At 46.3% G+C, this 57671-nt stretch carries 52 protein-coding genes, 3 rRNA genes, 4 pseudogenes, 1 riboswitch and 1 other annotated feature (2 of these 61 running past the window's edge); of the genes and pseudogenes, 10 read left to right on the forward strand and 49 right to left on the reverse strand.

Going from position 1 to position 57671, the window contains the following annotated elements; translation table 11 throughout:
• From ABNN70_RS12035 to ABNN70_RS12045, 3 genes are all read right to left on the reverse strand, one after another.
• On the reverse strand, positions 1–187 hold the 5' portion of the coding sequence (locus tag ABNN70_RS12035; RefSeq protein WP_353947923.1) for a MalY/PatB family protein. Its footprint begins 1001 nt before the window's first position; the window shows 187 of its 1188 coding nt (coding positions 1–187); the start codon lies at positions 185–187; its stop codon lies off the left edge, out of view.
• Entirely contained in the window at positions 171–581 is a 411-nt protein-coding gene (locus ABNN70_RS12040; protein ID WP_353947924.1) for a MerR family transcriptional regulator, read from the reverse strand. The genes ABNN70_RS12035 and ABNN70_RS12040 overlap by 17 nt, the downstream gene beginning before the upstream one ends.
• Positions 582–1030: 449 nt before the next feature.
• Positions 1031–1195, reverse strand: a complete 165-nt coding sequence (locus ABNN70_RS12045) for a hypothetical protein (protein ID WP_353947925.1) — start codon at positions 1193–1195, stop codon at positions 1031–1033.
• Positions 1196–1446: 251 nt separating this feature from the next.
• On the opposite strand from ABNN70_RS12045, the gene ABNN70_RS12050 reads away from it, so the two are divergent.
• The 3 genes and pseudogenes from ABNN70_RS12050 to ABNN70_RS12060 all read left to right on the forward strand — a co-directional run bounded on the left by ABNN70_RS12050 (position 1447) and on the right by ABNN70_RS12060 (position 5739).
• Positions 1447–2826, forward strand: coding sequence for an ISLre2 family transposase (locus tag ABNN70_RS12050; protein ID WP_353947926.1), 1380 nt, complete (start codon positions 1447–1449; stop codon positions 2824–2826).
• Between the two features lie 223 nt (positions 2827–3049).
• Positions 3050–3274, forward strand: a binding site (T-box leader).
• Positions 3275–3317: 43 nt separating this feature from the next.
• Positions 3318–4475, forward strand: coding sequence for a glutamate 5-kinase (gene proB, locus ABNN70_RS12055; protein WP_353947927.1), 1158 nt, complete (start codon positions 3318–3320; stop codon positions 4473–4475).
• Positions 4472–5739, forward strand: a pseudogene (locus tag ABNN70_RS12060) (glutamate-5-semialdehyde dehydrogenase). The gene proB and the pseudogene ABNN70_RS12060 overlap by 4 nt, the downstream one beginning before the upstream one ends.
• Positions 5740–5889: 150 nt before the next feature.
• Here the strand turns inward: ABNN70_RS12060 and ABNN70_RS12065 are convergent.
• From ABNN70_RS12065 to ABNN70_RS12230, 34 genes and pseudogenes are all read right to left on the reverse strand, one after another.
• A complete protein-coding gene (locus ABNN70_RS12065) occupies positions 5890–6588 on the reverse strand; it encodes a lactate utilization protein C (RefSeq protein WP_129928857.1) in 699 nt (232 codons plus the stop codon).
• Positions 6585–8059, reverse strand: a pseudogene (locus ABNN70_RS12070) (LutB/LldF family L-lactate oxidation iron-sulfur protein). The gene ABNN70_RS12065 and the pseudogene ABNN70_RS12070 overlap by 4 nt, the downstream one beginning before the upstream one ends.
• Positions 8025–8795 carry a (Fe-S)-binding protein gene (locus tag ABNN70_RS12075; protein ID WP_353949432.1) on the reverse strand — a complete coding sequence of 257 codons (771 nt, stop codon included), beginning with the start codon at positions 8793–8795 and terminating at the stop codon, positions 8025–8027. The pseudogene ABNN70_RS12070 and the gene ABNN70_RS12075 overlap by 35 nt, the downstream one beginning before the upstream one ends.
• Positions 8796–9134: 339 nt before the next feature.
• Positions 9135–9250 (reverse strand): 5S ribosomal RNA (gene rrf / locus ABNN70_RS12080).
• An 84-nt stretch (positions 9251–9334) separates the two neighbouring features.
• Positions 9335–12265: ribosomal RNA gene (locus tag ABNN70_RS12085) — 23S ribosomal RNA — on the reverse strand.
• Positions 12266–12446: 181 nt separating this feature from the next.
• Positions 12447–13997 (reverse strand): 16S ribosomal RNA (locus ABNN70_RS12090).
• The 16S, 23S and 5S rRNA genes sit together here, the layout of an rRNA operon.
• A 428-nt stretch (positions 13998–14425) precedes the next feature.
• A complete protein-coding gene (locus ABNN70_RS12095; RefSeq protein ID WP_129930344.1) occupies positions 14426–15337 on the reverse strand; it encodes a LysR family transcriptional regulator in 912 nt (303 codons plus the stop codon).
• Positions 15338–15732: 395 nt separating this feature from the next.
• The gene (locus tag ABNN70_RS12100) at positions 15733–16002 is read right to left on the reverse strand and encodes a phosphocarrier protein HPr (protein WP_129930343.1); all 270 of its coding nucleotides are present in this window, start codon (positions 16000–16002) and stop codon (positions 15733–15735) included.
• Between the two features lie 181 nt (positions 16003–16183).
• Entirely contained in the window at positions 16184–17047 is an 864-nt protein-coding gene (locus ABNN70_RS12105) for a GRP family sugar transporter (protein WP_129930342.1), read from the reverse strand.
• A 221-nt stretch (positions 17048–17268) separates the two neighbouring features.
• Positions 17269–18078 carry a sporulation transcription factor Spo0A gene (gene spo0A, locus ABNN70_RS12110; protein ID WP_129930341.1) on the reverse strand — a complete coding sequence of 270 codons (810 nt, stop codon included), beginning with the start codon at positions 18076–18078 and terminating at the stop codon, positions 17269–17271.
• A 184-nt stretch (positions 18079–18262) separates the two neighbouring features.
• Positions 18263–19507, reverse strand: a complete 1245-nt coding sequence (spoIVB, locus tag ABNN70_RS12115) for a SpoIVB peptidase (RefSeq protein WP_353947928.1) — start codon at positions 19505–19507, stop codon at positions 18263–18265.
• A 131-nt stretch (positions 19508–19638) separates the two neighbouring features.
• Entirely contained in the window at positions 19639–21339 is a 1701-nt protein-coding gene (recN, locus tag ABNN70_RS12120; protein ID WP_353947929.1) for a DNA repair protein RecN, read from the reverse strand.
• Positions 21340–21512: 173 nt separating this feature from the next.
• A complete protein-coding gene (locus tag ABNN70_RS12125; protein ID WP_353947930.1) occupies positions 21513–22331 on the reverse strand; it encodes a TlyA family RNA methyltransferase in 819 nt (272 codons plus the stop codon).
• Positions 22328–24250 carry a 1-deoxy-D-xylulose-5-phosphate synthase gene (gene dxs / locus ABNN70_RS12130; RefSeq protein ID WP_353947931.1) on the reverse strand — a complete coding sequence of 641 codons (1923 nt, stop codon included), beginning with the start codon at positions 24248–24250 and terminating at the stop codon, positions 22328–22330. Before dxs ends, ABNN70_RS12125 begins: the two co-directional genes overlap by 4 nt.
• Positions 24251–24254: 4 nt before the next feature.
• Positions 24255–24878, reverse strand: coding sequence for a hypothetical protein (locus tag ABNN70_RS12135; RefSeq protein ID WP_353947932.1), 624 nt, complete (start codon positions 24876–24878; stop codon positions 24255–24257).
• A gap of 804 nt (positions 24879–25682) precedes the next feature.
• Positions 25683–26567 (reverse strand): polyprenyl synthetase family protein, encoded by an 885-nt coding sequence (locus tag ABNN70_RS12140; RefSeq protein ID WP_353947933.1) that lies wholly within the window; start codon positions 26565–26567, stop codon positions 25683–25685.
• The gene (xseB, locus tag ABNN70_RS12145; protein ID WP_129930334.1) at positions 26564–26815 is read right to left on the reverse strand and encodes an exodeoxyribonuclease VII small subunit; all 252 of its coding nucleotides are present in this window, start codon (positions 26813–26815) and stop codon (positions 26564–26566) included. Before xseB ends, ABNN70_RS12140 begins: the two co-directional genes overlap by 4 nt.
• Entirely contained in the window at positions 26808–28166 is a 1359-nt protein-coding gene (gene xseA / locus ABNN70_RS12150) for an exodeoxyribonuclease VII large subunit (protein ID WP_353947934.1), read from the reverse strand. The genes xseB and xseA overlap by 8 nt, the downstream gene beginning before the upstream one ends.
• Positions 28163–29020, reverse strand: a complete 858-nt coding sequence (locus ABNN70_RS12155; RefSeq protein ID WP_129930332.1) for a tetrahydrofolate dehydrogenase/cyclohydrolase catalytic domain-containing protein — start codon at positions 29018–29020, stop codon at positions 28163–28165. Before ABNN70_RS12155 ends, xseA begins: the two co-directional genes overlap by 4 nt.
• Positions 29021–29074: 54 nt before the next feature.
• A complete protein-coding gene (nusB, locus tag ABNN70_RS12160) occupies positions 29075–29461 on the reverse strand; it encodes a transcription antitermination factor NusB (protein WP_129930331.1) in 387 nt (128 codons plus the stop codon).
• A gap of 184 nt (positions 29462–29645) precedes the next feature.
• Complete coding sequence (locus tag ABNN70_RS12165) at positions 29646–30041, reverse strand: Asp23/Gls24 family envelope stress response protein (protein WP_129930330.1); 396 nt, start codon at positions 30039–30041, stop codon at positions 29646–29648.
• Positions 30042–30059: 18 nt separating this feature from the next.
• Positions 30060–31412, reverse strand: a complete 1353-nt coding sequence (gene accC / locus ABNN70_RS12170; protein ID WP_353947935.1) for an acetyl-CoA carboxylase biotin carboxylase subunit — start codon at positions 31410–31412, stop codon at positions 30060–30062.
• Positions 31413–31426: 14 nt separating this feature from the next.
• Positions 31427–31903, reverse strand: coding sequence for an acetyl-CoA carboxylase biotin carboxyl carrier protein (accB, locus tag ABNN70_RS12175; RefSeq protein ID WP_129930328.1), 477 nt, complete (start codon positions 31901–31903; stop codon positions 31427–31429).
• A gap of 230 nt (positions 31904–32133) precedes the next feature.
• Positions 32134–32664 (reverse strand): SpoIIIAH-like family protein, encoded by a 531-nt coding sequence (locus ABNN70_RS12180; protein WP_129930327.1) that lies wholly within the window; start codon positions 32662–32664, stop codon positions 32134–32136.
• A 15-nt stretch (positions 32665–32679) separates the two neighbouring features.
• Positions 32680–33336, reverse strand: a complete 657-nt coding sequence (spoIIIAG, locus tag ABNN70_RS12185) for a stage III sporulation protein AG (protein WP_240697360.1) — start codon at positions 33334–33336, stop codon at positions 32680–32682.
• Entirely contained in the window at positions 33337–33801 is a 465-nt protein-coding gene (locus tag ABNN70_RS12190) for a stage III sporulation protein AF (protein WP_353949433.1), read from the reverse strand.
• On the reverse strand, positions 33798–33980 hold the full coding sequence (gene spoIIIAF, locus ABNN70_RS12195) for a stage III sporulation protein AF (protein ID WP_353947936.1): 183 nt from the start codon (positions 33978–33980) through the stop codon (positions 33798–33800). Before spoIIIAF ends, ABNN70_RS12190 begins: the two co-directional genes overlap by 4 nt.
• Positions 33981–33991: 11 nt before the next feature.
• A pseudogene (gene spoIIIAE, locus ABNN70_RS12200) lies at positions 33992–35178 on the reverse strand (stage III sporulation protein AE).
• Positions 35179–35183: 5 nt separating this feature from the next.
• Complete coding sequence (spoIIIAD, locus tag ABNN70_RS12205) at positions 35184–35585, reverse strand: stage III sporulation protein AD (protein ID WP_129930324.1); 402 nt, start codon at positions 35583–35585, stop codon at positions 35184–35186.
• A gap of 117 nt (positions 35586–35702) precedes the next feature.
• Positions 35703–35906: a stage III sporulation protein AC gene (gene spoIIIAC, locus ABNN70_RS12210; RefSeq protein ID WP_129930323.1), complete on the reverse strand. Its 204-nt coding sequence runs from the start codon at positions 35904–35906 to the stop codon at positions 35703–35705.
• Between the two features lie 30 nt (positions 35907–35936).
• The gene (gene spoIIIAB / locus ABNN70_RS12215) at positions 35937–36452 is read right to left on the reverse strand and encodes a stage III sporulation protein SpoIIIAB (RefSeq protein ID WP_129930322.1); all 516 of its coding nucleotides are present in this window, start codon (positions 36450–36452) and stop codon (positions 35937–35939) included.
• On the reverse strand, positions 36449–37399 hold the full coding sequence (gene spoIIIAA, locus ABNN70_RS12220) for a stage III sporulation protein AA (RefSeq protein WP_256359838.1): 951 nt from the start codon (positions 37397–37399) through the stop codon (positions 36449–36451). Before spoIIIAA ends, spoIIIAB begins: the two co-directional genes overlap by 4 nt.
• A 288-nt stretch (positions 37400–37687) precedes the next feature.
• Positions 37688–38245 (reverse strand): elongation factor P, encoded by a 558-nt coding sequence (efp, locus tag ABNN70_RS12225; RefSeq protein WP_129930321.1) that lies wholly within the window; start codon positions 38243–38245, stop codon positions 37688–37690.
• Between the two features lie 59 nt (positions 38246–38304).
• Positions 38305–38814 carry a YqhR family membrane protein gene (locus tag ABNN70_RS12230; protein WP_240697359.1) on the reverse strand — a complete coding sequence of 170 codons (510 nt, stop codon included), beginning with the start codon at positions 38812–38814 and terminating at the stop codon, positions 38305–38307.
• 228 nt (positions 38815–39042) lie between these two features.
• Between ABNN70_RS12230 and ABNN70_RS12235 the strand changes: the two genes are divergently transcribed.
• The 4 genes and pseudogenes from ABNN70_RS12235 (at position 39043) to ABNN70_RS12250 (ending at position 42097) form a co-directional block, all read left to right on the forward strand.
• The gene (locus ABNN70_RS12235) at positions 39043–39579 is read left to right on the forward strand and encodes a DUF1385 domain-containing protein (RefSeq protein ID WP_353947937.1); all 537 of its coding nucleotides are present in this window, start codon (positions 39043–39045) and stop codon (positions 39577–39579) included.
• A 102-nt stretch (positions 39580–39681) separates the two neighbouring features.
• Positions 39682–40992, forward strand: coding sequence for an IS1380 family transposase (locus tag ABNN70_RS12240; protein ID WP_353949386.1), 1311 nt, complete (start codon positions 39682–39684; stop codon positions 40990–40992).
• Between the two features lie 201 nt (positions 40993–41193).
• A pseudogene (locus ABNN70_RS12245) lies at positions 41194–41670 on the forward strand (DUF1385 domain-containing protein); the annotation flags it as partial.
• Positions 41671–41686: 16 nt separating this feature from the next.
• Positions 41687–42097 carry an SA1362 family protein gene (locus ABNN70_RS12250; RefSeq protein ID WP_353947938.1) on the forward strand — a complete coding sequence of 137 codons (411 nt, stop codon included), beginning with the start codon at positions 41687–41689 and terminating at the stop codon, positions 42095–42097.
• A 455-nt stretch (positions 42098–42552) separates the two neighbouring features.
• On the opposite strand, the gene ABNN70_RS12255 is transcribed toward ABNN70_RS12250, so the two are convergent.
• Both ABNN70_RS12255 and mntR read right to left on the reverse strand, forming a co-directional pair.
• Positions 42553–43440 (reverse strand): patatin-like phospholipase family protein, encoded by an 888-nt coding sequence (locus ABNN70_RS12255; protein ID WP_129930318.1) that lies wholly within the window; start codon positions 43438–43440, stop codon positions 42553–42555.
• A gap of 260 nt (positions 43441–43700) precedes the next feature.
• A complete protein-coding gene (gene mntR / locus ABNN70_RS12260; protein ID WP_129930317.1) occupies positions 43701–44129 on the reverse strand; it encodes a transcriptional regulator MntR in 429 nt (142 codons plus the stop codon).
• 202 nt (positions 44130–44331) lie between these two features.
• On the opposite strand from mntR, the gene ABNN70_RS12265 reads away from it, so the two are divergent.
• Positions 44332–44709 (forward strand): rhodanese-like domain-containing protein, encoded by a 378-nt coding sequence (locus ABNN70_RS12265; protein WP_129930316.1) that lies wholly within the window; start codon positions 44332–44334, stop codon positions 44707–44709.
• Between the two features lie 82 nt (positions 44710–44791).
• Here the strand turns inward: ABNN70_RS12265 and gcvPB are convergent, their stop codons facing one another.
• The 3 genes from gcvPB to gcvT are packed head-to-tail and all read right to left on the reverse strand — an operon-like array spanning position 44792 to position 48716.
• Positions 44792–46261, reverse strand: coding sequence for an aminomethyl-transferring glycine dehydrogenase subunit GcvPB (gene gcvPB, locus ABNN70_RS12270; protein WP_353947939.1), 1470 nt, complete (start codon positions 46259–46261; stop codon positions 44792–44794).
• Positions 46254–47609, reverse strand: coding sequence for an aminomethyl-transferring glycine dehydrogenase subunit GcvPA (gene gcvPA, locus ABNN70_RS12275; RefSeq protein ID WP_353947940.1), 1356 nt, complete (start codon positions 47607–47609; stop codon positions 46254–46256). Before gcvPA ends, gcvPB begins: the two co-directional genes overlap by 8 nt.
• A gap of 12 nt (positions 47610–47621) precedes the next feature.
• Positions 47622–48716: a glycine cleavage system aminomethyltransferase GcvT gene (gene gcvT / locus ABNN70_RS12280; protein ID WP_240697358.1), complete on the reverse strand. Its 1095-nt coding sequence runs from the start codon at positions 48714–48716 to the stop codon at positions 47622–47624.
• A gap of 212 nt (positions 48717–48928) precedes the next feature.
• Positions 48929–49017: riboswitch (glycine riboswitch) on the reverse strand.
• Between the two features lie 133 nt (positions 49018–49150).
• On the opposite strand from gcvT, the gene ABNN70_RS12285 reads away from it, so the two are divergent.
• Together ABNN70_RS12285 and ABNN70_RS12290 are read left to right on the forward strand one after the other, a co-directional pair.
• A complete protein-coding gene (locus ABNN70_RS12285; protein WP_129930313.1) occupies positions 49151–50821 on the forward strand; it encodes an SNF2-related protein in 1671 nt (556 codons plus the stop codon).
• A complete protein-coding gene (locus ABNN70_RS12290) occupies positions 50802–51599 on the forward strand; it encodes a YqhG family protein (protein ID WP_129930312.1) in 798 nt (265 codons plus the stop codon). The genes ABNN70_RS12285 and ABNN70_RS12290 overlap by 20 nt, the downstream gene beginning before the upstream one ends.
• Here ABNN70_RS12290 and ABNN70_RS12295 read toward each other — a convergent pair.
• The 7 genes from ABNN70_RS12295 to ABNN70_RS12325 form a co-directional block, all read right to left on the reverse strand.
• Positions 51594–52355 (reverse strand): type II secretion system F family protein, encoded by a 762-nt coding sequence (locus tag ABNN70_RS12295; protein ID WP_353947941.1) that lies wholly within the window; start codon positions 52353–52355, stop codon positions 51594–51596. The two genes, ABNN70_RS12290 and ABNN70_RS12295, sit on opposite strands and share 6 nt — an antisense overlap.
• The gene (locus ABNN70_RS12300; protein WP_353947942.1) at positions 52352–52624 is read right to left on the reverse strand and encodes a hypothetical protein; all 273 of its coding nucleotides are present in this window, start codon (positions 52622–52624) and stop codon (positions 52352–52354) included. The genes ABNN70_RS12295 and ABNN70_RS12300 overlap by 4 nt, the downstream gene beginning before the upstream one ends.
• Complete coding sequence (gene comGA, locus ABNN70_RS12305; RefSeq protein ID WP_353947943.1) at positions 52563–53690, reverse strand: competence type IV pilus ATPase ComGA; 1128 nt, start codon at positions 53688–53690, stop codon at positions 52563–52565. Before comGA ends, ABNN70_RS12300 begins: the two co-directional genes overlap by 62 nt.
• A 328-nt stretch (positions 53691–54018) precedes the next feature.
• Positions 54019–54441 carry a M23 family metallopeptidase gene (locus tag ABNN70_RS12310; RefSeq protein ID WP_353949434.1) on the reverse strand — a complete coding sequence of 141 codons (423 nt, stop codon included), beginning with the start codon at positions 54439–54441 and terminating at the stop codon, positions 54019–54021.
• On the reverse strand, positions 54438–55394 hold the full coding sequence (locus tag ABNN70_RS12315; RefSeq protein WP_353947944.1) for a hypothetical protein: 957 nt from the start codon (positions 55392–55394) through the stop codon (positions 54438–54440). Before ABNN70_RS12315 ends, ABNN70_RS12310 begins: the two co-directional genes overlap by 4 nt.
• A gap of 249 nt (positions 55395–55643) precedes the next feature.
• Positions 55644–56597: a D-2-hydroxyacid dehydrogenase gene (locus ABNN70_RS12320; protein ID WP_353947945.1), complete on the reverse strand. Its 954-nt coding sequence runs from the start codon at positions 56595–56597 to the stop codon at positions 55644–55646.
• Between the two features lie 225 nt (positions 56598–56822).
• On the reverse strand, positions 56823–57671 hold the 3' portion of the coding sequence (locus ABNN70_RS12325; protein WP_353949435.1) for an NADH-dependent flavin oxidoreductase. It continues 279 nt past the right edge of the window; only the last 849 of its 1128 coding nucleotides appear in the window; its start codon lies off the right edge, out of view — the gene reads right to left on this strand; it ends in the stop codon at positions 56823–56825.

Raw genomic sequence — 57671 nt, forward strand, 5'->3', positions numbered from 1 at the left:
CGTAAAGTCCATGCTCCACTCTGCTTTTCAGTGCTGAAGTAACCTCGTCAGGAACACGGAAATCCATATCAGCGACCCACATGGGGAGCAAATCTTTACCGCCAAAAATTCGATCGGCCCCATCCCACTTTATCGAAGCCGAACCCCTCCGATTAATCTGTTCATCAAAGTCATAGCGTTTTGCCATAATCTTGCTCCTTTGCAGCATCTTTTCCCATTTCCTCAGGATGCAGATTCTTCAATTCAACAATTAGCTGATCAATATATGTTATTTTATCACGAATATGGGCTTCTTCTACAGCCAGAGCTGATCTTTGACTCATCAACTGTTCCAGAATATTTTGGATCAAGTGAGAAGATCCGCATCCATATGTTCTTTTCAGTGAAAAAATTTTCTGGATGGTTTTTAAAGACAATCCCATTCGTTGCATGTCTTTTATTGCCTGAAAATCTTCGACTTCCGTCTTTCTAAAGTCTTTAAAGGCACCATTCATTGCCGGCTGAATTAGCCCTAATGCCTCATAATAACGGACTGTGTCTTTCGTTGTCCGGCACAGCGTGACAAACTGACCTGTTTTCAAGTCATTCACTCTCCTTGTTGACATGGGGTCAACCCCGCGGTGTTTAATCAGATTATTCTTTTTCCTGAGGAGGAATAATCATGTTCAGTGGTTCGATATTAATGATTTACGCCCTTATCTGTCTTATCTCATGCTGGACTTTCTGGCAAAAATCAGCTTTAAAGTGGCCGCTTCTCTTATTCTTTTTTACGCACCTGGCTGGCTTTTTTACGGGTTTTCTGCTCGTCAGCCATGAAATCCCGTTGATTATGATCATTCTAGTTATATTAACACTTTTAGCAAGCAGATTTTGTATCGGGTATCTGATTTTTCATCAGGTGCATCCATGGCATCATATCTTCATTGGTCTGATTTTGCTTCTTCCCGTATTGGTCGACCGGCTTTAACCACTTTTTACATAAAAAAAGATGTCCCTCCCATGAGGAAGACACCTTCTTATTCGGTTCGGGTCAGACCAGATCACAGGCTTCGCCCGGCATCCAGTGTGGATCCTTCCCCTCCCATTTGATCAGCGTTTTTGCCTTTGAAAAATCCGATAATGTATAATTTTTCCCATCTGTTGTCGGAAGTGAAAATGAAGGCGCTTTTTCACCAATCTGCAGTGTAAATGCCACAAAAAACCCTCCCCATAACCGTATCCGTTTTTATCGTACCATCGTTTTTTGGAAATAAAAAACTTTTGCAATCGTCAAGGAGGTAAGTAAAATAAATGTGGGTGGCAGAAAAATGTGAGGGAGGGCCGCCGGGCCGGCGGCCCTCCCTCATCTCAAATTTTTCTGATCTTTTAATGCTTTTCACAAAAAGGAGAGCCCCCTTTTGAGTACAATAGAGTTGTCTAAATCTATTGAAAGGGAAGGGACTCTCCATGGATCAGTATAATGAAAATCATGCTTCTTTAAAAGACATTGAGCAGATTTTATTTCGTGCCCTGCAACAGACATTCAGCCGGATCCTCTATCAACTTTTGGTGAACCTGGATCAACACTTGGCAGAAAGCCGGGATAAACGACGTTTTAAACTTCATGATAAGCGAAAGATCTCCCTGGAAACCACTCTCGGAAACGTCTCGTTCGTCCGGAACTATTATTGGGATCGGAAAGCCAGGGAGCATGTCTTCCTGCTTGATCGCTTTCTGTCCTTTGCCGGGCCAAAGCATTTCAGCCCGGCTTTCGAACAGTGGACCTTGGAGGAAGCGGTGGAAAGCGCATCCTATCGGAAGGCGGCCGCTCAGATTGAGAAGTTCCTCGGCTACCGGGCCATCAGCCATGAAACCATCCGTCAGCAGGTGCTGGAGACAAAGATTCTTCCTCCGGAAACGCAACTGCCGGCTCCTAAAGTGCTGTTTCTGGAGACGGATGGTTTGTTCACCAGCCGGCAGAGGCCTAAAGGTGCCACGAAGCCGAGGGCGGCGAAGGAGGCTAAAATGGTTTGCGTTCATTCCGGATGGAAAAGCCATTCCCACTCCGGTGAGTCGCGGTTGATCCAACCCCGAATTTATTATCATAAGGGGAACAAAGACTTTTGGGAAGGGGTTCAGGACTTTCTCGAACAGAATTATGACCTGGACTATGGACAAACCGATTTTGTAATTAGCGGAGATGGCGCGGCGTGGATCGCTGCCGGTGAAAAGACGCTGGGGCCGAGACACACCCTCTACCATTACGATACGTTTCACATCACACGCGATTTCAGAAAGGTGATGAAGCGCCATCATCGTTACCCGATGATGGCACAGGCGCTGAAACAGGGGCAGCCAGATCAGCTACTGTTGGAGTTGAACAGTGCCGTAGGCACGATGGCAACCGAGAAGCAGGAGACACAACTTGCGGAACTGATCCATCGTATCACGCGGCAGAAAACCGCCTTCATGAACTTCAAGACCTGGCTTCAGAAACATGGCCATGATACAAAGAACATGGCCTCCCTGGGCGCCACTGAGTCGGTGATGAGCCTCATGGCAAGACGAATGAAGTATCATCGGAGTTGGAGCGACGAAGGGTATGATCACCTGCAAGAGCTGGTCATCGCGAAAATCAATGGTTTAAAGGTGGTGCTGCCCGGAGATCCACGGGTGTTCTGTCTGAAACAGACTGAGGCGCAGGCCCCACTGTCTGCTTCCCAGGTTTTGCCGAAAACAATGTATGAAAGGGCCGCAGCGGACACGCTGCATGAAAACCTGCCCTATCTTAAACAGTCCGCCGCGACACCCATTAGCCAGGCCCTGAAAGCTTTAGCCGGCTACTGATTTTGATTTTGTTTGGAAGGATAAGGGACGTTTGCGCTTAAATCGCTGAAAGGTATCCTTGATCAAGTCAAGCGCATGAGAGAAACGAAAGAAGCTACAAAAAAACGAAAAAAAAAAGACATCATTCTTTTGTATCCAGGGGGACACCCACAATCACTTGACTTACCCCGTCAAGGAGTCTCATTGACTTTTGTACATTAATTGAATATAATAAGTCTACTTATATGAAGCGTTGACAGGGATTAGTAAACAGTGAATTGCGTCAGAGAGTGACACTCATCGGCTGAAAGGCGTCACCGTACCCTTCCTGTTGAACCTGCCCCTTGAGCTGTCCGGCCAATTAACCGGACCGTATCTTCTCGTTACGGAGTTAAGAGAGAGCATGAGAAGGAAACTTCTCATGCTAACGAAGGTGGTACCGCGGGCAAAGTCTCTTCTCGTCCTTTATTTGGACAGGAGAGACTTTTTTTAATGGAAAGGAATGTCCCTCTATGGTATTAAAACGGATTGTTGTAAAAATCGGCAGTAGCTCTCTGACTGACACGCACGGCAATATTGATATGCATAAGCTGACAGATCATACAAACGCTATTGCCCAACTGAAAAAAAGCGGTCATGAAGTGATTCTCGTTACATCCGGTGCCGTAGCAGCAGGCTACAGTGAACTTGGTTATCCATCAAAACCGGTAACTCTTGCGGGAAAACAGGCGGCGGCGGCAGTCGGTCAGGTGATGCTGCTAAACAGCTATGCCTCGGCGTTTCGAAAGTACGGGATGACAGTCGCTCAGCTGCTTCTCGCTCGTCAGGATTTCAAGAAACGGGAACAGACGAGTCATGCCTGCTCTACACTGAATGAGCTCCTGAAGCGTTCCGTCATTCCAATCATTAATGAGAACGATTCAGTTTCGCTAGAGGAGCTTACTTTTGGTGACAATGATATGCTGTCAGCACTTGTCAGCGGGCTGGTCCACGCCGATTTTCTTATCATCCTGACCGATGTTAACGGCCTGTACGACAAGAATCCGAACCAGTTTAAAGACGCCACACGTTATCACTTTTTAAATACTCTTCCTGAGCCGTTGATTAAATCTGTAAGCAGTACATCCGGTTCAAAGGTTGGAACCGGTGGGATGAAATCCAAGCTGCGTGCAACGGAAACCGCCCTGTCACTGGGCGTCCGGATCTTTATAGGGAAAGGGACAGGGCCCGACAAACTGCTAAAAATAATTAATGGGAACGGAAACGGCACGTACATTGGCCCAACCGATTTGAAACCATCGCTCCGGGTGTCTGAACAATGGATTGCGCTTCACTCTCCGGTCTCAGGAAAAGTGGAAATTGATGATGGTGCGGCGCATGCTCTGATGGAAAAAGGAAAGAGCCTCCTTCCGGCGGGAGTCAAACGTATTTATGGACGATTTTACGCCGGTGAAGTCATTCAGATTATGGACCGGTATCATCATATTCTTGGTAAGGGACAGGTGAACTATTCCGCCGATCAGCTAAACAAAATAAAGAGTATGCCAAGCGATCAGGCCATGCGCCTGGTAAAGAGCGATCATCCTGAGGTCGTTCATCGTGATAATTGGGTTCCGTGGACAGCAACGATTTCTCCAGAAGCAACCGAAGGAAAGGAAGAGATAAAATGAGCCATCAGATCATTGCATCAGATGAATTACTCGAGAAAGCCGCAAGGGCGAAAAGGGTCTCCTCCCGGCTCGCCATATTGAACGCCGATCAGAAGAATAAGGCCCTTTCAGAGATCGCTTCAGCTCTTCAGTCAAGCCATGTGTCCATTATTGAGGCGAATAAACGGGACCTGGATAACGCCCAAAGTAACGGGATGAGTGATGCATTACTGGATCGTTTATTGCTGAACAAGGAGCGGATTGATGCTATGGCCCAGTCATTGCAGGATGTTGTTTGCCTTCATGACCCGATTGGTGACTGTCTGGAAAAATGGGATCGGCCGAATGGTCTGCATATCCAAAAGATGAGAGTCCCCCTGGGTGTTGTGGGTATGGTTTATGAAGCCCGGCCAAACGTCACTGTTGATGCGACCAGTTTATGCCTGAAGACAGGTAATGCTGTCTTTCTTCGCGGAAGTCGTTCAGCATTGCAGACAAACCATGCACTTGTTGAGATCATCCACAAGGCGTTATCAAAAACAGAGGTATCTCCCGACAGCGTACAGTTACTTGAGGATACCCGTCACGAAACGGTTAACCGTTTCTTCAGACTGAACGGGCTGATCGATGTGCTGATTCCCCGTGGCAGTAAAAAGCTGATTCAAACCGCTGTTCAACAATCAACGATTCCGGTTCTTGAAACCGGCGCGGGAAATTGTCATCTTTTTATCGATAAAACGGCTGATCCTGACATGGCTGTTAACATTACATTGAATGCAAAAACGCAGCGTCCTTCAGTGTGCAATTCCATTGAAACGGTCATCATTCAGAAGGACTGGTTTACACAGTACGGCAATCAACTGATCAGAGCACTGAAAACCGCCGGCGTTGAATGCAGGATTGATGAGCAGGTATCCGATGTATTTCCGGATCTTCGGATGGCTACTGAAGAGGACTGGGAAACAGAGTACCTGGACAAAGTGATAGCGGTCAGGATTGTCAGAAATGTTGATGAAGCGATAAATCACATCAATCGTTATGGAACAAGGCATTCAGAGTCGATCATTTCCGAAACCCCCGAAAATGTTCATCGCTTTTTTCAATTGACAGATGCTTCAACACTTTATCATAATGCTTCAACCCGTTTTACCGATGGTGAAGCTTTCGGATTTGGTGCAGAAATTGGTATCAGCACTCAGAAACTGCATGCCGGGGACCAATGGGTCTCAATGCCCTGACCAGTATCAAATATATTGTTGAAGGTGATGGTCAGATTCGTGAATAATTCATCCATCTACTAAAAAAGGCAGTCCCTGATTATGGGAACTGCCTTTTTCATACTTTGAAAATCATTTTCAGGAAAGGGTATCAGAAAAACGAAATCTCCGGCAGCTTTTGCAAGCCGACAGTTGGCAAGTTTTTCTTCATTATGCAGTCAAACATCCTGAACCAAAATGTAAGCCACTTTGACCGGTCCATGTACACCGACTACCAGCCTCATTTCAATGTCTGCACTGTTACTGGGACCTGAAATAAAATTGATATACGGTGAGATCTTTTCCCCCGTTGCTACTTTATCTTCAACCATTTTCATTGCCTGAGTTAATCTGGGAACAATCGCACTTTCAGGAACAATGACTATTGACGTGACAGGAAGCAGGCTGACACTTCTCGCTTTATCCTTATCATGAAAAAAACCGGCAGTAGCCGACTCAGCAAGCATCACATCGCAGACTGATAATCCAATATTAGCCTCGTCAGCCCGGTCAATATTCTCATGGCCTTTCTCTGTATTCCAGACGTATACATTATTTTGTTTTAACACTTCAGTAAGGCCAAATTCAGCGAAACGGCCGTCATTTGTTGCAACGATCCGGCCTCCACCATAAGTGTGAATCGTCTGATTCAAAATTTGAGGTAAATGATCTGTATCTGTCTCAATAACCTTTGTATGGATGGATTGGCTTACCCGTTTGATCAATTCAACAAGCTGATTCTTTGATTCATTCTGATGAACTGCCCACTGCGGCTGATAGCTCCAAACCGGTTCTTTAATCGTTTCTTCAGGTTGACGATTCATTTTTTTTGCAATCTTATTCAGAAAAGCATCCCTGTTCTCAATTGTTCCTCTCAAAATGATTCACCTGCCCCTTCGTGATGGTCTGTTTGATGGCCTTCTGTTTTTGATTTTGATTTGTGTTTTTTGAACCACTCACGGAAATTTTCTTTATCTGGTGCAGGAAAGTCTCGTCCATGTGTCCATGATTTTATCGGACCCGGCCCTTTTTCAATAGCCCCATTATGAACGAGTGGTTTTAAAAGTATCGGAGCCGTTTTCATACCCGCTTTAAATAAAAACGGTGAACGGGCTCCCACTCCAAATCCCTTCATTGCCATTCTTTCTCCGACGGGGGATGACCTCCACCTTCAACATATTTTCTTCGATGTTTAATGAGCAGCTGGTGCAACGGTATCCTGACCGGGCAGGCTTCGGTACATGCCGCGCAGAGGCTTGAGGCATACGGCAATTTTCCATATTCTTTATATCCCCCAAGGATCGGTGAAAGGACCGCACCAATCGGGCCCGGATAGATCGAACCGTAAGCATGACCACCAATATGGCGGTAAACAGGACAAACATTTAAACAGGCGGCACACCGTATACAGTACAGAGCAGACTGGAACTCTGTACCGAGGGCGTTTGAACGTCCGGCATCTACGATGACCAGATGAAAATCCTTTGGACTGTCCACTGTTTCTGACTGATCATCAGGCGTAATATCTGTAACATAAGTGGTCAGTTTTTGCCCGACAGAACTGCGGCAAAGCAAAGTCACCAGAGTATCCAGTTCTTTCCACGATGGAACCAGTCGCTCCATACCCATGACCGTGATCTGTGTTTCCGGGAAAGTCGTTACCATATTAGCATTACCTTCGTTGGTGACGAGGCAGATACTTCCTGTATCAGCAACAGCAAAATTGCATCCGGTAATTCCGACATCAGCGTGCAGGAATTTTTCCCTTAATGTTTTTCTGGCAAATCCGGCCAGTTCTTTTGGATCATCTGTTCCTGTATATCCCAGTTTTTTAAACGAATCGCGAATCTGCTGTCTGTTTTTATGTACAGATGGCACGACAATATGCGAGGGTTTATCATGATCCACCTGCAAAATAAATTCAGCGAGATCCGTTTCCAGAACATCGCAACCTGCTTCCTCTAATGCTTCATTCAAGCTGATTTCTTCTGTCACCATGGATTTAGATTTTACAACGTTCTTCGCTTTTTTCTTTTGAACGACCCGCTTGACGTATTCTCTGGCTTCTTCTGCAGTCTGTGCGAAAAACACATGTCCGCCGCGTGCAGCAAATTGATCGCTTAATTCTTTCAGATAATAATCGAGATGATTCAGTGTAAAAGCACGAATTTCTTCACCGGCGTGGCGCCAATCTTCCCAATTTCCAAGCGATTTGTCTCCTGAAGTTGCATTTAATTTCTTATTTCGTAATCCGTCCTGAGCGGACGACACAGCCTGTGTCATAAATGAATTATGAATGGCATCGTCGACTCTCTTAAAGAACGGTTGATTTCCCACTTTCATTGGCATGATCAACATCCTCCCTTCCTGGTAGACTGTTCAGGATTTGTGCAATATGCATGACTTTAATATTTTTTCCGAGTCTTCGCATCCGTCCACCGATATGCATCAGGCAACTGGCATCTGCTCCTACAAGAACATCTGCCTTCGTTTCTTCAATATGACGTATTTTCTCATCCGCCATTTGTTCGGCAATGGGGAACATCTTGACTGAAAAGGTTCCTCCGAATCCGCAGCAATCATAATTATTAGGCAGTTTAACCAGTTCAAGTCCTTTTACATGGCTAAGTAACTTGTAATGCGATTCATGCTCCCCAAGAAGACGCGACATGTGACAGGAGGTATGAAGAGTGACTCGTGCATGAAATTCAGCACCTACATCTTCAACATGAAGGACGTTTACGATAAACTGTGTGAATTCATAAGTCTTCTTAGCAACTTTTTGTGCGCGTTCATGCCAGTCTGGATCATTGGCAAAAAAATCAGGATACTCATGAAACATCGCAGCACAGGATCCTGACGGACAGACAATATAATCCGAATGTTCGAAAGTGCGAATCATCTGTTTCGCAGGGCCTGCCGTATCCTTTGCATATCCACTATTGAAGGCAGGCTGTCCACAGCAAGTTTGCCCTTCAGGGACATCAACTTCACATCCCAGTCTTTCCAGTACCTCTGTGGCATCTTTGAGAACGTTTACATAAAATAACTCACCGAGACATGTTGTAAAAAGTGAAACTTTCATCATTTACCATCCTCTTTTCTTCGGTGCCTGATAACCAAATTCAAATAAGTATGGATTCAGTTTCATATTCCCCTGTTATTCATATTTTTGTCACATATCTATCACTCATCAATCACATTTTATCTGTTATAAAACACAGGTCAACCCTTTTTACTTAAATAAAGAATTACTTTATTGTTATACTCATTATGCATTAAATCACTTGACCAGATCTATCTTGTTCATTGAGACAGTTCATTGATTCTTCAGATAACTTCGTAGCCGCTTATTAGATTTGAATCTTGTAAAATAAAAAAAGAGGCATTCCCCACTTTTCGGGAAATGCCTCTTTAATCATTTGCCTGGCAGTGACCTACTCTCACAGGGGGACAGCCCCCACTACCATCGGCACAGAAGAGCTTAACGACCGTGTTCGGAATGGGAACGGGTGTGACCTCTTCGCTATGACCGCCAGACTTGAAAATCACCCAGGTCGGGCGACCCCTCAAAACCGGTAACGAAAGATACAGCACGTCTTTTTTCCTTCTGTCCGCTGACTTTGGGTTAAGCCCTCGGCCGATTAGTATCTGTCCGCTTCACGCGTCACCGCGCTTCCACTCCAGACCTATCCACCTCATCATCTCTGAGGGGCCTTACCAGCTTAAAGCTGTGGGAAATCTCATCTTGGAGGGGGCTTCATGCTTAGATGCTTTCAGCACTTATCCCGTCCACACATAGCTACCCAGCGTCTGCTCCTGGCGGAACAACTGGTACACCAGCGGTGTGTCCATCCCGGTCCTCTCGTACTAAGGACAGCTCTCCTCAAATTTCCTGCGCCCGCGACGGATAGGGACCGAACTGTCTCACGACGTTCTGAACCCAGCTCGCGTACCGCTTTAATGGGCGAACAGCCCAACCCTTGGGACCTACTTCAGCCCCAGGATGCGATGAGCCGACATCGAGGTGCCAAACCTCCCCGTCGATGTGAACTCTTGGGGGAGATAAGCCTGTTATCCCCAGGGTAGCTTTTATCCGTTGAGCGATGGCCCTTCCATGCGGTGCCACCGGATCACTAAGCCCGACTTTCGTCCCTGCTCGACTTGTGGGTCTCGCAGTCAAGCTCCCTTGTGCCTTTACACTCTGCGAATGATTTCCAACCATTCTGAGGGAACCTTTGGGCGCCTCCGTTACCTTTTGGGAGGCGACCGCCCCAGTCAAACTGCCTGCCTGACACTGTCTCCGGACCGGATCACGGTCCCGGGTTAGAATGTCGGTATCGAAAGGGCAGTATCCCACCGGCGCCTCAGCCGAACCTGGCGGTCCGGCGTCAAAGGCTCCTGCCTATCCTGTACAATCGATACCCACATCCAATATCAGGCTGCAGTAAAGCTCCATGGGGTCTTTCCGTCCTGTCGCGGGTAACCTGCATCTTCACAGGTACTATAATTTCACCGGGTCTCTCGTTGAGACAGTATCCAAATCGTTACACCTTTCGTGCGGGTCGGAACTTACCCGACAAGGAATTTCGCTACCTTAGGACCGTTATAGTTACGGCCGCCGTTTACTGGGGCTTCGGTTCAAAGCTTCTCCCCGAAGGGATGACCTCTCCTCTTAACCTTCCAGCACCGGGCAGGTGTCAGCCCCTATACATCACCTTTCGGTTTAGCAGAAACCTGTGTTTTTGGTAAACAGTCGCTTGGATCTTTTCACTGCGGCTCAGAGGGCCCGAAGGCCCTTTGAGCACCCCTTCTCCCGAAGTTACGGGGTGATTTTGCCGAGTTCCTTAACGAGAGTTCTCCCGAGCGTCTCAGAATTCTCTTCTTGCCCACCTGTGTCGGTTTGGGTACGGGCACTGGTTCACTCGCCAGAGGCTTTTCTAGGCAGTGTAGGTTGTGGCCCTTCGGTACTTAAATTTCCCTCCTCATCACCGTCCGGCCTCAGGCAGCGGGATTTGCCTCGCTGCCGGCCTCGCGGCTTGAACGCACGCTTCCATCCGTGCGCTGACCTCGCCTTCCTGCGTCCCCCCTTCACTCAAACGTGTTCCAGCGGTACAGGAATATCCACCTGTTGTCCATCGCCTACGCCTTTCGGCCTCGGCTTAGGCCCCGACTGACCCTGGGCGGACGAACCTTCCCCAGGAACCCTCGAGCTTTCGACGGAGGAGATTCTCACTCCTCTTTTCGTTACTCATACCGGCATTCTCACTTCCAGACGCTCCAGCCTGCCTTCCGGCAGACCTTCCCGGCCTCTGGAACGCTCCCCTACCATGACTCTGAAAGAGTCATCCGCGGCTTCGGTGCTGCGCTTAGCCCCGTTACATTTTCGGCGCGGCGCCACTCGACCAGTGAGCTATTACGCACTCTTTAAATGGTGGCTGCTTCTGAGCCAACATCCTGGTTGTCTGGGCAACGCCACATCCTTTCCCACTCAGCGCAAACTTAGGGACCTTAGCCGGCGGTCTGGGCTGTTTCCCTTTCGACGACGGATCTTATCACTCGCCGTCTGACTCCCGGAGCCTGAGCGTCTGGCATTCGGAGTTTGACTGAACTCGGTAATCCTGTGGGGACCCCTTATTCAATCAGTGCTCTACCTCCAGACCTCTTTGTCCGAGGCTAGCCCTAAAGCTATTTCGGGGAGAACCAGCTATCTCCGTGTTCGATTGGCATTTCACCCCTACCCACACCTCATCCCCGCATTTTTCAACATGCGTGGGTTCGGGCCTCCATCCAGTGTTACCTGGACTTCACCCTGGACATGGGTAGATCACACGGTTTCGGGTCGGCAACCCTGAACTCATTCGCCCTCTTCAGACTCGCTTTCGCTGCGGCTCCGCCTCTCCGGCTTAACCTTGCTCAGAATCGCCACTCGCCGGTCCATTCTACAAAAGGTACGCTGTCACCCCCGAAGGGGCTCCAACTACTTGCAGGCACACGGTTTCAGGATCTCTTTCACTCCCCTTCCGGGGTGCTTTTCACCTTTCCCTCACGGTACTGGTTCACTATCGGTCACTGGGGAGTATTTAGCCTTGGGAGACGGTCCTCCCGGCTTCCGACGGGGTTTCTCGTGTCCCGCCGTACTCAGGATCCACTCCGGAGAGCGCGCCTCTTCGGCTACAGGGCGTTTGCCTTCTTCGGCCGGCCCTTCCAGGCCGTTCGCCTGAAACGCGCTTTTCTGACTCCATGCGGAGTGTCCTACAACCCCAGGGGGCAAGCCCCCTGGTTTGGGCTGTTTCCTTTTCGCTCGCCACTACTCGGGAAATCGCATTTGCTTTCTCTTCCTCCGGGTACTGAGATGTTTCAGTTCCCCGGGTCTGCCTTGACGCCCCTATGAATTCAGTGCGTCATCCTGTCCGTCAGGACAGGGGGTTTCCCCATTCGGAAATCTCCGGATCAAAGCCCACTTACAGCTCCCCGGAGCTTATCGGAGTTCGTTCCGTCCTTCATCGGCTCCCAGTGCCAAGGCATCCACCGTGTGCCCTTTAAAACTTAACCACCGACACAATCATTGATCATGTCCTGGACAAAATGGAATTCTTGACGTGTTTTCTGTATCTTTCGTTATCCAGTTTTCAAGGATCGTCCCGCGTGCCCTGCAGCACGCCGGGTATTGAAGGAATGGCTCCTTCAAAACCAAACAAAAGCGCAAACGTTTCGCTATCGATCGTTTCCTTAGAAAGGAGGTGATCCAGCCGCACCTTCCGATACGGCTACCTTGTTACGACTTCACCCCAATCATTTGTCCCACCTTCGGCGGCTGGGCCCATAAAGGTTCCCGCACCGACTTCGGGTGTTACAAACTCTCGTGGTGTGACGGGCGGTGTGTACAAGGCCCGGGAACGGATTCACCGCGGCATGCTGATCCGCGATTACTAGCAATTCCGGCTTCATGCAGGCGGGTTGCAGCCTGCAATCCGAACTGGGGGCGGCTTTATGGGATTGGCTCAGCCTCGCGGCCTCGCTGCCCTTTGTACCGCCCATTGTAGCACGTGTGTAGCCCAGATCATAAGGGGCATGATGATTTGACGTCATCCCCACCTTCCTCCGGTTTGTCACCGGCAGTCACCCTCGAGTGCCCAACTGAATGCTGGCAACCAGGGTCAAGGGTTGCGCTCGTTGCGGGACTTAACCCAACATCTCACGACACGAGCTGACGACAACCATGCACCACCTGTCACTTCGTCCCCCGAAGGGGAAAACCCGATCTCTCGGGCGGTCGAAGGATGTCAAGACCTGGTAAGGTTCTTCGCGTTGCTTCGAATTAAACCACATGCTCCACTGCTTGTGCGGGCCCCCGTCAATTCCTTTGAGTTTCAGCCTTGCGGCCGTACTCCCCAGGCGGAATGCTTAATGTGTTAACTTCAGCACTAAGGGGTTGGACCCCCCTAACACCTGGCATTCATCGTTTACGGCGTGGACTACCAGGGTATCTAATCCTGTTCGCTCCCCACGCTTTCGCACCTCAGCGTCAGTAACAGACCAGAGAGCCGCCTTCGCCACTGGTATTCCTCCACATCTCTACGCATTTCACCGCTACACGTGGAATTCTACTCTCCTCTTCTGTACTCAAGCTCCCCAGTTTCCAATGCCCGCCTGCAGTTGAGCTGCAGAATTTCACATCAGACTTAAGAAGCCGCCTGCGCGCGCTTTACGCCCAATAATTCCGGACAACGCTTGCCACCTACGTATTACCGCGGCTGCTGGCACGTAGTTAGCCGTGGCTTTCTGGCCGGATACCGTCACGACGCGGACATTTCCTCCCGCATCCGTTCTTCTCCGGCAACAGAGCTTTACGATCCGAAAACCTTCTTCGCTCACGCGGCGTTGCTCCATCAGACTTTCGTCCATTGTGGAAGATTCCCTACTGCTGCCTCCCGTAGGAGTTTGGGCCGTGTCTCAGTCCCAATGTGGCCGATCACCCTCTCAGGTCGGCTATGCATCGCAGCCTTGGTGGGCCGTTACCCCGCCAACAAGCTAATGCACCGCGGGCCCATCAGTCAGTGATGGCCGAAACCATCTTTCAGCTCCGCACCATGCGGTGCGGAGGATCATCCGGTATTAGCTGCGGTTTCCCACAGTTATCCCAGTCTGACTGGCAGGTTGCCCACGTGTTACTCACCCATCCGCCGCTCACCTCAGGGAGCAAGCTCCCCTCTGTGCGCACGACTTGCATGTATTAGGCACGCCGCCAGCGTTCGTCCTGAGCCAGGATCAAACTCTCCAAAAAAGTATTGCTTCTTCCGGATCCCTTTCGGCATCCGGGTCAGACTTTTTTCGTTCATAAGATCTATAGCAAATTGAATTGATCAGGGGATAAACCCCTCAAATCACGCTTGGCTTTTGTTCAGTTTTCAAGGACCATTTGAAATCTTCTGGCTTAATTATCAGTCGGCTGATATACAGACCAGTCACCGACGTAAATCAGAGATTACTAATAATATACTGTAATTATAACTGATTCACTTGTCTCTGTCAATGATGAACAAGACATCAAATTCAGCGACTAGAATAATATATCAGAGAGCAGTATCTTTGTCAATAAAAAATCAAAAATGTATTTTATTGGAGAACTTGATTAACTGATTTGATTAGGATAAATCAGGAAACAAACAGAAAGTGAACGGAGCAGAATTCTTACCCGGCACCATGATTAAATCATTTGTCAATAACTTTCTGCAATTTCAGCGCTTTTGCGGACTCCTCTATCCACGCCCTGGCTGCAAACGAAAGATAATGATTTCTTCTCCAAATCATTGATAAATGCCAGGTCAGGTCTTTCTCATTAAGAGGAACAGAAATGACTGACTGATCTTTCGCTTTTTTTACGATACTCAATGGAAGAAGTGCAATGCCGAAACCTTCTGAGACTAATTTAATCATAAAATCCCATTGAGAACTTTCAAATACAATTTTTGGCTGATAACCTGCGTGTTCACAAGCTTTAGTAATCATAGTTCTAAGAGCAAAATCTTCAGGGAAAAGTATAAACGATTCACTTTTTAATTCATTAAGTGTAACATTGCTTTTTTTTGACAGCCAATGTGACTGATTAACTACGACACAGATCGGATCATCATAGAAAGCGAAAGAATCCAGGTGTCGATGATCGAAAGGACCTACAGTGACACCCACTTCCAGAATTCCTTCAGAAACACAATCAGCGATTTTTTTTGCACCATATTCAACAATATGTAAATCCACTCCGGGATATTTATTTCTAAATTTTCCTAATATCGCAGGGAAAAAATAAACACCAATCATCGGTGGTAACCCAATGGTCAGTTTTCCGACCCTTGCATGAGTCAGGTCTCCCAGCTCATCTGACAAATGATCAAAGGATTTGACGATCTTCCGAGATTGCTCGAACACGATTTTTCCGGCATCAGTTAATTCAATTTCTTTACCAGAACGGTCCAGAAGCTGCATGCCTAATTCATCCTCAATATCCTTAATCATCTTACTAATTGTAGGCTGTGTGACAAAAAGATGATGCGCAGCTTTTGTAAAACTTTTCCTTTTTGCGACCTCCAGAAAATAATGTAAGTGTTTAATGTCCGTCTTTATCATGCCTCCTCTATAACATAATGGCATATACTTTATGCTTAAACTCTATTGTACCTGTATCTTTTACTTTTGTCTTTGCCCCTGTCCTTACTCCTCTTATTCTTCTGTAAAATGCCATTTTAACGCAACACGAAATAAACCAGGCCAGTGGCAAAATGCAGGCATTGCCATTGGCCTGGTTTATTTCATTTAAAGGATGATAAAGAAGCAGATCCCGGATCGCTCCCTGACTATGATAAAATTAAATGTTATCCCGCATGAACGGGCGGGTCCATCTCAGAGTCATGATGGTAAAGAAAATGCCCAGGTGGGAGGATAACTGCCCGAAAAATCCGGTGAGTTGTTCAACTGACAATCCGTTGGAGATGAAGAACCCTCACACAGATTGAAGTTTCACTTTATTTTTCTTTGCCGATCCCCTGAGACGCGATGACATTGCTGATTGCCTTTGCTGCATCATCTGCATCGGCACCGTCTGTAGTTACTTTAAATTCAGCACCCTGCATAATACCAAGGGCCATAACACCCATGATGCTCTTCAGATTGGCCTTTTTCCCGTTGTATTCAATATTAATATTTGATTCGAATTTGCTCGCCTCGCTGACAAGAACAGTAGCAGGACGTGCATGAATACCGGTTTCATCAGTGACAACATATGTTTTCTCCATTGTGTTTACTCTCTCCATTCCTTTATCAAAAATTAACAGCTTCAGGAAACATACGGCAAATCATTTTCTAACGGAATCGACCTAAACACCGTTTACATTTGAAATACCGACAGAATCCTGCAAAAACCATAGATCTATTTTAACATTACTGAGTGCTCCTGTCATGAAAAAAATACATCTCTCACTGTTTTGTCATACCAAGGAGAACACCGCCGGTAACTATAAGGAAACAGCCCGCCATGACAAATATCATTTGCGTTTTTGATTTTTTCTCACCCAGTAAGAAAATGCCCCCGAGTGTTGAAAGAACGGTACCGACCTGAGACAGAGAGAAACTGGTTGCTACTCCTTCCAGTTTCGTTGCCATAAGTAAGGCAATGTTCCCGCCTCCCCACATCAGACCGGATATCATATTCCCGGCTGTTTCCCTTGTTATGAGATGGCTGGCCTGCCGTCCGGACAATAATAAAGCACCTGTGATCATTCCGGCCGACTGAGGAAGAATAGCCGACCATCCGTTGATGTCAAACAAACGAAGTATGACAATATACGATACATACCCGGAAGTGGACAGAAGCAATAAAAGGATACCCTTTATCATGCTTATGGATTCAGTATGTCCATTTTTTCCAGGTTCATGTGATGTACAGAGAACGCCGGCTACGATAAGAACCAGAGCTGTCAGACCAACTGACAGTCTGAACGCCGTATTCCATTCACCAAAAATCAATACACCGCACAATGCAGCTCCGGCAAGCTGCATACCCGTTGATACAGGCATGGTTTTTGAAATACCGATTGTTTTCATTGCAGCAAACTGATAAAGCTGGCCGACTGCCCAGAACAGCCCCGAAATAAAGCTAATCATGACTACCGTCCAATTAAATATCGGTGGAACAATAAAGGATACGACTATTGAAAAAAAAATAGCACCAATTGTCATACCGAAGGCCTGCTGATTTGGCGTTCCTCCCATTTTTGTGCTGACGAGAGGAAGCGTACCCCACAGCAAGGCCGGAATCAGGGCGATCATTAAACCGGTCAACGTGTCTGCACCTTCCCATGCCAAAAAAATCAATTTGGAAATTCATGTTAATTTCTTCTTTTTTCGACTGATACTGTCTAATATACCATATTATCCTGTTTTTCCAAATCCTTTTTGGAAAAAGTGGTGTACACGCGATCGCATTCATTTTCAAAAATACAAAAAGCATGCATCCCTTCTCAGGACCGCACGCTTATTTTCAGTATTCGGATAGTTGACGATCAATGGACCTCCATTGAATCCCCGGCTCTGTTTTCAATCCTCAGTTTATCGGCGACCATGGCGATGAATTCCGAATTCGTGGGTTTGGCTTTGGACATGGATACTGTATAACCAAACAGTGAAACAATGGAATCGACATTACCACGACTCCATGCTACTTCGATGGCATGACGGATCGCCCGTTCTACACGGCTGGGTGTTGTTTTGTACTTTTTCGCAATATCGGGGTAAAGAACCTTGGTAATCGATCCGAGAAGTTCAATATTGTGATAAACCATTGAAATCGCTTCTCTTAAATACATGTACCCTTTAATATGAGCCGGAACACCAATTTCATGAATAATATGAGTAATGCTGGCATTTAAATCGTGACTGCGGACGATGGACACAGATGAATTCGCCGTACGATTTGAAAACATGGAGTCCATCTCCTTTTTTCCGGCGATCTGTCGAATCTGATTAGCAAGATTAGGCATGTCAAACGGTTTCAAAATAAAATAAGATGCACCCAGTTCAACTGCCTTTTTCGTGACGTCTTCCTGACCGAATGCCGTAAGCATAATAATTTTTGGCCTGGGCAGTGTACTGTTCTGATGTAGTTGTTCGAGAACACCAATTCCGTCCAGATGCGGCATAATAATATCAAGCAGAAGGACATCGGGAGATATCGTTTTCAGCATCTCAAGGCACTCCTGACCATTTCTGGCGGTTCCTGTAACCTCAATGTCATCCTGAGTTTTCAGGTATTCAGAAATCAGCATAATCAGTTCCTGGTTGTCATCGGTAAGACCCACTTTAATTTTTTGCAACAAAAAAAGCCCCCTTCCAAAAAGTTTTACACTTTAACTTTTCGACAGGGGAGAAAGTAATCCTTTATTCTCGTTTTTGATTTCTTCAATATTTTTCCCTCATTATTACCCTTTTATCGGATAAACTGATTTATTATGACATCATCTGACATTTCTCGACATGATGATGTCGTATTATATTCATTTAACTTGCAGATTCCTCAGTTATCCTGGATTGTTGAATGCCAGCTTCGTGAAGCATCCATTTAATATGAACCCCGTAGCCACAGGTTGGATCATTGACAAAAACATGGGTGACTGCACCGACGAGTCGGCCGTCCTGAATAATGGGACTTCCACTCATTCCCTGAATGATTCCGCCCGTTACCTGAAGTAACCTGGGGTCAGTTATCTTAATCACAATACCCTTTGTTTCCGGATTTTTTTGAGATACCGCGTTTAAGATGCGAACATCGAATGCTTCGACACGACTTCCGTTCAATACCGTCAGAATTTGAGCTGCACCTTCGTGTACCTGATCCGGTTTTGCTACGGGAAGCGCCTGCATACGTCGATTCTGGTACATCAAATCGTTGTTCTGCAGATATCCGTAAATGCCGAAAGCGGTATTTCTATTTATCGTTCCAATCTGCTCGGCATGATCGGGGAAAAAGGCAATCTTTTCTCCCGGGTTACCCTCAGCCCCTCTTTGAATAGCCTGCACCATAGAACGAACAATCTGTCCGTTTTTCACAGGAACCGGCTGCCCGGTGTCACGATCGGAAATGGTGTGTCCAAGAGCTCCATATGCATTTGATTTCGGGTCATAAAAAGTCATGGTACCAATCCCGGATGCAGAGTCTCTGATATACAGGCCAATCTGAAACCTTCCCTCATCTTTACCTTTTACCGGCATCAGTTGCTTTTTTAATATCGTATGTCTGCGAATAAGATCCACTTGCATCTTTTTTTGAGCAGATGCCTGACCAATGATCTGGCGTACATCCGTTATGGAACTCATCTGACGACCGTTGATTTTCGTTATGATATCCCCAATCTGAATACCTGCCGACTCTCCGGGTGAAGCCTGACCGCGATTACTGTTGATAAGATGGTACCCAACCACCAGTACGCCACGTGTTTTGATTTTAACACCTATTGACTGACCGCCCGGGACCAGTCGAAGTTCGTCGCCGGTCTTCTGTTTTGAAAAGTTATGGGCTGCCACGGCATGACCATTCTGTTCCCGAAGTGTATTCAGTTTTACCTTTCGCATTTCTGCAGCAAGTGGTGAGCCGCCGGAAAGATAAGGATGAAACAGATGCTCCATACTCACTGATCGGTGATTTAATCGTTGATTTTTTTCAAAACCAGACCCGAAAACAAATGCTGTAGTGACCAAAATTGACAGGCAGACGAACACCCCAAACCATTTATTTATATTTCTCATCACTCACTCTCCTCGCTCCGTACACGCACCAGCCTGTTGCCGTGCATTAATTAAAATTGCCTGAGCAGGAGATAATTATGAGTGAACAGACAGATGGATTATTGCCAATAAAGGATAGCTGTTCCAGCCTTTTATTTTTTCACTTTTCCAGCCATTTCGAGCATTTCACGGGCATGTTTTTTTGTCAGATCAGTGATTTCAGTGCCAGATATCATTCGGCCGATCTCCCGTATTTTATCGGCGTCATTGAGTTTCTTTACTGATGTTTTTGTGCGATGTTCAGCAGTGACCCGCTTTGAAATATATAAATGATGGTCTGCCATCGAAGCGACCTGAGGAAGATGCGTGATACAAAATACCTGCGACGCTTTAGACAGGCTGAAAATCTTCTCAGCCATTGCCTGAGCCGCACGGCCGCTCACGCCTGTATCAACCTCATCAAAGATAACAGTAGAAACGTTCATAATTTGTTTAAAATTAACCTTTAAAGCCAACATAATTCGGGACAGTTCTCCGCCTGAAGCTGTCTTTGCAAGAGGTTTCATCGGTTCTCCCGGGTTTGTTGAAATGAGAAATTCCGCATCATCTATGCCTGTCTGCCTGTAACTTTCAAAATGGTCGAGACGATCCTGTCTCCGAATGATCGATTTAAAAACAGCGTGCGGCATGCAGAGATCTTTAAGCTGACTGTTTACAGCCTGATTCAGTCCGGATGTCGTTTTTTGTCTCATTGTGGACAAAGAAAGGGCGCGTTCTCTTAAGGTGTCCATCTGAGCACGTAATGCATGTTGCAGTTCTTCACAGTTCTCATCCCGATGAGTGAGTGCATCATACTCCTCTTTAATGTTTTTATAATAGTTCAGAATTTCTTCAAGGGTTGAGCCGTATTTTCTTTTTAAAAGATCCAGCTCACTCAACCTCTGTTCTATCTCGTCAAGTCGCCCTGGCTGGTATTCCATCTGTTCCAGATAATCACGGACAGCTGTGGCGCGTTCTTCCAGCATATAAAGACTGTTTGTCACATCTTCTGAAATGGAACCGATATCCTTGTCCAGATCCTGAACGGATTCAAGTTCAGAAGCTGCTCTTCGAATCCAGTCCAGTCCCCTGTTCTCACCATCAAGCGACTCATAGACGGATTTGAGCGTCTGAAAAACCTTCTCAAAATTGGCCAGCTTTCTTTTCTCTTCAAGCAGAGATTCGTCTTCACCGGGGGTGATTGACGCTTTCTCTATTTCCTGGATCTGATATTTCAGCAGATCCATGCGTTGCGCGATCATTTTTTCGTCTTTGTTGAATTTTGTCAGACGCCTCGCGATATCTGCTGCCTGATTATAGGCTGCCTCATATTCCTTCTTCAGATGAGCCAGTTTATCACCTCCGAACCGGTCAATCAGTGGAAGATGATAAGTCGGATCCATCAAAAGCTGATGCTCATGCTGTCCGTGAATATCAACAAGCCTGCTGCCTACCTTCTGCATAATGTTCAGGGTAACCAGTTTTCCGTTGATCCTGCAGATACTCTTTCCTTTAGCATATATCTCACGTCTGAGAATAATCATGTGATCAGAACAGTCAATACCCATACCTTTTAGTTCCTGAAGCGCTTCATTTTTGGGATCCACCTCAAACAGCGCTTCAAGTTCCGCTTTTGTTGCTCCCTGCCGGACAAAGTCCGATGAAGCACGGGCGCCGGACAGCAGTCCAATTGCATCAATAATAATTGACTTACCGGCACCTGTTTCACCAGTGATCACGGTCATTCCTTCGTCGAAGTTAATCCTCAGTTTATCAATAATGGCAAAGTTCTCTACCTGAAGTTCCAACAGCATCCTGTATGCCCACCTCCTGACGAACACAGGTTCTGTTACTATTTTCTCCTGTTTTTGATCTTTCGTCAATATAAAGAAAAGCTGGTCGACTGGCAAGTCGCCTGAGGCTTAGTTTTTCTGAACCTTTTTTCCATATATGAAAAAAGAGCGTCCACTGACGCTCTCTTCGGTATTTATTTTCTGTCCAGCCGGCAGTGGGCCCGTGAAACAACGTCATTCACTAATAAAGAAGGGTCTTTAATACTTCTTTTAGCAGACGATTTGAGCCACGTGAGAAATTCAATATTTCCGTCTCCTCCGGTAATGGGGGAATAATCCAGTCCTTTCAGAATAAATCCTGTCTCTTCAGCAAAAAGGATAATTTTCTTAAGAACCGATTTGTGTATCTGCGGATCACGGACGATCCCTTTCTTTCCAACCTCATCCCTGCCCGCCTCAAATTGCGGTTTGATTAACGCAATCACATCTCCTCCAGGGAGGAGGATGGTTTTAAGCGGAGGTAAGATTTTTTTCAGTGAAATAAAAGAGACATCAATGGTCGCAAACTCCGGAACACCTTCCTGAAAATCGGCCGGTGTACAATATCTGAAATTTGTCTTTTCCATGACAATCACCCGGCGGTCATTTCGCAATTTCCATGCAAGCTGATTATAGCCGACATCAAGGGCATAAACCCTTTCAGCACCATTTTGCAGGGCACAGTCTGTAAAGCCGCCGGTCGAAGCACCAATATCAATCATCAGTTTACCTGAGACGTGAACCGGAAACACGCGGAGTGCCTTTTCCAGTTTCAGCCCGCCGCGTCCGACATAGGGGATCGGGTTCCCCTTGACAAGAAACTGAGTATGACTGTCGATTTTACTTCCGGGTTTATCAACACGCTGTTCCCCAATATAAACCATTCCGGCCATGACAGCCCTCTGCGCTCTTTCACGTGATTCAAAAAAACCGTCCCGTACCAGTAAGACGTCTACCCTTTCTTTATCTTTCATGACGAGGAGACCCTCTGTCGTTTCGCTGCTTCCTGATTTTCCTGCCCTGCGATCATACTGCTGATCCTTGCGCAGACATGCTCACTCGTCAGGCCCAGTTCCTTCAGAAGTTCTCTGACACTGCCGTGTTCAACAAAGGTATCCGGAATGCCCATCCGGTCAATCATCAGGCCGTATTCTTTCTGATCAGCATAAAATTCAAGAATGCTTGAACCAAAGCCACCTGCAAGAACTCCTTCTTCCAGCGTCAGTACAGGCTTTTTTTCTTTGGCAAGCCTGATAAGCATGTCTTTATCAAGTGGCTTGATAAAGCGTGCATTAATGACACCAATCTGAAGCCCTTTCGACTGCAACTGATGAGCGGCTTCAATCGCAACCTGTAACATGGGGCCAAATGAAAGAATGTAGGCGTCCGATCCCTCTCTTAGAACTTCCCACTTGCCTATCGGAATTTCAGAGGGATGTTGATCAAAAGCAACCCCGAGCCCGTTTCCTCTCGGGAAACGAACAGCAATCGGTCCATCATTATACTTTATCGCTGTATAAACCATATTCCTTAATTCATTCTCATCCTTACCCATCATGATTTTAAGATTCGGAAGAGAGCGGAGAAATGCAATATCAAAGACGCCCTGATGGGTTTCCCCATCTGCTCCGACAAGCCCTGCACGATCTACAGCGATCATGACATTGAGATTCTGCCGGCAAATATCGTGAAGAACCTGATCATAGGCCCGCTGCAGAAAAGTTGAGTAAATAAACAGAACCGGCTTCATTTTCTGAGTAGCCAGACCAGCAGCAAATGTCGCGGCATGCTGTTCGGCTATTCCTACATCAAACAGCCGGTCGGGGAATTCTTTGGCGAACCCCTCAAGCTTTGATCCAACAACCATAGCCGGTGTAATCACTGTGATTCTTTTATCCTTGCGTGCCAGCTCCTGAAGGGTCCCGCTGACTACTTTACTATAGGAAGGGGCCGAAGTAACCGGTTTTATAAAGGCGCCGGACTCGATTTTATAAGGACCCGTGCCATGCCAGGTACCGACTGAATCCATCTCGGCAGGTTTGTAGCCCTTACCCTTCTGCGTCAGAACATGGATGAGGACCGGTCCTCTGCGCTTCCGGGCAAGTTTCAGATTATCAATCAGCGCACTGATATTGTGCCCGTCAACAGGTCCAAGATATGAAATACCAAGTTCCTCGAAAAAAACGCCGGACATCAGAAGATACTTCAGGCGGTCTTTTACCCGCTCTGCGACGGAAGCAATTTTCCCGCCAAAGGCAGGTATTTTCTTCATAAGAAATTCAATGTCTTCTTTAGCACGATTGTATTTCTCAGCCGATCGAATTCTGTCGAGCATATTATGAAGGGCTCCGACATTTGGAGCAATCGACATTTCATTATCATTAAGCACAATGATCATATCTTTTTTCATTTGTCCGATATTATTTAAAGCTTCAAGAGCCATACCGCCGGTAAGCGCTCCATCCCCGATAATCGCCACGACTTCATAGTCTTCTTTTTTCAGATCTCTCGCCACAGCCATGCCGAGTGCTGCAGACAGAGACGTGGAACTATGTCCTGTCTCCCAGACATCATGTTCACTCTCACTTCGTTTTGGAAAACCGCAAAGTCCTTTATATTGACGTAACGTATCAAAGCGTCCTCCACGGCCAGTCAGGATCTTATGAACATAGGTCTGATGCCCGACATCCCAGATCAGCTTATCTGTCGGGCTGTTAAATTCTTTGTGAAGGGCCAGTGTCAGCTCGACGACACCCAGGTTGGGGGCGAGATGGCCACCCGTTTTTGACAGCTTTTCAATAAGAAAAGTACGGATATCCGCAGCAAGATGATTCATCTGTGAAGTCGACATGTTTTTCAGGAATTCGGGATTTTTAATTGAAGTGACATCCAATAGATCACACGTCCTTTTTCCTCTTTTTTATCCTTGATTTACTGTTTCTTTTATCAAGGAAACGAAGGAGCGGAATATGAAGATGGTGCTCGATGAAATAGATAAAAAATCCGGCATGGTAAATGATATTTGTAGCATTTTTTATAGCAAATGATTTGCCCAGCGCTTTGACAAACACTGTAAGCGCCGCCACCATACATGTTATCACAACGGAGAGAACATACTCAACGATACCGCTGTCGACGCTGGATAGCAGGACCAGAATCTGCACAACCACGACTGAAGCCGCCGTACCACTGATGATTGAGCTGATATCGCCTATGACATCCGTACAAAATGTATTGACACGATCTGCATTTTTTGTCAGCCATACTGCATACCTTGCCCCTTTCATACCGTTTGAAGCCATAGAATGAAAAGGCGCTTCATCTGAAGCGGTAGCTGCTACGCCGATGATATCGAAAAAAAGGGCGATAAAAATAATCACAAGTACGACAATAGTGCCGGTAATCACATTTGAATCATGCAGCACTGCTGTTGAAATGATAGAAAAAATAGCCGCCAGCACTATCGTGATAACGGCTAAAGGTATTGCCCATTTCAGTGATTTTCTGAAATCATTCTTCATACACATTCGATCCGGATTTATTACTTACTGATTGCCCGGACCAATCGTCACATCCCTGATATTTATGGTATTCATGTCTGGAAAGTTTATGTAACGTGGAGGTCACCAGTGAAGTAAATGCTGCGGCTTAGGTCCAGTAGGTTTTCCCGTCAGATTACCTGATGTTGCCATACAGGCAGTTTCCTTTTAAAAACTGACCGTTGCCGTTGCCGGTCATCGAACTGGAACGCCACTCAGACCGCACTATAATCCTTCACTGATGCTGCATAGCGCAGACAGTCTAGGAGATTTCCTCAGGCACTCTTAAACCTTATTCTAGCCTCTTTTGCAGAATTGATTTCAAGCAAGCACACGCCAGGGTTGCCGGCCAAGCTAACCCGGGTTACGTGCTTCTATCCCCTCTTTTCCACTCAAGGCAGGCTACGCTGTTCGCTTTTCTTGAAAAAAGTACTAACGAAACAGGTTTTCCACTTGGTCATTGCCTAAAAGCAAACAACGTACGTGTCTCCACGGACGCAGGGTCATCGCCCACATGCCGTTGCGGATCGCCCTACATCCTTTACTCCCAGAATCAACCCAAGGCTGGGCGCCTTAAGCTGAAACCAGGAACTTCATCGATGTGCCCTTTGGCGGATTTTTAGCCCCGCCTTCAAATAAAGTGGAGTGACTAGAATACTGCACCACCATTTAACTTACACGATTAATTATATCATGATTAAAACCATATTTCAATTGTCAAATTGTGAAAGCCATTCTGCCCTCTGGAAAAATGGCTTCAGCAATCACTGAATTGCGCCTGTACTTTCAACTCGTCCTGTGCAGCAGGTACTCAGCGATTTCCTTCAGGCGCCCGTCAGCCATACCCGCTTCATTAAGATATCCTTTTGCTTTTTCAATATGGCTGGATAGCTGCTTCCTTGCCCCGTCCAGAGACAGCAGACTGACATACGTGTTCTTATGTTTTGCGAGATCACCGCCCACCTTTTTACCAAGCATTTTCTCATTACCCGTGATGTCCAGCAGATCATCACCAATTTGAAAGGCAATGCCCAGGTGATCGGCGTACCCGATCAGTGCATGAGACTGATCCGCCGACACTCCCGAAATCACTGCTGCTGCTTCGACAGGAAATCTGATAAGCCGTCCTGTTTTTCTTCGATGAACAGACATCAGCTCATCAATGGAAAGTACATGATCCTCAGCTTCAAGATCATCTTCCTGTCCGCCAACCATTCCTTCCGGACCGGCGGCACGGGCAAGAAGCCAGATCAGCCTGCTTTTCTCAGCATCTGACAATTCCGAATCAGATGAAATGATCTGAAAGGCGAAGGTCAGAAGTCCATCCCCGGCTAATATAGCTGTTGCTTCACCGAATCTCACATGATTGGTCGCAAACCCGCGCCTTAACTCATCATTGTCCATGGCAGGCAGATCATCATGGATCAATGAATAAGTATGTATCATTTCAAGGGCAATGGCAGGATACAGACCGGTTTCCTTTTTCTTTCCAAGAGATTCCAGCGTGGCAAAGAGCAGCATTGGCCGAAACCTCTTCCCTCCGGCCGTCAAAGAATAAATCATTGACTCTTTTAATCTCTCTGTAATTTGAGTCCGACTAAGTTCCCTGGTAAGAAAGGGATCAAACCATGATTTAATATCTGCCATATATTCCTTCAGAGTTCGACTCATTGCTGATCGTCCTCTCGTAACGTAAAGGGTTTCGACTCACCATCGCTGCTGATCATCTGATCCATTTTTTTGCTTACAGATTCAAGCTTGTCGTGGCATATCTTTGAGAGAGCCATTCCTTCCTGAAACAAATCAATGGCTTTTTCCAGTGGTACATCATTCTCTTCAAGCTTTGTCACAATTTGTTCAAGATGTTCCATGGCTTCTTCAAAGGTGGGTGCATGCTCCTTATGCTCTTCTTCACTCATTTTTCTCAGCCTCCTCTATACCCCATATCTGACAATCAATATTTCCGTCACGTAGCCTGACAGATAACGGATCTCCAGGCGAAACATCCTTTACCGATCTCACCAGATGTTTATCCTGATCATACACGATACTATATCCCCGCGCCATCACTTTAAGCGGGCTCAGGGCATTTAACTGCAAAACCATGTGTTCATAAGCCGACTGCCTGGTCTTCCGGTAGTGATCTGCAGAGCGAATGAGCTGAGCCGTACGATCAGACAGAATCTTATGTGCACGCGCAATCAGTTCGTTCGGACGATCTTTCTCAAGCAGACGATCCAGGACATTCAACCTGTCTCCATACTGACTGGTCAGCCTGCTTCCCGCCCTTTTCATCCTTTCAAACAGGCGGTCATGCTCCTGTGCCTTTTGTAATATCAGTTGTCCAGGGTATCTGAAAGCATAGGATTTATTTAACCTGCTGAGTCTCTCCTTCTCCCGGATTAATTTATTTTGCAGAGCTCTTTGAATTCTGGTAAACAATTGGTCTATCCGTCTTTCGAGTTCCCTGACATCGGGTACTGCAAACTCACCGGCTGCTGTAGGTGTTGGCGCACGTTTATCTGCCACAAAGTCAGCGATTGTAAAATCTGTTTCGTGCCCTACAGCCGAAATAACAGGAAGTCTGGACTGGAATATCGCCCGTGCAACGATTTCTTCATTGAAAGCCCATAAATCTTCGATAGAACCGCCGCCCCGGCCGACTATCAAGAGATCAAGTGCCCTCATCTGATTTGCTCTGGTGATGGCTGAAGCAATCGAAGGAGCCGCATCAGCTCCCTGAACCAGGACCGGAAAAAGAGTGATGCGTGCGGCCGGGAATCTGCGTTTGATTGTTGTAAAGAGATCGCGTACGGCTGCTCCTGTTGGAGAAGTGATGATACCAATTTCGTAAGCGACAGGCGGAATAACCTTTTTATGAGCTTCCTCAAACAGGCCCTCAGTCTGCAATTTTCGCTTTAATGCTTCATATGCAAGAAACAGTCGGCCAAGCCCGTCCTGCTCCATCTGGCGAATATAAATCTGATATTCACCATAAGGTTCGTAAAGAGAAATTGAGCCGTGGACAAGCACTTTCATTCCGTCTTTCGGTTCAAAGTTGAGATGTCTTGCACTGCTGGCAAACATAACGGCTCTGATTCTGGCATTCTTATCCTTCAGAGTTAAATAGAGATGTCCCCTGGAGTGTCGCTTAAAATTAGAAATTTCACCTTTCAGCCACACTTCCTGAAGTGCTCTGTCTGACTCAAGCATCTGCCTGATATAACGTGTCAGTCTGGTTACGCTGATATATTTATCGTTTTCTATCATATCGGATCATTATCCTTGATTAATTTTTCAGCAGCTTTCAGTGTATTTGCGAGGAGCATCGCCCGGGTCACGGGACCGACTCCTCCCGGTACAGGGGTAATAAATCCTGCCTTCTTGCTTGCTTCTGAAAACGCGACGTCGCCGACCCATTTTCCATCCTTATTGCGGTTCATTCCAACGTCGATAACCACCGCCCCGGGTTTAATATCTTCTGCCCCTATCAGTCCCGCATGTCCTGTTGCGACGACGAGAATATCTCCCTGTTTTGTATAATCAGAGAGCGACGTCGTCTTTGAATGGCAAATTGTAACTGTCGCATCCAGATTCAGAAAAAGGAGGGAGGCGGGCTTTCCGACAATAAGGCTTCTTCCGACGATCACGACATGTTTACCGGCAACAGGGACATGAACTGCTTTTAACACCTCCATAATGGCAGCTGACGTACAAGGTGTAAAAGTCTCCTGTCCGGCAAAAAGCCGTCCCCTGTTGACCGGATGAGATCCGTCCACATCCTTGGACGGTCTGATCGCGCGAACGACCTTCTGTCCGGAAATATGATCCGGCAGAGGACGCTGTACAAGTATTCCATGAATATCATCACGTTCGTTCAGTTCATGGATTTTGTCAAGCACTTCCTGCTCCGAAACAGTGACCGGGAAGTGGATAAAATCTGAATGGAAGCCTGCCTGTCTGCAGTCTCTGCTTTTTCCTTTTATGTAGGATCTGGAAGCCGGATCATCACCGACAAGAATAACAGCCAGTCCAGGAACAATCCCCAACTTTCTAACGCTTTCCCTGATCGCACGTTTTTTCTCTGCCGCTATTTTCTTTCCGTCAATCCGTTTTGCGGTCATTTCGATCCCCCTCCCTTCAGTCCTTCAAATCCAGACCTGTCTCCTTGTTTCTGATCATTCTTTGGAGATATGAGATAATATGCCGTTAACAAATCGTCTTGATTGTTCATCACTGTACGTCCGGCAAAGCTCTACAGCTTCGTTAATCGTAACGGTGTCTGGTATATCATCAAAATAACGAAGCTCACAGACAGCAAGGCGTAAAATGGTCCGATCCATATTTCCAAGCCGGTCGAATGACCAGTTGACAAGGTTTTTGGAAATAATCGAGTCAATATCATTCAAGTGATTCAGCGTCTTGTCAAGCAATTGATTCACAAACGGATCCAGCGGAATATCATTCTCATTAACGGCCCTGACAGCGGTACTTCGTTCCGTACCGCTTACTTCCATCTGGAAGAGTACCTTCAATGCCGTTTCTCTGGCCTGTCTTCGATTCATCAAAATCCCTCTTTCACTGGCGTATCGACTTACTTTTAATGGCTATATCAGATTCAGAGATCTCTGCAAAAGTCTGTCTGGAATCTGTTTATTAAGATGACCTGATCCTCTTTCAGGCAGTACGCTTATCAGTTCACATAAATTCAAAAGCAAAGGGGGTTCATGTGATCTGCCCCTCTGCTTCTCAGTCTGTCCCGGAGTTTTTTCCCGCCTTTGACTCAAAATGTACACCAACGACATGGATGTTAATTTCGTGAACATCCAGCGCTGTCATCCGTTTCAGAGCCCGGGCAATATTGTCCTGTACCTGCTCGGCAACTTTTGGGATCGAAACACCGAAATTAATCGTAAGCTGTACATCGATCACAATCCCGTCCTCAGTCAGATCCACTTTAACGCCCTTGCCATATTTTTTACCGCTTAGTTTCTCAACGACCCCGCCGTGTGTATCTCCGACACCGACAACTTCTATTGCAGCCAGACCGGCAATGATCTGAATCACTTCAGGAGAAATTTCAATCTTTCCAAGATCTCCCTGCAGCTTCTCTGCATCAATCAGCTGATTTTCTTTTTCCGGCATAGAATGACACCTCCATGATTATTCCTCATCAGTGAGCGGATAAGTTTTTAAAAATCTCGTGTTGAACTTTCCACTTACGAAAACAGGATGATTTAACAGACGCAGATGAAATGGAATGGTTGTATGAATACCTTCAATGACATATTCTCCAAGCGCACGCTTCATAATCGCGATGGCATCCTCTCTTGTTTTTCCATACGTCATCACTTTAGCCACCATCGAGTCATAATAAGGTGGGATGAAGTATCCCTGATACACTGCGGAATCAACGCGTACACCCGGACCACCCGGCGGCAGATAAGTCTCCACCCTTCCACAGGAGGGCATAAAGTTCTGGTCAGGATTTTCAGCGTTGATTCTGCACTCGATCGCGTGACCTGAAAGATGAACATCTTCCTGTTTTATCGTCAAAGGTTCTCCGGAGGCAATCCGGATCTGTTCCTTTATTAAATCTATGCCTGTCACATATTCCGTAACGCCATGTTCTACCTGAATCCGTGTGTTCATTTCCATGAAGTAAAAAGAACCGTCCGGCTCATAGATGAATTCGATGGTTCCGGCGCCACAGTAATGAACAGCTTTTGCCGCACGGACAGCCGCCCGTCCCATCTCCTGCCGTTTTGCTTCAGTAAGTGCCGGGGACGGTGATTCTTCCAGAAGTTTCTGCAGACGTCTTTGAATAGTACAATCGCGTTCACCCAGATGGATCACATGCCCGTGCCCGTCAGCAAGAACCTGGATTTCAACGTGCCGGAAATTCTCAATATACTTTTCAATATATAGTCCCGGGTTACCGAAAGACGTATCCGCTTCCTGCCGGGTAACGGCAATACCATTCTTGAGTTCCTTCTCATTACGTGCAACCCGGATCCCTTTACCGCCACCACCTGCTGTGGCTTTAATCAGTACCGGATAACCAATATCTGAAGCAATTTTCACACCATCTTCCACGCTGTTAATGACTCCGTTTGATCCCGGAACAACGGGAACCCCCGCTTCTTTCATGGTTTGTTTTGCGACATCCTTTATCCCCATTTTGCTTATGGCTTCGGAAGAAGGTCCGATGAAAATCAGATTGCATTCCTCACACATTTCTGCAAAATCGGCATTTTCGGACAGGAACCCGTATCCGGGATGAACCGCATCACAACCCGTCAATGAAGCGATACTGATCAGGCTGGTGTAGTTCAGATAACTGTCCTTTGGCGCATTCGGCCCAATACAGTATGCCTCATCTGCCAGCTGAACATGAAGCGCATCCTTGTCCGCCTGAGAATAGACAGCAACGGTTTCAATATTCAATTCTTTACATGCACGGATAATTCTAACCGCAATTTCTCCTCTGTTTGCAACAAGTACTTTTTTTATCATAGATAACCGGCTCCTTAATCTTCTTTGACCAGGAACAGCGGCTGACCATATTCAACGAGCTGACCGTCTTCAGCCAGAACATCAACGATGGTCCCCTTGCACTCGGCTTCTATTTCATTAAAGAGTTTCATCGCTTCAACGATACAGACCACTGTTTTTTTATCAACTTTTGATCCCTTTTTAACAAAAGGATCAGAGTCCGGTGAAGATGAGGTATAAAAAGTGCCGACCATGGGTGAAGTGATCTTGTGCAGACTTTCATCCTGATCAGCCTGATTATCTTTTGCAGGGGCACCGGCCGCAGGCTGAGAAATCTGTGCACCCGAAGATTGTGTGGTAACAGGCTGGACAGTCTGCAGAGCTGTCGTTTCCCGGCGGCTGCCCGGTTTACGCAGTACCAGTTTTCCCTTTTCAGACTCAATTTTAAGCTCGTTGATTGAAGATGAATCTATCTCCTTTATCAAGGCTTTAATATCATCGATACTAAACAAATCAAGCACTCCTTTTTCCCATCAGCATTTAGAATTTATTATACCATAACGCGATCGAAATCATTTCCGACAGCATCCGGCGGCCGGCTTGCTTTAGCAGGCTCTAAAAATAAATAGAATCAGAGACTGTCGCAATATCTGCGACAGTCTCTATTGTAACTGATTCCGTTCAAAAAATCTTCATAAATCCGGTGATCATCAGCGCGTTGCACAGCCCCCTCATCGGACGACTATTTTTTATTTAATGCATAACTGACACTGACCACTCTGCCTGTTCCTAAATATTCATTTGCCAGTCTGATCACCTCATTCGCCTGTTTTCCTGTCAGTTTATCAGCCATAACAAAAATCTGAACCTGACTTCCTTTCGTTGTCACAACAGCATCTTCAAAACCTTTCGACTGAATGACATCCTCAAGTACCCGCTCGTTATTTGCCAGAGTATTCAGTGCCTGCATGTCATCATAAGCTGCGCTGACTTCTTCAGCACTGCTTTTCTCAGAAGCGATGACGCTCTCATATTTTTCCTGTGCCCGGCTTCGTTCATCAGCCTTATCCAGCTGGAGCTGACCGAGTTTATCTTCGGTTACCCGCGCAGCAGACGCCCCTTTGTCTTGATTCGTTGACGCCTGTTCAGTGGATGCCGGATCTGAATCTGCCATTTTATCATCACTCTGTCCGGGAGCGGTTAATGCATAGACCGAAAGAACAACAATCAGGCTGAGCATCGTTAATAGCCAAACCGTCTGCTTTTTTAACATTTCTTACCTTCCTCCTTATTCACTCTTCTGTAACACTTTAACTTTATAGGTTGGAATGTCCAGTACCGTGGCGACGGCCTCCATGATTTCAGCTCGTACCGAGGGGCGGTCAGCGCCTCGGGCAACAACAATCACGCCGCGGACGGCAGGCTGCTCTTTCCCGATGACAACAGGTTCCTTACTGCCGTTATTGTCGATCATCACCACCTGGCTGTCCTCATTTTGCTCGTCAACGTGTCTTGTCCCGCCTTTTTGATCATTTTCAACGGTCTGGTTCTCCTGTGTCTTTATATTGTTTTGATAAATATTCTTTTCAGTGGAGGAAAAAGAGACCATCACAGAAACTTCGGAAACATCCTTTATTTGTTCCAGGATATTTTTCAGGTTCTGATTCATATAGGATTCATATTCAGCCATGGGAACTTCCTTTTTCCCGCCGGTCTTTATTTCCGACAGTTTTCCGGCATCCTGGCTGCTGAAAACCTGACGGCTGTTATCCTGTCCGGTATCTTCAGGTGCGGACATCAGACGATTGCCAAGCAGCAGCGCGACCCCGACCATGGCAAGAAGCACGAACTTGACCAATAATGATTTCTGCTTCTTTTCCTTTTTTCCGCCGGTCTCCTTAAATGCTGTTAATTGTTTTTTCAATAAGTTGAGCAACCGCCGCACTTATGTCCCTCCTTCCATGCGGAGCGAAATGAATTTTTTATCCATCTCCCACCGCCCGGCAAGAAAAGAGAGGATTCTGCTGTTGTCTACAGATTCTTGTCCACTTCCGGAATCAGAGGTGTCCTTCGGCTCAACAGCTACTGTAACTTCTTCAATCGGTCTGACCGGCTGCTCATGCTCACCACCGGTAGCTGTGTGGTTCTTCTCCGGATCTGCCTGTTCAAGAAAAACCTCTGCACTGGAGATGGAAACCTCTCTGTTTTTCGATTGTTCGACCGATAGATTAATATGATGTATTTGTACGCCGTATGTCTCAATCAACTCCTCCTGTACCCGGCTTTTCAATTGAACGGCCACCTGTTCTTGAATATATGCAGCCTGTCCTTCTTCTATATCTTTTTTTTGCAGGGCTGTTTCATTTTTTATTTCCTTTCCTATCTCTGAGGAGCCTATATCACGTATCAGAGTCCCGGATCGATCTGAAACAGCTTCATCACCGGATCAAGCAGGACAACGATCAGGACAAGTCCGACAACGAGTTTTACATATTTCTGAAATCCTCCGGAAGGAAGCAGAATTTCGAGAATAACAGCAAACAGAACGATCAGGACAAGCTGGGAGATCCAGCCGGAAAGATAACTCATGGCTTACCTCCTTAACGCACCATCAGTGACAGGTTGCCTGATGTGATAATAATCGTCAGTGCGAGAAAGAACATAAGTGAAACAACAGCCAGAGAGGCAAACAGATAAAACAGACATTTAGCCATAATATCCAGGCAATCGGTGACTGCTCCTTTCCCAAGCGGCTGTAATACTGCCGAAGCGACATTGTAAATAAAAGCCAGTGCCAGTACCTTGAGCAGAGGAAATGCAGTAATACAGAACAGGATCAGCAGTCCGGCAATGCCAACCGTATTCTTCAAAAGGACTGATGCGCCAATAACCGTATCTGCAGCTTCGGTAAACATCCTGCCCACAATGGGAAGAAAGTTTGCTGTGAAAAACTTGGCAGATTTAACCAGTAATCCATCAGATATGGCTGCAGCAGCCCCTGAACCGACATGACCCCAAGAAACACGGCAAAAAAAGAGGCAAGTGTGAACAAGGCGATGTTTTTAAGCAGGGCACTGAGTTTGGTCAGCTTGTACTGATCAGAAAGCGTACTGACAATTCCAAGAAGAGCAGACATAAAAAGCAGCGGGAGAATAATCATGGACACCAGCCAGCCGGATGCATTAACAAGAAAGAGGATTAAAGGATGGAAGAATGCGACTGAAGCAACACCTCCTGCCGCAGCTGTCATCCCGAATATCAACGGGATCAGGGCAACAAGAAAATGGCTCATCATGCGAACGGTGTCGCTGGTATAACTGATGGCCAGTCTGAAGCTGTTTAACAGCAGAACAAGAAGAACGAGCGTAATCACAATATAAGCCACTTTTGAAACGGTTTTATTTTCAAAGGCTGATTGAAGGGTATTCAGCAATGAGGCAAAAACAGATAATAAGATCAGAGTGCCGAGTAATTTACTGGTGACAATGACTTCATCCAGAAAAAAATTCAGAAGACCTTCGAACAGTTTATTCAGGAATCCCTTTTTGTCCGATTGAACAAATTGTTTAAAATCCGGGTTTGTCTCCGGCAGAAACCCATCGTAATCAGTGATGATCTGACTCCAGTATTTATCGATTTCTCCCGTATCTATGTTGTTTAATTGTTCATCTGACCATTGTTGTAAAGATGGGTCTTCTTTTGCCTCAGCAGGCGCAGGTTGCATGATGGTGATGGCTGCCGCAAACGCGATTAATAATCCCGGGAGCACGGAGCGACTGTATTTCATGTTCCTCACATGCCTCCTATCTGTGGCATCATGTTCACTACGGTCTCAATAATTGCCGTCAAAATCGGGATCGCCATGACCAGAATCAGGATTTTTCCTGCCAGCTCTATTTTCCCGGCAAGCGCATTCTGACCGGCATCTTTGGCAATCTGAATGGAAAATTCGGCAATGTAGGCGATACCGATTATTTTCAGAACCGTTGCCACATAAGCCCCGTTGAGGTGTGCAGTAACAGCCATTTTCCTTAACATGTCCAGAACCAGTCTGATCTGGTCGATCAGCATGATAAAAATAAAAGTACCGACAATCACGGAAAGCAGCAGAGCGAAGACCGGATTTTTCTCTTTCAGAACAAGGGCAAGAAATGTTGCAGCCAGTCCAAGCCCGGCAATTTGCAATATATCCATGATATGGCCTTATAAATAAACCGCATCGTTATTTTCAATCATGTTATTCACCTCTGAATCTGCCCTTAGAACATGTCTATGCCTGTCCCGAAATAATATAACAACGGCAGAATGCAGCTACAGAAACAGAAAAACATTCTTTATTTTTTCAAACAGGTCGTCAATCATCGTTGCAGCCATATATAAGATAACGACAAATCCAATCAGAGTAACCCACTGAGCCCAGTCGTCTTTTCCCATCTGTTTCAGAACCGTCTGGATCATCGCCACAATGATCCCTATTCCTGCTATTTGAAAGATGGTATTCACATCAAGGGACATGTTATCTCTCCTCCGTCGGTTCTGATGTTTTCAGATAAACATAAGCGCCAGCAAGAGACCTGACAAAAAGCCAAGGCTTCTGGCCATTTTCTCATTAGCCGATTGCGCCGCCCTTGCTTCCGATTCCTGCCGCCTGAGATGGGCGAGCGCAAGATGGATATGCTTTTGCTGGTTATCTGCGTCTTCGTTACCCAGTGTGGTGCCAAACTGAAGCAGGATTTCTTTCTCACTTTTCTTCAGCGCTGTATCCAACCAATATTCTTCCAAAGCTTTCGTCCAGGACTCACGAAGGGACAGGCCAGCCTCCTGTAAATTTTTTCTCAGGCTGCTGAAATAACTTCCGACAGGATCCGGTAATTGTCCTGCCAGGTGCTCTGCAAGTTCAGCTACCGGAACGCGGCCATAAACGATTTCCGCTTCTATAGACTGAAGCGCAGACATCCATTGACGAATTTCTTTAGGCCTTGCCCGGAAGCGGGAGGCAATCAGCATGCCCGCCCCGGTCGAGGCGGCAATAATCATCAGTGAACCCATTATCCAAATCATTGCCAAACCTCCTGCACAGCAGATAAGGGTTTAAAAGCCTTATCATAGAGAGTCAGGCGGCAACCGGATGCTCCTGCTTTCATCTTTCTGGAAAGCTGAATATAACGGTCAAACAGGTGCTGATCGAGCAGTGAACGAAAAGAGGGTCTTCTTTTCAGCTGCATCAGAGAAGAACTGTGTGCTGTAGCGATCACAGCAACGCCGGCATTCATGGCTTCAAACAATGCCTCCGTATCCTCCTGTCTGCCGATTTCATCGACGATCAGTACCTCCGGGCTCATTGATCTGATCAGCATCATCATACCCTCTGCTTTCGGACAGGCATCTAAAACATCAACACGGACACCTAATCTATTTTGCGGGACGCCCTGGATACAGCCGGCAATTTCTGATCGTTCATCAACAATACCCGTTTTTTTGGCTTCAATGTATCTGGCAGGTATTCCCTCACTGATAATCCGTGCAAGATCACGCAGCAATGTGGTTTTTCCAGTCTGCGGAGCACCGATAATTAAGGTGCTGAGCCAGCTTCCCTTCTGATAAAGAAAAGGGACAAGTGGCAGTGCTGCTCCGATTTTCTGCCTGGCAAGTCTGATATTGAAACACGTAACATCCCTGATTCTCAGAACATGTCCATTCTGTGTGATGACCCTGCCTGCCAGACCCACCCGGTGCCCGCCGCTGATCGTCACATAGCCCCTCTTCAGTTCTTCATCGAGAGCATACAATGAATAATTTCCCATTTTCTGCAGCATTTCTTTCGCCTGGGTTAATGATAATACCGGCAATACACCTTCATCCGGATGCCAGACTTTGCCGGAGACAATCAGCTCAAGCGGACGTCCGGCACGGCAGCGTATCTCCTCCAGCAGGGCAAGTTGCTCAACAGGCATACATGTAATGACTTTCTGAAATGGCTCAGGCAAAAATGGAATAATTTCTTTCACAGTGATCCCCCGGTCCCCTTGCAGGATATTTCTGGCTATTGATAAATATATGCCTGCCTGTCCGCCTTATGAATACGTACAACGGAAAAAAGTGCACAAAAAAAGCACCTACTAAAAGTAAGGTGCAAAGAGAAAGTGAAATCGCAAAGAGAAAGTGAAATCCCCCACTGATTGTCAGTTGGACCCATCGAGCTGCTGCGAGCAGTGATCCCCAACCGGCCTGTTCGTTTCCCCTCATGACCCCGGGGTGATACTGCCCGTCAATACGGGATAAATCTGTCCATTCGGTCAGGCTCTTGATACATAGAGACCAGAGCGTGTATCAATAATCAGCTTGTCCCCCTGGTTAACAAAAAACGGAACATTTACCACGTAACCCGTTTCAAGTGTAGCCGGTTTTGAACCTCCCGACGCTGTATCTCCCTTAATCCCCGGCTCCGTCTCAGCAACTTCGAGGACAACCGTATTCGGAAGAACCACACCGAGTGTCTCTCCCTGATACGACTGAATATTAACTTCCATGTTCTCTTTTAAAAAGTTGAGCTGTTCCTGAATCTGGCTCTTGTCAAGATCCAGCTGTTCAAATGTATTCATATCCATAAACGTATACGTATCCCCGCTTGAATACAGATACTGCATTTTCCGGTTATCAATGTGGGCTGTATTTACTTTTTCGCCGCCTCGGAAAGTTTTTTCCTGAATCGCCCCTGTTCTCAGGTTTCTCAGCTTTGAACGAACAAAAGCCGCACCCTTCCCCGGCTTGACATGCTGGAATTCAATGACAGAGAGAATATCTCCATCCACTTCAATGGTTAACCCTGTTCGAAAATCATTTACTGAAATCATGGTTGTCCTCCTTTAACATACCGCACAAACCAAAACACTGATCCAATTTTACCACAGCACTAATTATTTGAATAGTTCTCTCTACCTGAATTTTCCTGTATCATGAAAGCGATTGAGTATCCGATAAACAGCCCGTAAAGAATGAACAGACACAGGGTTGTTGTGCATGTATTCCAGCCCAGCCGGTAGAAAACAGGCAGTCCTCTGAGCCATGGTTTCAGGACGATAAACACAAGTCCCCAAAGCAGTACACCCGTCCCGATACCTGCCCAAATTGATTTCAAACGACTTAGAGTGAATCGATAAATTAGGGCAAAGGGAACGGACAGAACGCTGATTCCCGCAACCGCAAGAAACTGCCCGCCTGTCCCGTTTCTCCAGGCACCGGGCGGGAATGGGGAAAATAATAAAGACGGACCTATCGAAGTAAAATTAAGAAGATAACAGATTAAAGCGACAAACCCCCATATCAGACCGCCAAAAAAACCGATCACAGCTGATCTTCCCAGTGATTTTCCCGCCTTTTTCATTGTACCATCTTTCTTTTTCTTTCGTACTTTTCTCGCCACAATGACACCCTCCGATGATCATTCTACACATTCAGTATACCCGAAATGCCCCATGAATTTTCTGAAGTCAGAATCCTGTTCAGAAAACGAATATGATGCGGAAAAGTTTTATCAAAAAATCGTTCAGTTTCCTAGAGGTTTTCAGGTTATTCGGGTAGAATATAAAGTAAGTAGATAACAAATAATGAAGTGCATTTGAAATGCAGATAAAGGCAGGGCAGATGAGTCATGTCAGAACATGTTCCGGTATATGGTGGTCAGGCAGTTATTGAGGGTGTCATGATGGGCGGAAAGTACACCACGGTAACTGCTGTTCGCAGAAAAGACCATTCAGTATCTTATTATGAGTGTCCGAAAGAAGACAATCCTTCTTTGAATACCCTAAAAAAAATACCAATTATTCGAGGTATCGTTGCCATCCTCGAAGCCAGTGGAATAGGAACAAAGCATCTTAACTTTGCATCTGAGGTTTACGATGCAGATCCGGCTGAGGATGGTATCCGTGCAGTTCAGAAGGATGAGAAAAAAAAGCGAAGCCTGAGTACTATTCTCGGACTTACTGCGATCGGTATTCTTACCTTTCTTTTTTCGAAATTCGTATTCACACTTGTTCCGGCCGTTGTTGCCAGTTTTTTCGAACCGCTGATCAGCAGTAATACGGGCCAGGTTCTTCTTGAAGGCTTATTTAAAATTATTCTGCTCATTGGCTATATTTACCTAGTTTATTCACAGAATTTCTCCAAAACGCTCAGATGCTTGATCTGATCACTTTTCTCGATTACACCCTGTGCATGAAAAAAGTGCACGCAAAAAGGATCCAAATCTGGTAAAATTAAGTCACCACAACACCAGAGAGGATCCTTTATGATGACTACTTTATCGCAAATCACGTTAGATTTCAATCGAAAAATCAAACTATCAAACGATGGTGGTGAACTTTCTTCAGATAGCGGTCAACTGCTTTTTAAGGAGTTTGACGAGAAAATCGGTTTCTCAAAGACGTTTGAACGCCATTTGATACTGAATGATTCGCGCAAGAGTCCGTTCTATTCCAACGCAAAACTCTTTCGCCAGAAGATCTATCAGCTGCTGGCCGGTTACTCCGAGGATGACTCAGCCGATGCATTGATTCATGATCCCGTGTTTACCCAGGTTGTTGAAACATCCAAACTGGCGTCACAACCGACGTTATCCCGCTTTTATTATCGTTTCGACCAGAATACTCTTGATCAGCTCGCAGTGGCCAATCAGAAATTACTGGACAAAGTTCATCGATATCGCAAGAGCCGGGCACTGATTATTGACCTGGATTCCACTCACGTCGATACGTACGGCAAGCAGGAATCCTCAGACTATAATGCACATTACGGTACCATCGGCTTCCATCCATTGGTGGCGTTCGACGGGGCGACGGGAGATTTTTTGAAGGCGAAACTGCGTCCCGGAAATCGCTATACTTCTCATGGGGTCGCGGACTTTGTTCGGCCGATTCTGGAACACTACAACGAGCACTTTCCGGAAACCACGCCGTTCCTTCGTGGCGACAGCGGTTTTGCCACGCCTGAGCTCTACGAGCTGTGCGAAGAAGAATCCGTCTACTACGCGATTCGCCTGAAGTCGAATGCCATACTCCAGCGGATGGCTGAGGAGCTTCATCCCAACGATGCGTCGACCGGGGAGACCCAGTGTTACTATGAAGAAATGGCGTACCAGGCGAAGTCTTGGGACAAGCCCAGAAAAGTAATCGTTCAATCGGTTCGCCCGGCTAGCGAACTCTTCTTCACGCATACCTTTATCGTGACCAATCTGGTTGAATGCTTCTCCCCGAAACAAGTCGTTCTGACTTATCAGAAACGAGGGACCATGGAAAACTACATCAAGGAAGCCAAATCCGGATTCAGTCTGGATCAACTGTCCAGTCACAAATTTGAAATTAACGAAGGCCGATTGATGCTCAGCCTGATCGCCTACAATTTAACGAACTGGATGCGTACACTGACGTTTCCAGAGGGGCAGAAGAACATGCAAATTGAAACCATTCGAACCCGGATCGTGAAAGTGGCCAGTAAGTTGGTGAGGTCGGGGCGCTCCCTTTATTTCAAGCTGTCCTCCAGCTTTGTCTATCAGGACTTCCTCTGGAAAGTACTCGGACGGATTCAAAAACTTCAAATCGAATAGTGAAAGGGCACTCAGTTTGGTAGCATCAAAACGTTTTCATCAGGCCAACGGGGAAAGTCCATCTCAAAACGGTCCATTGTTGAGCGAAAGTTCAGAAATTAATCTTTCGAGTACGTTTTACGCGAAAAAGTAGACAAAATTAGGCAACCTCGTCCCGATAAACAAAAATCTCAAGAAACGATGAATGGTGAATAAATCAGGATTTATTTTATTTCTATGACGCCCCTGATTAAACGGCTGTTTCAATACCATGGGGCGGAACATAAAGTAATTAATACGTTTGAAAGCGGCGATCCGCTGACGGTGGAAAACGTCATGAAGCATTCAAGGTTTCATTATCGCTGCGGTTCAAGTTTTATTCTGTTTACAGCTATTATCAGTATTTTTCTGTATCTCTTTTTCCCTGCCGATCCGCTGTGGCTCAGGCTTGTGTCCCGCATTCTGCTGATTCCTTTCGATCTTGGTCTGGCTTATGAAATCCTGAGATTTACCAATCGGGTGCGTCATATTCCCGTCCTGCGCTGGCTTGGCTATCCCGGACTCAGTGTCCAGCTGCTTACTACCAAAGAGCCGGATGCCGGACAGATTGAAATCGGCATTCGGGCATTTGAAAGGATGCGGGCATGCGAAACGGCCATTGAGAAAGAAAAAGGGTATGTCACGAATCAGGTTCTTTAAATCATTCAGGAGGTGAATGTCCGTGAAGACGTTCCTTTATTCCTTATTCTTTTCGCTGATCGTTGCCCTCGGACTTTTCGGTCTACTCTCCTCTGTCCTTGATAATCCGACCGCTTTGCTGGTCCAAATGGTGATCGTTGCGATCATTGTGACCGTTGGTCTGTACCTGTTCCGTCGTCTTGCCGGCAGTGCCGGAAAAACAGCAGATCAGGCTTATAAAAAAGCGGCCCGGCAATCCGTTAAGCGTCATAAACTCGCGACAGCCGGAAAAAAGAGTCGCAATCTGCAGCATCCATCAAGGCTGAAAGTCATTTCGACAGGATCACGCACATTCAGAGATTTTTCCAGGACATCGTTGCGAGAGGACAGACATTTGACCGTCATTGATGGGAAAAAGGCTAAAAAAAAGAAACGGGTCCTCTTCTGAGATGATCAGGAAGAAAAACTTGCCGGCTGACATAATCTTTGACGACTCCACAGGCTGAGTTTTTCTGCTTATACTTACTCAGGGATGAAAAAAGACAGTCATCTGACTGTCTTTTTTCTTATATCTTTGAACGGGCAGTTACCCCCCTCAGGGTCATGAGGGAAAACGAACAGGCCCGGGTAACGGACCGCAGCAGCCCGATAAGGTCAACGAACAATCAGTCGGGGTAGCCACCCACTGATTGAGGTTTCACTTTATTGATGGCTTCATAAAACTTGTCTGTTATTTTTCGCTCCAGGTGCTCACTTGACGCGGGCGATCCGTGAGCCCCTTGCCCGGTAACTTCACCTTACTGCACTGCGCAGTCTCACCTCGCTCGCTGATCACTCAGGAGTCTCGTACCTTCCGCTCAGCCCATAAAGGATATAAGCAACAGGCAACGTTAACATACCTTATTAATAGCACCATTTTTTCAAAAAACGTTTGGCTTCCTCTCTGCCTATCTGATACAGGCGTTCTCTCTCCTCCCTGGAAATTTGAAGATCTTTCGTCTTGACTTCCGTAATGGGTATAGTGATGATATTTGAACCCTGAAGTTTCTCAATGGTCTGTTCATCCCGTGCTTCGCGCATTGTTGTGAACATCCCGCGAAATAAATCAGCCGCATTTCTTATTTTTACGACGCTTTCATTATTCGGTATTTTATTTGTAACCTGCAACCCGAGAAACGGGCGAAGTGGAAGATTATTTTCCCTGTCAAAAAGCCACAACGGAAAATTACTTAACACGCCACCGTCGACCATTAAAGATTTCTGTCCACTGCCATAGGACAAAGGGACAGGCTTAAAGAAGAAGGGAAGGCCCGCACTCATGCGTACAGCCCGGGCTACTGAAAACTGGCCGGGATCGATACCATATTCTGCCAGGTCATCAGGAAAAACAACGATTTTCTTCTTTGAAACATCCGCAACAATGACTCTGAGGGCTTCATCCGAAAGATCTGAAAAGTGGATGACGCCCTTTTCCTTAAGAACATGCAACAGCCACTTTTCCAGATCATCACCATTAAAGAGCCCCAGGCTGAAGTACATGCGGAGCCATTTATAAAGTGGGAAGCGGATCAGACCAGGCGGATCAAGCAGTTGCCGGGTATTCATTTCCACCATTAACCGTTTCATTTCTTCCGACGTATAGCCTGCAGCGACCAGAGCCGCCACAATGGCACCTGCGCTGGTTCCTGCCGTTCGTTTAAAACGGTATCCGGATCTTTCCAGTACTTCAAGTGCTCCCGCGAATGCAAAGCCCCTGACTCCTCCCCCTGAAAAAACAATATCAATCCACACAGGTCCTTCCCCCCTTACTTCATTAAATGAGGGAAAATAAAAAAAAGACCGGAAGAATCTTCTCCCGGTTTATCGTCCCGCATTAACGGGAAGTAAAGTCCCCACCTCAGGGTCATGAGGATAAACGAACAGGCCCGGTTGGGGGATAACGGCCCGCAGCAGCCCTGGGTACAACGAACAATCAGTGGGAGATGAAGACCCCCACTGATTGAAGTTTCACTTAATGTCAATCATTAATCCTTTTGTTCATCTTTTTCTGACTATTCTTCTTCTTCGCTTCGTTCTTTGATTTCCAGAAGCTGTTCTACCCGTTTGGGATCTTCCTCGAAATACTGGACAACATCGCCTATTCTGTCAATGGAGTCCCAGCTGAGGTGATGCTCGATCCCTTCAACATCTTTATAAACATTTTCATCATGAACACCGATCAATTTCAGAAAATCTTCCAGGAGTTCATGACGATAGACAAGGCGCTTTCCCATCTTTTTCCCTTTTGGGGTTAAAATAAATCCTCTATATTTTTCATAGATCAGATATTGATCCTTATCCAGTTTCTGAACCATTTTCGTTACTGACGATGAATGTACATTCAGCGCTTCCGCTATGTCGGAAACGCGGGCATACCCTTTATCCTGAATCAGCCAGTAAATCCGTTCAATGTAGTCTTCCATACTTGGTGTAGGCGACATAACGTCTCCTCCTAATCAACGATCACTTAATCACTCATTCTATGTTACAATACTACAATGGAAAAAACAAGGATTAAAGCGCTTTCACTATGGCGGATTATCCATCTGCCGGCTATTGTCACCTGACTTTATCTGCCCCTTCTTTAAAAAAAGGTTCTGAATCGGTATAATATGTTGTGATAAGTCTTGGGGGGAAACAGGTATGGGCTGGATAATTCTGATTGTTATGATCGCTGCTTATTTTGGGTATGTATTTATCTCCCGGTATTTGCAGCGCAGATATCTCACAACTTTAAGTGAAGCCGATTTTCGTGCCGGCTACAGAAAAGCACAACTGATCGATGTGCGTGAACCGGATGAATTTAAAAAGGGACATATACTGGGCGCCAGAAATCTGCCGCTCACGCAGCTTAAGATCAGAAAAGCTGAGATTCGTCATGACATGCCGATTTATCTTTATGATGCAAACGGTGTAAGAAGTGCAAGAGCTGCCGCTGTACTGAAAAAGCTGGGATACAAGAATCTTTTTCAGCTGCAGGGTGGTTTTAAGAAATGGGATGGAAAAATCAAAAAATCATGATATTATTTCATCCATTTCACTGAAAAAAGGGTGCACGATTCTGATCAGAATCGTGCACCCTTTTTAATATTTCACATTGTCTTTAGACAGTCTCAGGCTGATAGCGCAGAACCGGGTGGCGTGCTGCCCGGGTTTCATCGAGTCGGGCAACAACCGTTTGATGCGGTGCCTCCTGCACACATTCTGGATCTTTCTCAGCTTCTTCACTGATTTTAATCATGTGGTCAGCAAAGGCATCCAGTGTTTCTTTAGATTCTGTTTCAGTCGGTTCAAACATCATAGCTTCATCAACAATCAGAGGAAAATAGATCGTTGGTGGATAATACCCGAAATCAAGCAGACGCTTTGCCATATCAAGTGTCCGAACGCCAAGCTTCTTTTGCCGGCTTCCGGAGAGTACAAATTCATGTTTGCAAAATTGTTTATAAGGCGTTTCAAAATATGGAGAAAGCCGCTTCATTAAGTAATTGGCGTTCAAAACAGCGTCCTTTGACACCTGGCGCAGACCTTCCGCACCCATCGTACGGATGTAGGCATAAGCCCGGACAAGAATGCCGAAATTACCATAATAAGCCTTGACCCGACCAATGGAGAGAGGACGGTCATAATCAAGCCCATAGCTTCCATCTGATTTTCTGATAATCAGTGGTTTGGGCAAAAACGGCACCAGCTCCTTTTTCACGCCGACAGGACCCGACCCCGGTCCGCCTCCGCCGTGCGGTCCGGTGAAGGTTTTATGCAGATTGAGGTGAACAACGTCATAGCCCATATCCCCCGGACGGGTGATTCCCATGATTGCATTCATATTGGCACCGTCGTAATACACTTTTCCTCCCGCTGCATGAACAATGCTGGCAATATCACGGATATGTGTTTCAAACAGGCCAAGGGTATTGGGATTCGTCAACATCAACGCGGCAGTTTGATCATCTGCCAGCCTTCTCAGATCATCCAGATCCACAAGGCCCTTTTCATTTGTCCTGACGGTGACAGGTTCAAACCCGGCGACAGATGCTGAGGCCGGATTTGTTCCATGCGCGGTGTCGGGAATAATAACTTTTGTTCGTTTAAAATCGTGATTGGCTTCGTGAAAGGCACGGATAATCATCAGTCCTGTCCACTCACCATGGGCCCCGGCAGCAGGTTGCAAAGTGATTGCATCCATACCGGTTATTTCTTCAAGATTCATCTGTAACCGATACAGTAGTTCCAGCGCACCCTGAACGGAACTCTCATCCTCGTAGGGATGGATTTTTGAAAACCCCTCAAGTCTGGCCACGACTTCATTTACTTTCGGATTATATTTCATTGTACAGGAACCCAGCGGGTAAAAACCATTATCCACACCGAAATTTCTTCTGGCCAGTGCCGTGTAATGCCGAACCAGCTGGAGTTCGGATACTTCCGGGAATTCCGGTTCTTTTGTACGCATGTAATCCTGATCAATCAGATGATCCAGCGGCTCTTCAGGCACATCCAGTTCAGCGAGGCTGTAAGCGGTGCGACCCGCTTTCGACTCTTCAAAAATAAGTGTCTGATTTTCTTCAGTCATGAATAATTCCCCCCAGAACATCAGCAAAATCATCAATCTCCTGCTTCGTCCGCATTTCTGTAACAGCAACAAGCATCCGGTTTTTCAGCTCTTCTGAATCACGGCCCAGATCATAGCCGCCGATGAACCCTTTTTTCAGCAGCAGAGGGTTCAGATCAGCTACCGGTTTCCCGCAATGAATCACAAATTCATTGAAGAAGGCCCCTTCTGTCATCACCTGAACTCCCGCCTGTTTCAATCTTTTAGCAGCATAATGCGCTTTTTGTACATTTTGTTCAGCCATTTTCCGGATCCCATGCTTACCCAGTGCGACCATGGCTACTGAAGAGGCAAGCGCGTTGAGTGCCTGGTTGGAACAAATATTTGATGTTGCCTTATCCCGGCGGATATGCTGCTCCCTTGCCTGAAGGGTGAGAACATAGCCGCGCTTTCCATTTTCATCTACCGTTTCCCCGACAAGTCTTCCGGGGATCTTACGAATGAGTTTTTTTGTTACGGCAAAATACCCGCAATGGGGTCCGCCGAAGGATGTGGGAATACCCAGGGGCTGGCAGTCTCCGACCACGATATCTGCATGGAATTCGCCCGGAGGTTTCAGAACGCCCAGTGCAAGGGGATTACTGGAAACAATAAAATGCGTCTTCTTTGCGTCATGGACGATGGCCTCTATTTGTTTTAACGGTTCAATTTGTCCCAAAAAATTGGGATACTGAACGATAACGCATGCTGTCTGATCATCAACAGCCTGTCTCAGCCGCTCAGGATCTGTCACACCATTCCGGACCGGGATGGTTTCGACCTTCAGGTGACGGCCATGGGCATATGTGCTGAGTACCTGACGATATTCCGGATGCACGGCTTCAGAAACCAGAATCTTATTCTTTCTCGTTGTACCGGATGCCAGGAGAGCAGCTTCGGCAAGAGCTGTAGACCCGTCATACATCGAAGAGTTGGCCACTTCCATGGCAGTAAGTTCACAGATCAGAGACTGGAATTCGAAAATGGCCTGTAATTCGCCCTGGGACACTTCAGCCTGATAAGGCGTATAAGCGGTATAGAACTCCCCTTTTGAAATGACACTGTCAACAACTGAGGGAACGTAGTGGTCATAGACCCCGGCACCCAGAAAAGATGGAAGATCTTCTGTCGAAATGTTTTCTTTGGCAAGTTTAGTCATCAGACGGATCAGTTCAGGTTCCGATAAAGCTTTTTCAACATTCAGTTTTCCTTTGAAACGAATACCTTCGGGAACGTCAGAAAACAATGTTTCATCACTTGTTACCCCTATGGTCCGAAGCATGGCTTTTCTATCTTCTTCGGTCATCGGAAGATAGCGATATGACGTCATGATGTGACCTCCTCAATTATTTTTTTTATTATAGAAGGGCGTATGAACAATTACCGCTTTTTTCCTTTTCCCACGGATATCGACTTCGAGAGTGGTCCCGGGCCGGGTATACATGATGTCAATCAGCGCAAGCCCGAGATTCTTTCCCAGAGTCGGTGACTGTGTTCCGGTCGTGATTTGACCAATTTTCCGGTTATCCGAATAGACCTCATAGTGTGTTCTCGGAATCGCCCGGTCTACCATTTCGATACCGACAATTTTTCGCTTAAGTCCGTTCTCTCTTTGTTCAGACAAAGCCTTCTGACCAAGAAAGGGAACATTTTTTTTCGCTTTAACAGCGAAACCGATCCCGGCTTCAAGTGGAGAAACATCAGGGCTGAGTTCCTGCCCGTAAAGCGGCAGACAGGATTCAAACCGCAATGTATCTCTCGCACCGAGTCCGCACGGGATTAATCCTTCATCCTTTCCTGCATCCAGTAATCTGTCCCACAGGGCCCGGGCCTTCTCCCACGGGCAATAGAGTTCAAAACCATCTTCACCCGTATATCCTGTACGGGAAACAAGTGCCTGAATCCCTTCAAGACTGACATGCTCCCGGAATGTAAAACGACTGATCTGCGCAAGAGGAATATCCGCAATCTTCTGAAGAATGTGTTCTGCGGCGGGACCCTGAAGGGCAAGGAGTGCGATATTTGCCGACTGGTTGGTCAATACCGCCTCTTCGGTTAAGTGACTGTCCAGCCAGTCAAAATCTTTATCAATATTTGCTGCATTTACAACGAGCATGAAGGCATCACCAGCCAGACGGTAGACCATCAGATCATCGACCGTTCCTCCATTCTCATAGCACATTGCCGTATATTGCGCATCGCCAGGTTGCGTCTTTGCTACGTTATTCGTAATCATTTTCTGAAGAAACGCTTCAGCTTCGGGTCCCTGTAAATGAAATTCACCCATATGCGATACGTCAAACAGTCCGGCCCTGGTTCTGACAGCCTGATGTTCCAGCTTAATTCCCGACAGACTGACCGGTAATAAATATCCGCCAAACTCAATCAATTTAGCATCTGAACTTTTATAATATTCATAAATCGGTGTCGTTTTCAAGGCTGATACCCGTCTCCCTTCATTTTTGCCAGTGTATAAAGAAAACCTGATGCCCGCTAAGCCCCGGTTGCACATAGTGCAGAAAAAAGGACAGAGAAAACACATTACGTGTTCCCCTGTCCTGAAACCTGAAAGTTTATCGTATGAACAACAATCGTCACACACGGTATCCCCTTTGGTGGCTTTCCTGTCTGTAGCACTCTCCAGAGGTGCGTCCGTCATGAGTCTTTTTGCCTGAGAGATTCACTGACTGTTTGCTCCTTCGGCGTCGCCCGGCTGCGCGCTCTCCCCATGCCGTCATCCGCAAAACATTCAATTGTTGTCGTTTAATCCTGTCTGAATCGGTCATACTAACAATACATATCCTACCATTTACAGGTGAATAAAATCAATGCTTTTCATTCACAAAATTTTAACAAAAAAGGTGACATAATATGGAACCGATTATTGAATTTGATCGTTCGTGGCAGGATGAATTGATAAAAAAAATTGAAGCCGGGGGGCCATGGGCCAATCCGGTGATGTTTGATCTTGCTTTCCAGGCGGAACAGGCCAGGATCGTCCCCTCTTTTCACGGGCTTATTGCTCCTTCTCAGTTACCGGATCTGAAGCTCCATCCGCACCAGGTTGAGACCGCACAGCATGTGATTGAAAAAATGCACGGTAAAGCGATTCTGGCAGATGAAGTCGGACTCGGAAAGACTATTGAAGCCGGTCTGATCATTAAAGAATATATGATCCGCGGGCTTGCCAGAAAAGTCCTGATACTCGTTCCTGCCTCCCTCGTTTCACAATGGGTTTCCGAATTGAACCGCAAATTTGCGATCCCGGCTGTACCTCAGCGCAAATCTTACATGTGGGACAAATGCGATGTCATTGTCTCCTCAATAGATACAGCGAAACGGGACCCCCATCGAAGTCTGGTGCTGAAGCAGGACTATGACTTTGTCATTATCGATGAAGCCCATAAACTTAAAAATCACAAAACCAAAAACTATCAGTTCGTTCAGTTGCTAAAAAAGCGTTTTTGTCTGCTGCTCACAGCTACGCCGATACAGAACCGATTAAGTGAAATCTTTTATCTTGTTTCACTTCTCAAGCCTGGTTATCTGGGCAGTGCCGATGTTTTTTCACGAGTCTTCAAGTCAGATCGCGGATCCCTGCAGAATGAAAAAAAGCTGAATAAACTGGTCAGTCAGGTGATGGTACGCAATCGAAGAGAAGATACGGGACTGCGGTGGCCCAAACGAATCGTCTGTTCACTCGACATCACATTTTCAAGGGAAGAGGCAGCCTTTTATCAATCTCTGACGGATTTAAGGCATGCCGGCATCATCCAGGGCTTTTCACTCGTCACCCTGCAAAGGGAAGCCTGCAGCAGTCGTGAAGCAGCATTCAAGACACTTAACAAAATATACCATGCCTCCGATCACCTCCACCACGAACATCTCTGGCATTCCATTTTCAGAAGACTGAATGCGATCACCCGGAACGCCAAGGCGGAAAAGGCACTCGAGCTTATCCGTGAGATTAATGATAAGGTGATCATATTTACAGAATACAGGGCCACACAGTTATATTTGCAATGGTTTTTTAAACAACACGGGATCACTTCCGTTCCATTCAGCGGAGGCTTTCGGCGTGGTAAGAAAGACTGGATGCGCGAACTGTTTAAAAGCAGAATACAGGTATTAATAGCGACAGAGGCCGGCGGCGAAGGAATCAATCTGCAGTTTGCGAGCCACCTGATCAATTATGATCTGCCATGGAATCCTATGAGGATTGAGCAGCGAATCGGACGTATTCATCGTCTCGGTCAGGAAAAAGATGTTCACATTTACAATTTTGCAGTGCACGGCACCGTAGAGAGCCATATTCTGAATCTTTTATATAATAAAATTCATCTGTTTGAACAGGTCGTTGGACGATTGGATGCTATTCTTACCCGGATAGATCTGAAGGACATTGATAAACAGGTTCAGACGATCTTTGAAGAATCTGATTCAGATGGCGAAATCCGCATAAAACTTGATAATTTAAGCAGTGTGATCAATTCTGAAAGCCAACCACTCTCGGAGGTGCGAAATGCAGCCGGCAGCCATTAATCAGTACCTTAATCGCTTTTTTACCGTTTCAGGATGCCGCCTGCTTCCTGAAACCAATGGTCATGTTCTCTCGGTAAAATTAACGGAAGAAATGGATAAAATTCTGATGAACCGGCCATTTTACTGGCACTATATCAAACAGACAGGAGGAACAGGCGAAACCGTAACACTTCGATTGCGGACCAATCCCCATTCCGATCAGGATGGAGAGTTCATTTACTTCGGTGCACCGCGCCTCCATCAGATTTTTGATGCCGCCAGACAGCTTGGGTCCTTCATTCGCTTATATCAGAGTCCACGGAACACCTCTTCTGCTGCACTGGAACCCTGGCTGTGCATGAACATGCGCATCAGTTATCAGTGTGACCTGAAAAAAGAGCGACTCTGTTCCGCCGGACTGCAACTGATCAACGGTACGTTAATCGATGGTTTTCGTGATGCCATCCGTGAACTACCTCTGTCCCCCAAAATACCTGATTACAGTTATACACTCAGTCCTCTGATCAAAATCAAAAGCGGCATGCTGCGAATCGAATCCTTTATCCGATCAACACTGGCCGATGAATCAAAAGACTGGGCAGAAGAAGCCGGAAGAAAATGGGCAGTCGATCAGCGTCTTCTGGACGCTTTTTACGAATCTGAAGAGGATAAACCCGAGCCTTATTTTCAGGAAAAAGAAGCACTTCGCCAGCAGTATCAGCCAAAAATTCAAATCCAGCTGATTAATGCGGGGCTGTTTTATCTGCAGTCTTCATCTTTTCTCCCTGGGAAATCATAATCCGTTAATGATCTCAAAGACAGGAATCAGAACTGATGCAAACAGGCCCAGGATAAATCCACCGATAAGCAGGAGAAGAACCGGCTGGATACAGGACATCAGGGTTTGTATTTTCTGGTCTGATCTCTTCATAACGGTCATACCGTATCGCTGAAGGGCATGATCAAGAAAACCGTTTCGTTCACCGTGTCTTACCACGGAAGAAAAATCAGAAAGATAATACCCTGCCGTTTCTAACGCTTTATCCAGTTCGATACCTTCTTCGAGCAATCTGCCCATCCGTTTTGCTTCATGTTCAAGAAACGACGTGGTCCCTTTTTCAGTCATACTGGCAACAGAATCCCGAATAGATAAACCGGCGCTTAATAAATGGCCCAGTTGAAAACACATTTGCTGCGTCAGATAAGACCTGACAAAATAACCGATGAAGGGAAAAGGAATCAGGCAATTTATCTTTTTTCCAATCGGTAAACGTTTAAACGTCAGATAAGCGCACAGCAGGATGAGGGCGCTCAGCAAACCTGCAGCAAAAATGGTCTCGGACCGACCGGATAACAGGATCAGTATTTTCATAATCTGCGGAAGTTCAATGGAAAAGGACTGATAGAGCCTCAGAAAACTGGGGAGAACGAATCGGCTGATAATCAGCAGAATCATACTCAGACACCAGATCAGGATAATCGGGTAACGCATCAGCCTGCCCATTTTCTCCTTATATTCCTCACGTCTGAGTACCAGGGTCCCACTCTCAATCAAACCACGGGACAATCTGCCACTTCGCTGAGAAAAGTAGACCGTCGTCGCAATTTCCCGGGAAAACCGGCAAAAAGCAGGACATCATGGAACGGTACACCTTTTTCCAGCTGAAGAATCATCTGATCTGTCTTTTTTCTCATTATCCCGGTCCATTCAATTTGCAGAAGGTTCAGGGCTTTTCTCAGGGAATATCCATCCCTGAGACATTCACCAAGCTGAATCAGCATCTTTGCCTGTTCTTTCTTTTTCCAGCGTCCGGCTCTCCACATTTGCTATTCCACCCCCCTTCCACTCTCTTTTCTCTATCAGTCCGTTTGTGACGCCTTCCTCCAGATAATCATCGAACGTTTTATACGCGGGCCGGCTGCTTCTTGATCTGCTGGACAGATATTCATGTAATGCCATTCCAGTCAGTATCTCAAAAATTCCCGTTCGACTCGGATGATGGCGGTTGCTGCAGTCTGTCCTGCAGACCGGCCCGCACTCCGGGCACTGAATATTTACCAGTCGCTGAGCAATCACGCCAACCAGCGTCTCCTTAAGGTCGTACTGGGGTACGCCAAGTTCTGTCATTCTTCTGATCGTGCCGGAAGCATTAAAGGCATGCACCGTAGAAAGGACAAGATGACCCGTCAGACTGGCCCGGACGGCCATTTTCGCTGTATTTTCATCTCTTATTTCACCGATCATGATGATATCGGGGTCGTGCCGCAGAATGGCTTTGAATCCCTCCGCATAGGAAAAATGTGCTTTTTCGTTCACTTCCATCTGCACAAAACTGTGATTTCTTATTTCAATCGGGTCTTCAATAGTGATGATCCGCGCATGATAACGTTTCTGTAATTCCATAAGCATCGTATATAATGTGGTCGTCTTTCCAGAACCTGTAGGCCCTGAAATCAGAATCATACCGCTATTAAAGTTAAGAAGGGAAGCAAGTCCTTCAGTTGCCTCCTGAAACACGGATAAGTCACGAACTGCCAATTCTTTCTGCTGCGGTAATAATCGAATGACCAGGCTTTCCTGTTCTGGTGTGGGGAGCGTTGACAGACGGAGTGAGACAACCTCGCTGTTAATGATGAGTCTCATTGACCCACTTTGCGGCAGCCTGCGTTCTCCTATATCCATGCCGGACAGGTACTTAAAATGATTAATGATTCGTTCAGCATCTGCTGCAGGCAAAAGGGTCATTTGATAAAGGTAACCGTGGATACGCAGTTCAACAAGCGTATCTTCCACACGTGGGATAAAATGAATATCTGAGGCCTCTGCCTGACAGGCGTGCTCCAGTAATTCTCTGCTCTTTTCAACAGTTTCAGCAGATATTTCGGTCAAGATGGCACCCGCTCTCATATCTGATTACGGGAATCGGGGGGATGGATTGGTCAATACGGGGAAATCTTACCTAAAGTTATTCATCGTGACAGAAGAATAATCCTGCAATATCTAAAAATATTTCTGACTTTGTGAAAAAAAAGAAAAACTTGCAGAATGGTGTCGCCGGAAGCTGCGCTTTTTCGAAAAAATTTTATATTTTCATAAAAATAAAGTGAAACTTCAAGCAACAAGGGTATTTCGGGCGTAAAGGGCGTTCCCGTTTTGGACGGCTGCGGGACACAAAAAAGAAGGACCGGCTCAGTCCTCCCTGATTTCATATTACATATTAGTTTAGATAATTTAACGGATTGACAGTTCCCGGATGCGGCGGCGGCGTCCAGGGACCGTTATACAGTTCAAAGTGCAGATGAGAACCGGTGGAATTTCCCGTACTTCCCATGGCACCTATGACCTGACCCCGGGAAACCTTCTGCCCGTTTGTGACATTTAGCTGCGACATATGGGCGTAAACCGAAGTGTAGGTCTGACCGTTTATGACATGGCTAATCATCGCACAGTTACCATAACTTGGCGACACGTAAGCTCTAAATACAATCCCGTCTGCTGTTGCAAGGATTGGCGTTCCTGTACTGTTTGCGATATCAATACCCGGATGGAAACCATTGTCAAAAGACCGGTAGCCATAACTCGAAGAAAGTCTTCCGGAGGCTGGCCAGCTAAATCCGCCAGTGCTCCGTGAAGCACTCAGTGTGGACGGCTGGGCCGGCTGAGCTGGCCGGGGGCTGACTGGACAGTCTTTTTGCTCCCGTTATTGGCAGCAGAGCCAGCAGAGCTGCTGTCTGATTGCGTTTGCGCGGTTTGCGCCTTCGCAGCGGCGTCTGCTTTCTTTTTTTCTTCCTCAGCCTTTTTCCTTGCTTCTTCCCTGTCCAGATCCCCCATCTGCTGTTTGATGACACTTGCCTGTGCGGCAAGAATATCGGCCTGTTCGTTTTTGCTCATAACTGTATCATTTATTTCTGTTTCTTTGACTTTAAGCTGAGCCAGCATACTTTTTTGCCGCTTCTGTTCCCGGTCAAGCTGACTTTTTAATGAGACGAGATTTTCCAGCCCTTTCTTTGTTTTTTCAAGTTTCACCTGAAGTAACTGCTTGTTCTCAAGCTGTGCTTCCTTATCCTTCTTCTGTGCATTAATGATGTTGTTATCCTGATCGGTTATTGTTTTCAGAGCCAGAAGACGGTCAAGAAAGTTACCAAAGCTCTTTGACCCCATAATCACATCAATATAACTGATTGCACCGCCATTTATGTATATCGACCGCAGACGTCCGCGCAGAAGACTGTCCCTTTTCTCAATCCGTTTCGTGATCTTCACAATTTCATTTTTTAATTGAGACATATCCGCCTGATTCTTCGCTACTTCCTTTTGTTTTAACTGGATTCCAGACGATAACTGCTGAATCTTCGTTTGTGATGTCTGTATTCGCTCAGCCAGGTTATCCTGTTGTCTGTCGTTTTCATTCAACTGCTCTTTTGAATCATTCAGATCATTCGTGTTATTCTTCTGTTTTTTCTGGACCGATTCCAGCCTGTCCTGAAGCTGACTCTTCGTTTCTGCCGAGGCGATGTTTCCACTGTACCCTGTCACCAGCAGAGATGAAAGACCGACAGCCAGTGTTACCCGTAAGACTTTAGGTGGTTTCAACTTACCAGACTCCTTTAATACAAAATTCTGTGTGAATCCTATATGTACTGTACTGATACTGATAAACTGACAAACTATCAGATAAACCGTCAAAAAATGACTATATTTTTATTATAGGAGAATTAAGGCCTGTTTTATATTACATTATCATTACGTTACAGATTCATCTGAAAAAAAACAATCGCCGGCGCGCACCGGTGATTGTTCTGTCGTGTCATTTTTTTATCGATCATGATACTTTCGCTTCTCTTAATAACCGAGCTTTCTGTTCACTATATTTTCTAACGGTTCATCTTTACTGAAGTGTTCTAGATTACGAAGAATCAGATCGGAACGTTTTTTTAACTTCCCTGGTCCGACGCCGAGCGAATGAGAAGTAAGAATGACATTCGATAATTTCCAGAGTGGGCTGTCGCCCGGAAGCGGTTCAGTGGCTGTGACATCCAGTCCCGCACCTGCCAGTTTACCTGATGTGAGAGACTGAATCAGCGCCGGTTCATCTACAGTCCCGCCTCGGCCGACATTGATGAACACGGCACCGTCTTTCATGTGTGAAAAACGTTCCCTGTTAAATAATAATTCCGTTTCCGGAGTAAGAGGTAAAATATTTACAACGAAATCACTCTGACCCAGTGCATCATCCAGTCCATTCATATCATAGAGTCTGTTTACAAAATCAGGTTTCGAGCTCAGCGTTCTTCTGACTCCGACAACAACAGACCCGAATGCGTGCAGACGCTTTGCCGTCTCAATCCCGATATCTCCCATGCCAACAAGTGCTACGGTTGCCCCATCCAGCTGAAGCGCGTGAGGCACGACATGCCAGATCTGCTTTTCCTGCTGTTTTATGTAGTCAGCCAGATTCCGCGTGAAAGCCAGAAGCAGAGAAAAGATATGCTCTGCTCCAGACACGCCGAATACACCGCTGGCATTGGTTAAGACGACTTGTTCCGAGAGATTCGGATGTCGGGCAAAATGATTTGCCCCCGCACTGGGCAGCTGCAACCACTGCAGCCGGGGCATCGCCTTCAGTTCATCATCAGATGGCCAGCCAATAAAGGCCTCTGCATCGTTAAGGGCAGCCTGATTACAGTTTGTCGCAGTCAAAAATTGAAATAGCGACCGGTACTTTGTACGGACCTTTTGAAGGACTTCATTAGAAAGTTTAAATTCATCATCAAATCTAAAAACAATCTTCTTCATGGTCTGGTCTCCTCTTAATCATTTTATGTTCCGTTTCGTCCCGCAACATGACCTGGTTATTTTTTTATCATTCTCTTGAAAGTATAATTCAGAGAATACCAGTTTTTCTACTGAAAAGTACTTCAGGCGCACTAAATCAACAGAAGCTCACCAACCAGGTGAGCTTCTGTGACTGTTCATCTTCAATTGTTAAAGTCGCAGGTTTGAAACTTGGGAAAAAACTGTTCAGGCAAGCGGGAACCAGCCGGTTGGTTTCGAAATGATTTTCCACAATCTGTCCGGGACGACCAGTTCCTTCTGTTTATCGACTAAGAGTCGGTCATGGATCTGGTCTATCTGATTGTCCTTTACCTTCTGCGTCCAGTCAGGGTCCATAATGGCTTCTCTCCCCAGGGCAACGAGATCTGCACCGTCATGAAGCCCCGCAACCGCTTCGTCAGGATGATGAATACCGCCTACAGCGATCAGAGGGACTCTGCCGCCAATATAATCCGCAAGCCGGTGAACAATGGTCCCGCTGTCTTCAGGACTACCATATGGTTTGGTTGTGATATCCTGCTGAGAAACATGTAGATAATGAATGCCTCTTTTTATCAGGCCATCAGCAAGCTGGAAGGTGTCCTTAAGATCATAACCGTGATATCTGTGAATTTCTTCCGGAGAAAAACGGTAACCGACAATAAATGAATCATTCGCATATTTTCTGACCACCGACTGTACTTCTTCCAGTACAGCAAAAGGAAAACGCAGACGATTTTCCAGCGAACCGCCCCATTTGTCCCTTCTCTGGTTAAAGTGTGCAGAAACGAATTGTTGAATTAAATAATGATTGGCACCGTGAATTTCAACACCATCAAAGCCGGCGCGTATAGCCTGTCTGGCAGCATATCCGAATTCCTTAATGATGGTTTTAATTTCTTCCTCAGAAAGTTCTGCCGGCACTTCACCAGGGTTAGAGAAAGACGGTACCGCACTCGCGCTGACAGTCTCATTAAAGTTGACAAACTTCTTTGGCGCTTCGCTGCCTCCGTGATGAATCTGCAAAACAGCTTTACTGCCTGCAGATTTCATTAC

The sequence above is a fragment of the Sporolactobacillus sp. Y61 genome (assembly GCF_040529185.1).
GTDB lineage: Bacteria > Bacillota > Bacilli > Bacillales > Sporolactobacillaceae > Sporolactobacillus.

Bases quoted from the DNA above. Each gene is read 5' to 3' on its own strand.
- ABNN70_RS12050 (WP_353947926.1), top strand. From the start codon at position 1,447: ATGGATCAGTATAATGAAAATCATGCTTCTTTAAAAGACATTGAGCAG.
- proB (WP_353947927.1), top strand. From the start codon at position 3,318: ATGGTATTAAAACGGATTGTTGTAAAAATCGGCAGTAGCTCTCTGACT.
- ABNN70_RS12075 (WP_353949432.1), bottom strand. From the start codon at position 8,795: ATGAAAGTTTCACTTTTTACAACATGTCTCGGTGAGTTATTTTATGTA.
- ABNN70_RS12095 (WP_129930344.1), bottom strand. From the start codon at position 15,337: ATGATAAAGACGGACATTAAACACTTACATTATTTTCTGGAGGTCGCA.
- ABNN70_RS12100 (WP_129930343.1), bottom strand. From the start codon at position 16,002: ATGGAGAAAACATATGTTGTCACTGATGAAACCGGTATTCATGCACGT.
- spoIVB (WP_353947928.1), bottom strand. From the start codon at position 19,507: ATGAGAAATATAAATAAATGGTTTGGGGTGTTCGTCTGCCTGTCAATT.
- recN (WP_353947929.1), bottom strand. From the start codon at position 21,339: ATGCTGTTGGAACTTCAGGTAGAGAACTTTGCCATTATTGATAAACTG.
- ABNN70_RS12125 (WP_353947930.1), bottom strand. From the start codon at position 22,331: ATGAAAGATAAAGAAAGGGTAGACGTCTTACTGGTACGGGACGGTTTT.
- ABNN70_RS12135 (WP_353947932.1), bottom strand. From the start codon at position 24,878: ATGAAGAATGATTTCAGAAAATCACTGAAATGGGCAATACCTTTAGCC.
- ABNN70_RS12140 (WP_353947933.1), bottom strand. From the start codon at position 26,567: ATGAGTCGAACTCTGAAGGAATATATGGCAGATATTAAATCATGGTTT.
- xseB (WP_129930334.1), bottom strand. From the start codon at position 26,815: ATGAGTGAAGAAGAGCATAAGGAGCATGCACCCACCTTTGAAGAAGCC.
- xseA (WP_353947934.1), bottom strand. From the start codon at position 28,166: ATGATAGAAAACGATAAATATATCAGCGTAACCAGACTGACACGTTAT.
- ABNN70_RS12155 (WP_129930332.1), bottom strand. From the start codon at position 29,020: ATGACCGCAAAACGGATTGACGGAAAGAAAATAGCGGCAGAGAAAAAA.
- nusB (WP_129930331.1), bottom strand. From the start codon at position 29,461: ATGAATCGAAGACAGGCCAGAGAAACGGCATTGAAGGTACTCTTCCAG.
- ABNN70_RS12165 (WP_129930330.1), bottom strand. From the start codon at position 30,041: ATGCCGGAAAAAGAAAATCAGCTGATTGATGCAGAGAAGCTGCAGGGA.
- accC (WP_353947935.1), bottom strand. From the start codon at position 31,412: ATGATAAAAAAAGTACTTGTTGCAAACAGAGGAGAAATTGCGGTTAGA.
- ABNN70_RS12180 (WP_129930327.1), bottom strand. From the start codon at position 32,664: ATGTTAAAAAAGCAGACGGTTTGGCTATTAACGATGCTCAGCCTGATT.
- spoIIIAF (WP_353947936.1), bottom strand. From the start codon at position 33,980: ATGAGTTATCTTTCCGGCTGGATCTCCCAGCTTGTCCTGATCGTTCTG.
- spoIIIAD (WP_129930324.1), bottom strand. From the start codon at position 35,585: ATGGATATATTGCAAATTGCCGGGCTTGGACTGGCTGCAACATTTCTT.
- spoIIIAC (WP_129930323.1), bottom strand. From the start codon at position 35,906: ATGTCCCTTGATGTGAATACCATCTTTCAAATAGCAGGAATAGGGATC.
- spoIIIAB (WP_129930322.1), bottom strand. From the start codon at position 36,452: ATGATTTGGATAATGGGTTCACTGATGATTATTGCCGCCTCGACCGGG.
- efp (WP_129930321.1), bottom strand. From the start codon at position 38,245: ATGATTTCAGTAAATGATTTTCGAACAGGGTTAACCATTGAAGTGGAT.
- ABNN70_RS12235 (WP_353947937.1), top strand. From the start codon at position 39,043: ATGTCAGAACATGTTCCGGTATATGGTGGTCAGGCAGTTATTGAGGGT.
- ABNN70_RS12240 (WP_353949386.1), top strand. From the start codon at position 39,682: ATGACTACTTTATCGCAAATCACGTTAGATTTCAATCGAAAAATCAAA.
- ABNN70_RS12250 (WP_353947938.1), top strand. From the start codon at position 41,687: ATGTCCGTGAAGACGTTCCTTTATTCCTTATTCTTTTCGCTGATCGTT.
- mntR (WP_129930317.1), bottom strand. From the start codon at position 44,129: ATGTCGCCTACACCAAGTATGGAAGACTACATTGAACGGATTTACTGG.
- ABNN70_RS12265 (WP_129930316.1), top strand. From the start codon at position 44,332: ATGGGCTGGATAATTCTGATTGTTATGATCGCTGCTTATTTTGGGTAT.
- gcvPB (WP_353947939.1), bottom strand. From the start codon at position 46,261: ATGACTGAAGAAAATCAGACACTTATTTTTGAAGAGTCGAAAGCGGGT.
- gcvPA (WP_353947940.1), bottom strand. From the start codon at position 47,609: ATGACGTCATATCGCTATCTTCCGATGACCGAAGAAGATAGAAAAGCC.
- ABNN70_RS12285 (WP_129930313.1), top strand. From the start codon at position 49,151: ATGGAACCGATTATTGAATTTGATCGTTCGTGGCAGGATGAATTGATA.
- ABNN70_RS12290 (WP_129930312.1), top strand. From the start codon at position 50,802: ATGCAGCCGGCAGCCATTAATCAGTACCTTAATCGCTTTTTTACCGTT.
- ABNN70_RS12300 (WP_353947942.1), bottom strand. From the start codon at position 52,624: ATGTGGAGAGCCGGACGCTGGAAAAAGAAAGAACAGGCAAAGATGCTG.
- ABNN70_RS12320 (WP_353947945.1), bottom strand. From the start codon at position 56,597: ATGAAGAAGATTGTTTTTAGATTTGATGATGAATTTAAACTTTCTAAT.